This is a genomic window from Pseudomonas sp. JZ134 (assembly GCF_051027695.1).
In the GTDB taxonomy this organism is placed as follows: Bacteria; Pseudomonadota; Gammaproteobacteria; order Pseudomonadales; family Pseudomonadaceae; genus Chryseomonas; species Chryseomonas luteola.
Window position 1 is genome coordinate 633515 of sequence record NZ_CP069251.1, and the last position, 57671, is coordinate 691185.

The 57671-nt window shown below is 52.2% G+C and carries 35 protein-coding genes, 3 tRNA genes, 3 rRNA genes and 1 pseudogene (1 of these 42 cut by a window edge); 21 read left to right on the forward strand and 21 right to left on the reverse strand.

The features are described from left to right. The first annotated feature begins 612 nt into the window (after window positions 1–612). Window positions 613–1470 (forward strand): GNAT family N-acetyltransferase, encoded by an 858-nt coding sequence (locus tag JQR86_RS22365; protein ID WP_407363546.1) that lies wholly within the window; start codon window positions 613–615, stop codon window positions 1468–1470. A 54-nt stretch (window positions 1471–1524) separates the two neighbouring features. Here JQR86_RS22365 and JQR86_RS22370 read toward each other — a convergent pair whose 3' ends face one another. Next, window positions 1525–2625, reverse strand: a complete 1101-nt coding sequence (locus tag JQR86_RS22370) for a pectinesterase family protein (protein ID WP_434155481.1) — start codon at window positions 2623–2625, stop codon at window positions 1525–1527. Between the two features lie 21 nt (window positions 2626–2646). Then, the gene (locus tag JQR86_RS22375) at window positions 2647–4275 is read right to left on the reverse strand and encodes an SGNH/GDSL hydrolase family protein (RefSeq protein WP_434155109.1); all 1629 of its coding nucleotides are present in this window, start codon (window positions 4273–4275) and stop codon (window positions 2647–2649) included. A 658-nt stretch (window positions 4276–4933) separates the two neighbouring features. Here JQR86_RS22375 and JQR86_RS22380 point away from each other — a divergent pair. Continuing rightward, window positions 4934–6760 carry a glycosyl hydrolase family 28 protein gene (locus JQR86_RS22380; protein ID WP_434155111.1) on the forward strand — a complete coding sequence of 609 codons (1827 nt, stop codon included), beginning with the start codon at window positions 4934–4936 and terminating at the stop codon, window positions 6758–6760. Window positions 6761–7047: 287 nt separating this feature from the next. On the opposite strand, the gene JQR86_RS22385 is transcribed toward JQR86_RS22380, so the two are convergent. From JQR86_RS22385 to JQR86_RS22410, 6 genes are all read right to left on the reverse strand, one after another. Beyond that, window positions 7048–7596: an adenine phosphoribosyltransferase gene (locus tag JQR86_RS22385; RefSeq protein ID WP_010798695.1), complete on the reverse strand. Its 549-nt coding sequence runs from the start codon at window positions 7594–7596 to the stop codon at window positions 7048–7050. Window positions 7597–7762: 166 nt separating this feature from the next. After that, window positions 7763–7878, reverse strand: a 5S ribosomal RNA gene (gene rrf, locus JQR86_RS22390). 118 nt (window positions 7879–7996) lie between these two features. Further along, window positions 7997–10887: ribosomal RNA gene (locus JQR86_RS22395) — 23S ribosomal RNA — on the reverse strand. Window positions 10888–11132: 245 nt separating this feature from the next. Next, window positions 11133–11208 (reverse strand) — tRNA-Ala (locus JQR86_RS22400). A gap of 6 nt (window positions 11209–11214) precedes the next feature. Beyond that, window positions 11215–11291, reverse strand: a tRNA-Ile gene (locus JQR86_RS22405). A gap of 98 nt (window positions 11292–11389) precedes the next feature. Beyond that, window positions 11390–12926: ribosomal RNA gene (locus JQR86_RS22410) — 16S ribosomal RNA — on the reverse strand. Together the 16S, 23S and 5S rRNA genes with 2 tRNA genes alongside form the textbook arrangement of a ribosomal RNA operon. Window positions 12927–13994: 1068 nt before the next feature. Between JQR86_RS22410 and JQR86_RS22415 the strand changes: the two genes are divergently transcribed. The 4 genes from JQR86_RS22415 to JQR86_RS22430 all read left to right on the forward strand — a co-directional run bounded on the left by JQR86_RS22415 (window position 13995) and on the right by JQR86_RS22430 (window position 20879). Next, a complete protein-coding gene (locus JQR86_RS22415) occupies window positions 13995–15263 on the forward strand; it encodes an acyltransferase family protein (RefSeq protein ID WP_286787367.1) in 1269 nt (422 codons plus the stop codon). A gap of 1425 nt (window positions 15264–16688) precedes the next feature. Next, entirely contained in the window at window positions 16689–17357 is a 669-nt protein-coding gene (locus JQR86_RS22420; RefSeq protein WP_010798697.1) for an ABC transporter ATP-binding protein, read from the forward strand. Window positions 17358–17359: 2 nt separating this feature from the next. Next, complete coding sequence (locus JQR86_RS22425) at window positions 17360–19828, forward strand: ABC transporter permease (protein WP_434155115.1); 2469 nt, start codon at window positions 17360–17362, stop codon at window positions 19826–19828. Next, the gene (locus tag JQR86_RS22430; protein WP_434155117.1) at window positions 19818–20879 is read left to right on the forward strand and encodes a lipocalin-like domain-containing protein; all 1062 of its coding nucleotides are present in this window, start codon (window positions 19818–19820) and stop codon (window positions 20877–20879) included. Before JQR86_RS22425 ends, JQR86_RS22430 begins: the two co-directional genes overlap by 11 nt. A 38-nt stretch (window positions 20880–20917) precedes the next feature. On the opposite strand, the gene JQR86_RS22435 is transcribed toward JQR86_RS22430, so the two are convergent. Beyond that, entirely contained in the window at window positions 20918–23743 is a 2826-nt protein-coding gene (locus JQR86_RS22435; protein WP_434155119.1) for a LysM peptidoglycan-binding domain-containing protein, read from the reverse strand. Window positions 23744–24270: 527 nt separating this feature from the next. On the opposite strand from JQR86_RS22435, the pseudogene JQR86_RS22440 reads away from it, so the two are divergent. Beyond that, window positions 24271–25617: pseudogene (locus tag JQR86_RS22440) on the forward strand (glycoside hydrolase family 5 protein); the annotation flags it as partial. 339 nt (window positions 25618–25956) lie between these two features. Here the strand turns inward: JQR86_RS22440 and JQR86_RS22445 are convergent. After that, window positions 25957–27252, reverse strand: coding sequence for a hypothetical protein (locus JQR86_RS22445; RefSeq protein ID WP_407363554.1), 1296 nt, complete (start codon window positions 27250–27252; stop codon window positions 25957–25959). Window positions 27253–27838: 586 nt separating this feature from the next. Between JQR86_RS22445 and JQR86_RS22450 the strand changes: the two genes are divergently transcribed. The 4 genes from JQR86_RS22450 to JQR86_RS22465 all read left to right on the forward strand — a co-directional run bounded on the left by JQR86_RS22450 (window position 27839) and on the right by JQR86_RS22465 (window position 31326). After that, the gene (locus tag JQR86_RS22450) at window positions 27839–28105 is read left to right on the forward strand and encodes a hypothetical protein (protein WP_434155121.1); all 267 of its coding nucleotides are present in this window, start codon (window positions 27839–27841) and stop codon (window positions 28103–28105) included. Between the two features lie 521 nt (window positions 28106–28626). Then, the gene (locus tag JQR86_RS22455) at window positions 28627–28977 is read left to right on the forward strand and encodes a hypothetical protein (RefSeq protein WP_434155122.1); all 351 of its coding nucleotides are present in this window, start codon (window positions 28627–28629) and stop codon (window positions 28975–28977) included. A gap of 324 nt (window positions 28978–29301) precedes the next feature. Further along, window positions 29302–30927, forward strand: coding sequence for a methyl-accepting chemotaxis protein (locus JQR86_RS22460; RefSeq protein WP_150346329.1), 1626 nt, complete (start codon window positions 29302–29304; stop codon window positions 30925–30927). A 153-nt stretch (window positions 30928–31080) separates the two neighbouring features. Further along, entirely contained in the window at window positions 31081–31326 is a 246-nt protein-coding gene (locus tag JQR86_RS22465) for a hypothetical protein (protein ID WP_312272112.1), read from the forward strand. Between the two features lie 42 nt (window positions 31327–31368). On the opposite strand, the gene JQR86_RS22470 is transcribed toward JQR86_RS22465, so the two are convergent. Next, window positions 31369–33480 (reverse strand): ATP-binding protein, encoded by a 2112-nt coding sequence (locus JQR86_RS22470; protein ID WP_434155123.1) that lies wholly within the window; start codon window positions 33478–33480, stop codon window positions 31369–31371. Between the two features lie 268 nt (window positions 33481–33748). Between JQR86_RS22470 and JQR86_RS22475 the strand changes: the two genes are divergently transcribed. Next, window positions 33749–35167, forward strand: a complete 1419-nt coding sequence (locus JQR86_RS22475; protein ID WP_150346327.1) for a short-chain fatty acid transporter — start codon at window positions 33749–33751, stop codon at window positions 35165–35167. A gap of 211 nt (window positions 35168–35378) precedes the next feature. Here the strand turns inward: JQR86_RS22475 and JQR86_RS22480 are convergent, their stop codons facing one another. Next, entirely contained in the window at window positions 35379–35651 is a 273-nt protein-coding gene (locus tag JQR86_RS22480) for a hypothetical protein (protein WP_434155126.1), read from the reverse strand. A gap of 531 nt (window positions 35652–36182) precedes the next feature. Between JQR86_RS22480 and bcsR the strand changes: the two genes are divergently transcribed. Then, complete coding sequence (gene bcsR, locus JQR86_RS22485; RefSeq protein WP_074828942.1) at window positions 36183–36410, forward strand: BcsR/BcsP family cellulose biosynthesis protein; 228 nt, start codon at window positions 36183–36185, stop codon at window positions 36408–36410. Between the two features lie 147 nt (window positions 36411–36557). Here the strand turns inward: bcsR and JQR86_RS22490 are convergent, their stop codons facing one another. Further along, on the reverse strand, window positions 36558–37340 hold the full coding sequence (locus JQR86_RS22490) for a sulfite exporter TauE/SafE family protein (protein ID WP_010798713.1): 783 nt from the start codon (window positions 37338–37340) through the stop codon (window positions 36558–36560). 210 nt (window positions 37341–37550) lie between these two features. Between JQR86_RS22490 and JQR86_RS22495 the strand changes: the two genes are divergently transcribed. Continuing rightward, a complete protein-coding gene (locus JQR86_RS22495; RefSeq protein WP_010798714.1) occupies window positions 37551–37817 on the forward strand; it encodes a ParD-like family protein in 267 nt (88 codons plus the stop codon). After that, entirely contained in the window at window positions 37814–38605 is a 792-nt protein-coding gene (gene map, locus JQR86_RS22500) for a type I methionyl aminopeptidase (protein ID WP_150346325.1), read from the forward strand. Before JQR86_RS22495 ends, map begins: the two co-directional genes overlap by 4 nt. 51 nt (window positions 38606–38656) lie before the next feature. Here the strand turns inward: map and JQR86_RS22505 are convergent, their stop codons facing one another. From JQR86_RS22505 to JQR86_RS22530, 6 genes are all read right to left on the reverse strand, one after another. Further along, window positions 38657–38956: a hypothetical protein gene (locus JQR86_RS22505; RefSeq protein ID WP_150346324.1), complete on the reverse strand. Its 300-nt coding sequence runs from the start codon at window positions 38954–38956 to the stop codon at window positions 38657–38659. 104 nt (window positions 38957–39060) lie between these two features. Next, on the reverse strand, window positions 39061–40080 hold the full coding sequence (locus tag JQR86_RS22510) for a methyl-accepting chemotaxis protein (RefSeq protein ID WP_434155453.1): 1020 nt from the start codon (window positions 40078–40080) through the stop codon (window positions 39061–39063). Between the two features lie 78 nt (window positions 40081–40158). After that, window positions 40159–40734, reverse strand: a complete 576-nt coding sequence (locus tag JQR86_RS22515) for an MCP four helix bundle domain-containing protein (RefSeq protein ID WP_434155454.1) — start codon at window positions 40732–40734, stop codon at window positions 40159–40161. Between the two features lie 196 nt (window positions 40735–40930). Next, window positions 40931–42088 carry a hypothetical protein gene (locus JQR86_RS22520; protein WP_434155128.1) on the reverse strand — a complete coding sequence of 386 codons (1158 nt, stop codon included), beginning with the start codon at window positions 42086–42088 and terminating at the stop codon, window positions 40931–40933. A 999-nt stretch (window positions 42089–43087) separates the two neighbouring features. Next, window positions 43088–43164 (reverse strand) — tRNA-Arg (locus tag JQR86_RS22525). A 208-nt stretch (window positions 43165–43372) separates the two neighbouring features. Then, window positions 43373–44158: an IclR family transcriptional regulator gene (locus tag JQR86_RS22530; RefSeq protein ID WP_074828959.1), complete on the reverse strand. Its 786-nt coding sequence runs from the start codon at window positions 44156–44158 to the stop codon at window positions 43373–43375. A 229-nt stretch (window positions 44159–44387) separates the two neighbouring features. On the opposite strand from JQR86_RS22530, the gene maiA reads away from it, so the two are divergent. The 4 genes from maiA (at window position 44388) to fahA (ending at window position 48899) form a co-directional block, all read left to right on the forward strand. Continuing rightward, on the forward strand, window positions 44388–45020 hold the full coding sequence (gene maiA, locus JQR86_RS22535; RefSeq protein WP_434155129.1) for a maleylacetoacetate isomerase: 633 nt from the start codon (window positions 44388–44390) through the stop codon (window positions 45018–45020). A 129-nt stretch (window positions 45021–45149) separates the two neighbouring features. Further along, complete coding sequence (gene hppD / locus JQR86_RS22540) at window positions 45150–46226, forward strand: 4-hydroxyphenylpyruvate dioxygenase (protein WP_407363562.1); 1077 nt, start codon at window positions 45150–45152, stop codon at window positions 46224–46226. A gap of 61 nt (window positions 46227–46287) precedes the next feature. Next, the gene (gene hmgA, locus JQR86_RS22545) at window positions 46288–47598 is read left to right on the forward strand and encodes a homogentisate 1,2-dioxygenase (protein WP_434155131.1); all 1311 of its coding nucleotides are present in this window, start codon (window positions 46288–46290) and stop codon (window positions 47596–47598) included. Then, window positions 47595–48899 (forward strand): fumarylacetoacetase, encoded by a 1305-nt coding sequence (gene fahA, locus JQR86_RS22550; RefSeq protein ID WP_407363564.1) that lies wholly within the window; start codon window positions 47595–47597, stop codon window positions 48897–48899. The genes hmgA and fahA overlap by 4 nt, the downstream gene beginning before the upstream one ends. Window positions 48900–48932: 33 nt before the next feature. Here the strand turns inward: fahA and JQR86_RS22555 are convergent, their stop codons facing one another. Further along, window positions 48933–51638: a bifunctional diguanylate cyclase/phosphodiesterase gene (locus tag JQR86_RS22555; protein WP_407363565.1), complete on the reverse strand. Its 2706-nt coding sequence runs from the start codon at window positions 51636–51638 to the stop codon at window positions 48933–48935. A gap of 565 nt (window positions 51639–52203) precedes the next feature. Here JQR86_RS22555 and JQR86_RS22560 point away from each other — a divergent pair. After that, the gene (locus JQR86_RS22560) at window positions 52204–54771 is read left to right on the forward strand and encodes an HWE histidine kinase domain-containing protein (RefSeq protein WP_407363566.1); all 2568 of its coding nucleotides are present in this window, start codon (window positions 52204–52206) and stop codon (window positions 54769–54771) included. A gap of 52 nt (window positions 54772–54823) precedes the next feature. Here the strand turns inward: JQR86_RS22560 and JQR86_RS22565 are convergent, their stop codons facing one another. Further along, complete coding sequence (locus tag JQR86_RS22565) at window positions 54824–56500, reverse strand: Na+/H+ antiporter (RefSeq protein ID WP_167517186.1); 1677 nt, start codon at window positions 56498–56500, stop codon at window positions 54824–54826. A gap of 1092 nt (window positions 56501–57592) precedes the next feature. Between JQR86_RS22565 and yghX the strand changes: the two genes are divergently transcribed. Beyond that, window positions 57593–57671: the beginning of a YghX family hydrolase gene (yghX, locus tag JQR86_RS22570; protein ID WP_407363567.1), read on the forward strand. 809 nt of this gene lie beyond the right edge of the window; 79 of the gene's 888 nt are visible here — the first part of the coding sequence; it begins with the start codon at window positions 57593–57595; its stop codon lies off the right edge, out of view.

Genomic DNA, 57671 nt, shown 5'->3' on the forward strand with positions numbered 1-57671 from the left:
TACTATCTTCGTGAATGGTCGCGTGACTTCCCGCCGTTCCGAGGGTCAGCTACGTGCGCTCGCCGTTACGAGCAGAGAACGGCTGCAGGCTTGGCCTTAAATCAAGATCTTTACTGATCCAGCTAAATTATCAGCTTCAACTACACGCTCATTGCTGGCCCAAATTTACAGGGTGCAGCAATTTACAGGGTGCAGCAATCTCCATATTACATTGACCTACAAAAGCGTCAATTGCTGGCACAGGTTTATCTGGAACCTCGCCAAAGTGATAAAAATATAAATTAAGTCGCATAGAACGGAATACTTAATTAGGCTGCGAACCTTTAAAAGCATTACCTATTAATTAATGATTTGTCTGATTAGTTCATAATCACTCTGGCGAGACCACTGCTTTTCTGAAACGCGAACATTGATACGGCCATTCAATTTCGGGTCAATTTTGACGGGATCTTTCAATACCCTTTTGAACGAACCACATCGGTTATCCAGATATATCTGGAGATGAGCCTCTATCTCACCCTATTTAGCATTTCGTCATTGGATAGGCATCGGCTGTAGACTGGTACAGTGACCAATGTCTATTACTGACCGAGCCGGAGAACTTTATAGCCCATGTCGATTGCTGAGGTTCCGATTCGATTTCGCCCAATGGTAACGGAAGACCTGATACATGCCCATGAATTGTCACGTGCCGTAGGCTGGCCCCATCGCCTGCAGGACTGGCAATGGATACACCACGTCAGCCAGGGAATAGTGGCAGAAGACGCACATGGCATATTGGGTACGGCGCTCTGCTGCCTTCAAGGCGATTACGTCAGCCTAGGTCTGGTCATCGTTGATGTGCGGCGACAAGGCCAAGGACTGGGCCGTAAATTGGTCGACCAGGTATTGAACCATACAAGCCCACGCACTCCTCTCCTGGTTGCAACACCACAAGGAGCGCCCCTTTATTCCAGCCAGGGCTTTATTACCTACGAACATATTCATCAACACCAAACCGCGAGCGCACCAGCCCTCCCTCATCATGAGCTACCAGTCGGGCATACGCTGCACGAGATAACATCACAACATTTTCCTCAACTCATTGAATTAGCTTCCAGCGCAACCGGAATGAACCGTGGCCTAGTGCTTGCGGCTTTATTAAAGATCAGTCAGTACGTAATAGGTATTGAGCGGGATAGGCAGCAGGTCGGCTTTGCATTTTTACGCCCGTTTGGGCGCGGTCTGGCTATTGGGCCGGTGGTGGCAGAGTCCGCCGAGCAGGCGAAACTGTTGATTGTTGCCCTACTGTCTCGAGTAGCCGGACAGTTCGTTCGGCTGGACGTCACACACAGTAGTGGGTTAAGCAACTGGTTGACCGATATCGGGATTCCTCAAACGGATAAAGTTGCACAAATGGTCAAGGGTAGTTCCCCCATACCACTGGGCAATGCACTACAAATGGCACTGGCCAATCAAGCCTTGTGCTAACTCTGTTAGCGTCCTGCCTGATCGCATCAGGGGTGATCAGGCAGATTGGCGCTATCAGTCCTTGAACTTTTCAGGTTTCCAATCCGGGAAGATAAGGTCCAAGGTAAACGTCCTCAACTGCTCAGTTGTAAGCTGTCGTCGCTGTGGGTCCCATAATGCAGCCCCTGGACCATAGTTGCGCCCCTCGAAGAAGCGAGAGTCCTGCGGATAGAACCAGATGGTGTTGCCATCCTTGTCCTTGCCCGACATCTTGTCCCAGCCGTAGATGTGATCATCCATATAAGACTTAATAAAGACTGACTGACCGATTGCGTTCGGGTCAGCGTAACGGCCATCCTCAAAGGTCGTAGTAGGATGCCAGGGACGTCCCAACGCGAAACTGCGAGCAGGCACCCCCATCTCTTTCACAATACGACTTTGCAGGAAGATCAGCCCGTAGGGAGACTTGATATCGGTACTGGGCGCGGTGAGATAGCCATAAGGCGGTGCTATATCGGTACGGCGTTGAGCAACGATGTCGCAGTGATCGAACACACTAATCCCTGATCCGAAAATGAAATCAACATGCCCTGTGATCTTGCTTTGAGTGAAATAGCTGCGGCTACCGGTTTTGCTATAAAACGTATCCTGATACCCCTCCAGTCTCACATTGTGAAAACGCGCGCGATCACTGTTACTGTCCAGCAGCAGCGCCACCGCCTGGGTATCCTTTACCTTGGTAGGATCAGTAGCCAGCTTGGCCGCATTGGCCGGAAAGTCGAAGCTGTTTCGAATGGTCAGATTGCGCGCTGTAAAATCAGGCGCGTTCACACTCACGGTGCTGCTGCCTGACGTACCATATTTCTGTCCCTTCTCATCGAGCATGCCCGCGTACACACCAGCACTGATGATGGTCTTGTCCCGCTGCTCGCCTATCAAGGTGATATTAGGGCGAGTGATGCTCAAGCGCTCCTCATAGGTTCCTTTTTTCAGGAAAATGACATAGGGCGACTGGTCTGATGGGGCCGCCTTGATGGCCGCATTAATGGATGTGAATGTGTTGGGTTGCGCCGTTGGTGACACCACCGCCTGGTACTGCACTGCCAATGCCGTCTGGCTGATACATACAAGGCTGACAGTGCCCAAGAGCATGGTGCTGCGTAATAGGGAAGGCATGGACATTGTTGTTATTCCTTCTTATTTGAGTTTTGCAGCCAGCTCAACCAGTGCCGGTTGCTGCGCGATGCCTTCGGCTACTATACCGGCAACCGCCTCGGCGCCCTTCTGCTGGAAGTGGGTACGATCAGGATTATCCAACGTTCCGGAAGTCTGGGTTTTGTAATAGGGATAGCGTGAGTCGTTGGGATCAACCGCAAGCCAATAGGACTTCCAGTCGTCTCGGTGCTGATTGACGAAGCCGATAGTCTTCCGCTCGAGGTCAATGAATGGAATTCGATTGTCCGCAGCCGTTTTGCGAATGGTGGCCGCGTAATCACCTACATAGGCATAGCCGTTTTCGCTGTTCTGCTTGGTCCAGTGGGAACTGCCAACCGGTGTAGTATCACCATTTTCGAAAGCGGGTTTACGCTCTGCAGTCATCACCCGTGTGGTAGGCGTCATAATGATGGGTCTGGCTCCTTGCCGACGCGCCGATGCAATGTAGCGCTCCAAGGAGTTCTGGAATGACAGCTGCGGTTGGCCTTCAGGATATTGCTTGTTGCCATTACTGTCATTGGGATAGGTACACAGGTTTTTCACATCTGCCGCACCACGCACCGGTTTGGCGCTATTACAGTTTTGGTCGTTGTGCCCATGGGCGATGAATACATAGTCACCTGCCTTCATGAAGCGCGCCATCTGTTGATACCAACCCTCGTTATAGAAATCGCGACTCGATCGCCCTGCCCGCGCTCCGTTGAGTACGGCAACACCGCTATCATTCCGAAAGCGTTCCTGGAAGACCTGCCCCCATCCCATCCTGGGTAGTCGGCTTTCCTCGTAGGAAGCCGCAGTGGAGTCACTCACAATCAGGATGCGAACCTTAGCATTCTTTATAGCCTCCAACTCACGCTTGGCACGTAAATAATCAAAAGGCTCATAACCACTGGTGTCATGTGTCGTGCTGACATCGCTAAAACCTACAATAGGGCGAAAACGGATATCAGTCAGGATGGTCCCACTCGCCTCACCACTGTCGTTGTGATAACCCCGGTTGTGGTTGATCACCTGCAACACAGCCGCTGCCCCTTTCCCGTCGTCACGCAAGGGTGTGGTAATAGGGTTGTACCGATCTACATGGCTAACGCCTGCTTGAATCAGTGCTTGCGAAAGGCCTGCCCTCATCGCATTAAGCGGCGCAGTTAGAAACTCCTCGCGCATTTGCCCCGCATTACCACTTTCCACCCACTGTTGAGGACCGATGTACCCAAGCTTCTGGGCGATTTCGGAAACAATCCGATCTGTAAGTGGTGTGATATTGACCGTTGTATTTCCATTACGTGGGAGCGCTGTCACTACCGAGGCCATACAACGCGTCCGAGGTTTATCGTTGTAGCGGCAATTTTGCGTAATGTGTCCGTCGCGCGGTGTAAGATCGGTAGCGGATACCAGTAACGGCGGCGTCAGCGTTGAGGCTTCCAGGCGCCAATGCCCCTTGCGGTCCGTCAGAGCAGTCTTTTGCTTTCCCCACTTATCAATCACTGTGACTTTGGCATTGGTCAAAGGCGCATCGGCCATGACCACTCCATTCAAGAACGTTGCTCCCTGAGCGAATCCTGCACCAGCTAGCAGCAAACACCCCATCAGAGCCGAGCCTTTCATACGCATGCGAATACTCCTCAGTAACTCGACAGCATCCAGAGCTGTACAAGCGAACCGTTGTAAATTCAGTACCGTTAAATGCTCCGAGAGCACGCGCCTATGAGCTGAAGGCGTTAACCTGCTTGACGGAAGAAAAAACAGCCATGTGCCGGGTGACCAAGTAGTAATGCATTGCTGAAACTAGAGAGCGGGTAAGAAGAATCATGCTAGTCCTTTGTTGTTGTTGTTAAGACTTGTTTACTAGCTGGTCTGTTTATCCACCAGCCAAGTATCAACACTGCCAGCTATGCAGGGGTCTAAATCATTAACCAGATTAACTATAAAAGAAGGCCTGAAGATTTATTTTCATCAAACATCCTTCATCTGTACGTCGTCATACAACAAGATCAGTATTTTTTGGCAACGCCGTTTTGTCAAGGGAGTCCACCCACTTCTTTTGAGAATAACCATCGAAGTCGAGGGTTATAGTGGCGCTTTAGCCTCAAATAGCCTTATAGCAGCTAAAGGTTATAAAATTGACTGTCTGTACTTAGCTGCTCAGGAAGCCGCTCGTTCACAAACCGAAGGAATAGCTTCTTAGCTGTTGTCATACCACACAAATAAATTATGATGGGCTCAAGGTGGCGCTCTAAACCCTCTCGTTTATAACAATAAGGATAAATCTATGAGCATCGAACACCCTGCAGCCTTGTCACGCTCAATGAAAAACCAGATTCTGACCATAACAGCGTTAACCTTGGGGTTAACCGTGACCGCGTTACCCTGCTTCGCACTTGATGCGCCGGTTAACGTACAGGTTCCTACACTAGCCTACGATGAGAGCCAGATTGTTCTGGTGTGGGAAAAGCCTGCAAATCCGCAGGATATCCGTGACTATAATGTCTACCTGAACGGTAAATTTCTTGGCAGCGCCACCGCCAATAACAATCGCGTCTCACCTGCCAAGCCTTACATTAATCGTTTTTATGAAGAAGACACAGACGGCTTCCACCACCGTATTACCATCCACAGCTTCACGGCAACGGGTCTGAAGGCAGACACTGAATACCGTTTCACGGTGCGTGCTGTAGATGCTTATGGCAATGAATCCGCTGACAGCAAAGCAGTAGTCCAGCGTACCAGCCGTCTACCCAAAGTGTTCAATGTCGTTCGATACGGCGCTAAAGGAGATGGCAAGACTGTTAACACACATGCCATCCAAGCCGCTATTGATGCTTGCACACCTGGATGCAAGGTGCTCATTCCTGCCGGGACGTTCAAGACTGGTGCACTTTACCTGAAGAGCAACATGACGCTCGAAATTGGACGTGGCGCAACGCTTCTCGGCTCAGAGCGCGGGGAAGACTATCCAGCGAAGGGATATATTCAGTACCCCTACTCCACCACCATCCGTCCCGCCTCCCTTATCAACGCGCTACCCCGCGACCCCTACACAGAAGAGCATTTCGAAAACATCCGTATCGTAGGTAAAGGGATTATCAACGGCAATGGCTGGAGGCGTCTGGAAGACGACACTGATGAGCTGGGACGAGCTTTGCCGGTTTACGTCGCAAGCAATAATACACGCTATATGCAAGACGGCATTCTTGCCAAGGACCAAGTCCAGAGAGCAGTGGCGTCGGGTATAAACGTCAAGGATGCGTACGGCCAAATGCGGTCATCCCTAATCACGCTGCGCAACGTCCGTAACGTATTCTATGGTGACTTTACTGTACTCAATCCAGCCTACCACGGCATCATGAACTTAGAGACGGAAAATGTGGTGATGGCCAACACCACACACAAGACATACGATGCCAATAACGGTGATGGTATTGAATTTGCCAACAGCCGAGGCGCCATGGTTTTCAATAACTTTTTCGAGACGGGTGATGACTGCGTCAACTTCGCAGCAGGGACTGGGGCTGATGCCATTAAACAGAAGCCACAGGAAAATGTCTGGGTCTTCAATAACTACTTTCGTCACGGCCACGGCATGATCGTTGCTGGCAGCCACACCGGGGCATGGATACAGAATATCCTGGCCGAGGATAATGTCTCAGACGGAACCGATGTCGGGCTGCGCATGAAAAGTACCAACTTCATGGGCGGCGGTGTCAGAAATGTCATCTTTCGCGACTCCGCCATTCGTAATAGCGCCAAGCAAGGCTTTATATTCACCTTAGACTATAACGATCCTAACGCCATCCTGGACTACAAGCGCTCGGATATCTCCGGCAAATTTCAGGATATTAAGGTCAGCAACGTTACCGTGGAGAATCCTGTCTCTGCAGCCTTGGAGATCAAGGGCGACAGCGCGCATGATGCTTTCCATGAACGCTTCGAATTTGCCAAGGTGAGTTTCAAAGGAACAGCACCTGCCACTATCAATGGTCTTCGAAACTCGAGCTTTAGAGATATTACCTTTGAAGGAACCGCAAAAAACCCTTGGTCGATTACGAACAGTGCAGACCTAAGCTTTACGCACGTGGTACCACAACCGCTTCAATAATGAACACTCCGGCACTCTCGTGAGCGCTGGAGCCACAATTTGCCGTTGGATAATGGTAATCATATTTGGCAGCAGACATCATTTGGTTGATTAGATTGTTGCCAAACTGCTCAAAGAAGACGAAGTAAGAGAGAATACTACCCTAACGTATTCGATACCTTAACGCACCAGTGTTTTTTCTTACTTGATTCAAGCAATAAAGACAGGACTGGGAAGCCTGCGTTTAGTGTATTGCCTGCTCCCTGCAAAATACATTTCATAAAAAAGCCCGCTAAAGCGGGCTCTTTTTAGCGCTCAGAAAGAGCAAATTCAGTAAGGCTAAACGTCGGAATGCCTGCTTCCTGTAAACGCTTAGAGCCTTGCAATTCTGGCAAATCTACAATAGCAGCTGCTTCAAACACATTAGCCCCCATGCGACGAATCAGGTTTGCCGCAGCAACAAGAGTCCCACCTGTTGCAATAAGGTCATCTACCAGCAGTACAGTGTCTCCTTGCGACAAGCTGTCTTTATGAACCTCAATAACGGAATCACCGTATTCAGTTGTATAGGTCTCGGTAAGCAACTCGGCAGGAAGCTTTCCTTTTTTACGGAAAAGAATTAATGGCTTATTCAGTGCGTAAGCCAATATGGGACCAATCAAGAAGCCCCTGGCATCCAACGCTCCCACATGCGTGAACTCAGCCTCAACATAGCGCTGAATCAAACTGTCCACAGTCATTCTTAAGGCACGTGGCGATTGAAACAACGGGGTAATATCCCGAAAAATCACACCCGGCTTAGGAAAATCAGGTACAGCACGGATATAAGATTTCAGGTTAGAGGCATCGCAGCTCATAACAACACTCAGGTACAAAATTGGCGAAAAGACAGTATAACTGGACTAGGCTGGTTTGCCGAATAGAGATGCGTCGCTAGATAAACTGTTCCAACTCCACAAACCTATTTTATCCGCACAAAGCAAAACCCCCGGGCGGTTAGGCCTGGGGGTTTTGGGTATAGGTGCTTGACGATGACCTACTCTCACATGGGGAGACCCCACACTACCATCGGCGATGCATCGTTTCACTTCTGAGTTCGGAAAGGGATCAGGTGGTTCCAACGCTCTATGGTCGTCAAGCAATTCGGGTGGGGAACCGGTGTCTAGTCGTTTCCCCGAATGGGTATGTGATCGGTATTTGCGGTTCAACCAAGCTTTCGGCTGGTCTTTACCAAACAACAGATTGTTTGGGTGTTATATGGTCAAGCCTCACGGGCAATTAGTATCGGTTAGCTCAACGCCTCACAGCGCTTACACACCCGACCTATCAACGTTGTAGTCTTCAACGGCCCTTCAGGAAGCTCAAGGCTCCAGTGAGATCTCATCTTGAGGCAAGTTTCCCGCTTAGATGCTTTCAGCGGTTATCTTTTCCGAACATAGCTACCCGGCAATGCCACTGGCGTGACAACCGGAACACCAGAGGTTCGTCCACTCCGGTCCTCTCGTACTAGGAGCAGCCCCTCTCAAATCTCAAACGTCCACGGCAGATAGGGACCGAACTGTCTCACGACGTTCTAAACCCAGCTCGCGTACCACTTTAAATGGCGAACAGCCATACCCTTGGGACCGGCTTCAGCCCCAGGATGTGATGAGCCGACATCGAGGTGCCAAACACCGCCGTCGATATGAACTCTTGGGCGGTATCAGCCTGTTATCCCCGGAGTACCTTTTATCCGTTGAGCGATGGCCCTTCCATACAGAACCACCGGATCACTAAGACCTACTTTCGTACCTGCTCGACGTGTCTGTCTCGCAGTCAAGCGCGCTTTTGCCTTTATACTCTGCGACCGATTTCCGACCGGTCTGAGCGCACCTTCGTACTCCTCCGTTACTCTTTAGGAGGAGACCGCCCCAGTCAAACTGCCCACCATACACTGTCCTCGATCCGGATAACGGACCAGAGTTAGAACCTCAAGCATGCCAGGGTGGTATTTCAAGGATGGCTCCATGGGAACTGGCGTCCCCACTTCAAAGCCTCCCACCTATCCTACACAAGCAGGCTCAAAGTCCAGTGCAAAGCTACAGTAAAGGTTCACGGGGTCTTTCCGTCTAGCCGCGGATACACTGCATCTTCACAGCGATTTCAATTTCACTGAGTCTCGGGTGGAGACAGCGCCGCCATCGTTACGCCATTCGTGCAGGTCGGAACTTACCCGACAAGGAATTTCGCTACCTTAGGACCGTTATAGTTACGGCCGCCGTTTACCGGGGCTTCGATCAAGAGCTTCGCTTGCGCTAACCCCATCAATTAACCTTCCGGCACCGGGCAGGCGTCACACCCTATACGTCCACTTTCGTGTTTGCAGAGTGCTGTGTTTTTAATAAACAGTCGCAGCGGCCTGGTATCTTCGACCGGCATGAGCTTACGGAGCAAGTCCTTCACCCTCACCGGCGCACCTTCTCCCGAAGTTACGGTGCCATTTTGCCTAGTTCCTTCACCCGAGTTCTCTCAAGCGCCTTGGTATTCTCTACCCGACCACCTGTGTCGGTTTGGGGTACGATTTCTAATTACCTGAAGCTTAGAGGCTTTTCCTGGAAGCATGGCATCAACCACTTCCTCTTCATAAGAAGAGTCGTCATCAGCTCTCGGCCTTAACTGTCCGGATTTACCTAAACAGTCAGCCTACCGCCTTAAACTTGGACAACCAACGCCAAGCTGGCCTAGCCTTCTCCGTCCCCCCATCGCAGTAATTAGAAGTACAGGAATATTAACCTGTTTCCCATCGACTACGCCTTTCAGCCTCGCCTTAGGGGTCGACTCACCCTGCGTCGATTAACGTTGCGCAGGAACCCTTGGTCTTTCGGCGTGCGAGTTTTTCACTCGCATTGTCGTTACTCATGTCAGCATTCGCACTTCTGATACCTCCAGCAAGCTTCTCAACTCACCTTCACAGGCTTACAGAACGCTCCTCTACCGCTCATCTTGCGATGAACCCGTAGCTTCGGTGTGTAGTTTGAGCCCCGTTACATCTTCCGCGCAGGCCGACTCGACTAGTGAGCTATTACGCTTTCTTTAAAGGGTGGCTGCTTCTAAGCCAACCTCCTAGCTGTCTAAGCCTTCCCACATCGTTTACCACTTAACTACAACTTTGGGACCTTAGCTGACGGTCTGGGTTGTTTCCCTTTTCACGACGGACGTTAGCACCCGCCGTGTGTCTCCCATGCTTGCACTTCTGGGTATTCGGAGTTTGCATCGGTTTGGTAAGTCGGGATGACCCCCTAGCCGAAACAGTGCTCTACCCCCCAGAGTGATACATGAGGCGCTACCTAAATAGCTTTCGAGGAGAACCAGCTATCTCCGAGCTTGATTAGCCTTTCACTCCGATCCACAAGTCATCCCCTGCCTTTTCAACGGAAGTGGGTTCGGTCCTCCAGTCAGTGTTACCTAACCTTCAACCTGCTCATGGATAGATCGCCCGGTTTCGGGTCTATACCCAGCGACTAAAACGCCCTATTAAGACTCGCTTTCGCTACGCCTTCCCTATACGGTTAAGCTTGCCACTGAATATAAGTCGCTGACCCATTATACAAAAGGTACGCAGTCACCCAACAAAGTGGGCTCCCACTGCTTGTACGCATACGGTTTCAGGTTCTATTTCACTCCCCTCTCCGGGGTTCTTTTCGCCTTTCCCTCACGGTACTGGTTCACTATCGGTCAGTCAGTAGTATTTAGCCTTGGAGGATGGTCCCCCCATATTCAGACAACGTTTCACGTGCGCCGTCCTACTCGATTTCACTCAAAAGATCCTTTCACCTACGGGGCTATCACCCACTATGGCCGCACTTTCCAGAGCGTTCGGTTAAAATCAATTGAGCTTAAGGGCTAGTCCCCGTTCGCTCGCCACTACTTAGGGAATCTCGGTTGATTTCTTTTCCTCAGGGTACTTAGATGTTTCAGTTCCCCTGGTTCGCCTCTCACACCTATGGATTCAGTGTGAGATACCTGACTTATGTCAGGTGGGTTCCCCCATTCAGAGATCTCCGGATCACAGTCTATTTGCCGACTCCCCGAAGCTTATCGCAGGCTATCACGTCTTTCATCGCCTCTGACTGCCAAGGCATCCACCGTATGCGCTTATTCACTTGACCATATAACCCCAAAGAATCTGAAGTTATGTTTGGTTTGGAACACGACATTCGCCGAAAACTTGCGCTTGAACTCGCAAATTTACCTTGACCACATAGTCTGCAGTGAAACAGCCTATGTGTTCGTACTTCTATCACATACCCAAATTTTTAAAGAACAGTCTGAAAACAAAGTTCAGAAGTCAATGCTCCGACCCAACCCTTAGGGGGGGTAAGCACTCAGTTCTGAGCTTTAACGCGGTGTTAGATGGTGGAGCCAAGGAGGATCGAACTCCTGACCTCCTGCGTGCAAAGCAGGCGCTCTCCCAGCTGAGCTATGGCCCCATCGATTGGTGGGTCTGGGCAGATTCGAACTGCCGACCTCACCCTTATCAGGGGTGCGCTCTAACCAACTGAGCTACAGACCCAATCGTCTAACGCTTGAGTCTTGACTCATCTCGCGTCTTTATTTCAGTGAATCAAGCAATTCGTGTGGGAGCTTATGCCAAAGCTGGGATCTATCGATTAAGGAGGTGATCCAGCCGCAGGTTCCCCTACGGCTACCTTGTTACGACTTCACCCCAGTCATGAATCACACCGTGGTAACCGTCCTCCCGAAGGTTAGACTAGCTACTTCTGGTGCAACCCACTCCCATGGTGTGACGGGCGGTGTGTACAAGGCCCGGGAACGTATTCACCGTGACGTTCTGATTCACGATTACTAGCGATTCCGACTTCACGCAGTCGAGTTGCAGACTGCGATCCGGACTACGATCGGTTTTATGGGATTAGCTCCACCTCGCGGTTTGGCAACCCTTTGTACCGACCATTGTAGCACGTGTGTAGCCCAGGCCGTAAGGGCCATGATGACTTGACGTCATCCCCACCTTCCTCCGGTTTGTCACCGGCAGTCTCCTTAGAGTGCCCACCATAATGTGCTGGTAACTAAGGACAAGGGTTGCGCTCGTTACGGGACTTAACCCAACATCTCACGACACGAGCTGACGACAGCCATGCAGCACCTGTGTCAGAGTTCCCGAAGGCACCAATCCATCTCTGGAAAGTTCTCTGCATGTCAAGGCCTGGTAAGGTTCTTCGCGTTGCTTCGAATTAAACCACATGCTCCACCGCTTGTGCGGGCCCCCGTCAATTCATTTGAGTTTTAACCTTGCGGCCGTACTCCCCAGGCGGTCAACTTATTGCGTTAGCTGCGCCACTAAAGTCTCAAGGACCCCAACGGCTAGTTGACATCGTTTACGGCGTGGACTACCAGGGTATCTAATCCTGTTTGCTCCCCACGCTTTCGCACCTCAGTGTCAGTATCAGTCCAGGTGGTCGCCTTCGCCACTGGTGTTCCTTCCTATATCTACGCATTTCACCGCTACACAGGAAATTCCACCACCCTCTACCGTACTCTAGCCAGGCAGTTTTGGATGCAGTTCCCAGGTTGAGCCCGGGGATTTCACATTCAACTTACCAAGCCACCTACGCGCGCTTTACGCCCAGTAATTCCGATTAACGCTTGCACCCTCTGTATTACCGCGGCTGCTGGCACAGAGTTAGCCGGTGCTTATTCTGCTGGTAACGTCAAAGCTGCAACGTATTAGGTTACAACCCTTCCTCCCAGCTTAAAGTGCTTTACGACCCGAGGGCCTTCTTCACACACGCGGCATGGCTGGATCAGGCTTTCGCCCATTGTCCAATATTCCCCACTGCTGCCTCCCGTAGGAGTCTGGACCGTGTCTCAGTTCCAGTGTGACTGATCATCCTCTCAGACCAGTTACGGATCGTCGCCTTGGTGAGCCGTTACCCCACCAACTAGCTAATCCGACCTAGGCTCATCTGATAGCGTGAGGTCCGAAGATCCCCCACTTTCTCCCGTAGGACGTATGCGGTATTAGCGTTCCTTTCGAAACGTTGTCCCCCACTACCAGGCAGATTCCTAGGCATTACTCACCCGTCCGCCGCTGAATCAGAGAGCAAGCTCTCCTCATCCGCTCGACTTGCATGTGTTAGGCCTGCCGCCAGCGTTCAATCTGAGCCATGATCAAACTCTTCAGTTCAAACATATCCGGGTTTTGAGAAAACCCTAAACTTGGCTCAGCAATCGCAAATAAACTCTCGAATTCACGAGTGTTACTTGTCTTGCTGATAATCTTGTCGATCCATCAGTCTTACAGCACAAGCACCCACACGAATTGCTTGATTCAACTTGTTAAAGAGCGGTTGGTTAAGACCTTGTCTCAACCGAGGCGCGCATTCTACGCTAACCTCTTGTCCTGTCAAGCATTTTGTTCAACCGGTCTAACCCGCTGAACCGCTTGCCGGACCTGCCGGATCAGGAAACCTGTTCTGGCAGCGGGAGGCGTATTCTACACAAGCCCAGGGGCTTGTCAACTACCGCTTCCCTCTTTCCGCTTCTGCCAGACCGGAGGCCTGACCCTGACCAAACAGCTAATCCATTGATCTACAAGGATTTTTGCTGTTCCGTTGCAGCGGAAGTGGGGCGCACTATAGGCCCCTCCGCTCACAGGTCAAGCTTTATTTGAACATCTTGGATAAGCGTTACGCAGAGAACTCTTTAAGAAAGAAGTCTAGATAGTGTGCCTCGATAGGTGCATGAGGTGCGAGGCATTTCACAAGAGTAAGACGGAATGCTCTACCACAAACGATTGAAGCTGACTCAGTTCTAATTTTGAAGCCGCTAAAAGGAACGGCTTTTAAACCTATCAGTCATTACCCTAGCTGCTATCTACCAGAAATACTTAGCGCATAGAGAGCAGCTGGTTGATGAATTTACAAATACAGGGTTTCTAAATGGCTTTTTTCTTAAACAAAAGCAAAGTGGTAAGCATTAACGCAAGACGCTGCGCCAAAAGCCCTACCCAAATACATAGTGTTGAGGGGGATCGTAAGAACTCAGGAAACCAACCGCTATCCAGTCATAATCAGCACATAGGATTCTTTGGAATTTAGAAGCCGCTCGGGCTTGACCGCAATAGTCGCAACAGCCTATGGCTTACCACTGGGTTGCTTCTTTTCCTTTGATGACCGTCAGCCTTATGAAGGCCTCGTCATTGTCCATTCATTGGTCTTCCTAGCCGATGCCTTTTCGCATGGTCTTATGGTTTTTGTCGATTATCGTACTGCCCCTCTCTTACCAGGAGCAGATCCAAGCGCTCTTTCGACTAAAAAATCTACTAACCGTTAAAAGGCTGGAAGAGCAACACTATTACGATATCAACTCCGCTATGACTGTAACGCTGGAATTATTGCTTATTTATGTGTTGTCCATGTTCTTTTTGGACAGACTATTCAGGCGTCTAAATATCCTGTCAGAGCAGGCGCTAACCCGATCCTCCCCTATTGACGCACTACGAGGCGTACTCTCTACCACTGTGGTCTGCTGCCACTTTATGGTGACCTACCAATGGAAGACCACTGGTGAATGGGCAGGCTCAGACAGCAGTGCGCTCCTGAACAATATGGGGGCGGTTCCCGTCACGCTCTTTTTCATGATTACAGGCTTTCTATTCTTTGGAAAAATTTATCAGCGCAAGCCTGACTGGCCACATATATTCCAGTCTCGATTCTGGAGAATCATGCCATTGTACGCATTCGTCGTGGCAGTAGTCGTATTTATCAGCTTGTATCGAACCGGATTTGATCTGGTATCGCTTACTCAACTGGCCAAGGAAAGCCTGAGATGGGTTGTTTTTCTTGGTGCCTCTTTTAATGGCTTTCAAGAGAGTCGCATCATTACGGCCGGCGTCCAGTGGACGTTGAAATATGAATGGTTCTTTTATCTAGCCCTTCCTGTTCTCGCAGCGCTGATCAACCGCGAAAACTATGGCCGCTACCTTGCCCTATCTCTCATCGTGGTAGTAGCTGCATTACCTGCAGCACAATTGGAAGTGTTAAAGCTCCATTTCTTGCTATTCTTTATTGCCGGATTTATCCCCGTGCTGATCAAGCGACACCGGCCAGCATGGATTGATTATCTAAAGAAACCTGTCTATGGCGCTCTGGCAATAGCTCTCATTGCATATAGCATGACAATGCCGGATTACTTTTCTGTACCTCAGATTTTGCTTCTTAGCATAGCGTTCGCCATTATTGCACTGGGTAACGATCTATTTGGATTATTAAGTAGTTACGGTTTGAAGGCTTTAGGTGAAATTAGCTACAGCGTTTATTTGATTCACGGGCTGGTGCTATATAGCCTCTTTTCTTGGTTACAGGTCTATCCTTTTATAGACAGCAATGTTTCCCACTACATTATGCTTCTGCCTTTGGTGCTGGTATTGGTATGCGGGCTTTCCCTGTTAACTTTCCTGGGAATAGAAAAGCCTTTCATGTTGAAGCCGAGAAAAGGCGTAAACACCATACCGCCTCTCTAAAAAGATCTGGGTGTCATAGTTTCAACTATGACACCCATGTTTTCAATAATTTAAAATCCCTAATAAACCAGAACGATCTCCAGATACTGTTTTGGCTTTAATTCTGAACATATCATTTGATCGAATGTTCTCATGCACCTAGAAGAAAATGAAACCCGATAAAGTGGGCTTTAAAAATTTTCCGTTAATCAAGCAAAAAGAAATTCTCTGGATGAAGCCAAAGCGATGTTTGCACCTAAACCTCCTTTAAATCATACGGATAAAAAGGCTCTACTGGAAAATGCAAGAATGCTATGAGTTTTACTTTCAATCACTATAAGTCCCCACCAGATGGCAAAGTATATCAGTCCCAACATGTCCAAAAATTTACATAGCCTTTACCTGGAACGGGTATCGTCTTTACAACAGAAAGGCTTTAATGCGAGGGCAAGCGAACGATCCGTTGTTTGGTTTGTAACACGTCATCAGCCACCCCAGAAGCAGTGATTTCCCCCGTTGCTGCTTTTTTACTGGGGTGGTCTTTTTCAGGACGCACCAATCAAACGCGCGCTATCAAAGTAGCGTGAAGTGGCTAACGTTTGGTTAAGATCAGGCGTGCAAAGCTAGCTGCCAAACAGCGGCCTTACCGCAGTATGGCGGAAACCGTTTGCCTTTAACGATAGGCGAGGCCGTGCGAGGAGCACCTATAACTGTCCAGATGCCACTTTCTGGACACGTCTGACCTGTTGTGCACTGGGTACCGATAGGGGTGATAGTAGGCATATCTACTACTTCTGCAGTATTACTTCTCATGACAATACAAACGTAGCTGACTATGGTCTGTTGAGGTTAACGCAGCGCTGTTGTTTTGCAACTGGCTTATATCGGCTGGTCTGCCAAAGATGACTAACGGCATGACTATGTATAAATGAGAACGATCTCCATGGCTCCGCTACGCTTAATAGGATGAAAGTCAACCAAAAAACCGTTACAGACTATTTAAGACAGATTAATATTACACTGATATCACAGCCTTGATCATCCAGTCATATAAATAAGGCACCTCATGCCTCACATCAGTACTGGCTATAGTATGCATAAAACAGGATGGCCTTAGGATTGGAGCTGCTATAGCAGAAAATAGTACTTAAGAAAGATACGATTACTTTTAGCAAAAGGCTCTGTTGAGCACGACTGCTTACCTGTGACCGAGTAATATTGCGTTATGATCTTCGATAGACCTTTATCTGAAATTCCTAAAGCCAACGACACCTCTTCGCTAGTCTAGTAAGCGGTTTTATTTTTACTGTATAAATTTCTTACATCGATCCTATCTCAAGAACTAAGTCATGAGATTTGGGTTCGATATGACCTCTTCGCAGATCATCCCAGCGATCGCTGTCTCTGGTTTGCTTGTGCGTTTACCAGACGTATCAAGGCTCACTTATGCTTCATGTGCGACAACTTCATAAAAGCTACCCCACCCCTCAGGGCATTCTGCCGGTACTTCGAGGTATAGATTTAGATCTGCAGCGTGGTGGCAGTCTGGCTCTTATGGGCGAGTCGGGAAGTGGTAAAAGCACACTCCTTCATCTTATCGCTGGACTCGACAAGGCAGATAGTGGCCGCATCGATATCGATGGAAAGGCATTACACTCACTTAACGAACAAGCGCTGGCTGACTGGCGTCGCTGTGAGATTGGCCTGATTTTTCAGCAGTTCAACCTCATCGGCAGTCTGACGGTAGAGGATAATCTAGCTTTTCAGGCGCGGCTTGCGGGACGGCACAATCCATTGTGGCAGGCCCAGCTTGCCGAGCAACTGGGTCTGAGCGAGTTATTGCAACGGTACCCAGAGCAGCTTTCGGGAGGACAACAACAGCGTGTAGCATTGGGTCGAGCCCTGGCATCACGTCCGGCGTTAGTACTGGCTGATGAACCGACCGGTAACCTGGACGAAGTAACTAGCGCCCAAGTACTCAAGCTGTTGCTGGATCTGGTAGACCGTAGTGGCTGTACGCTGCTGATGGTTACTCATAGCCCACAGGTAGCGGCACAGTTGCAGCAACGCGTCGTGTTGCGGGCAGGCCAAATTGCTACCCCTATGGGAAGCTAACGATGGGTGTTGTGTATTGGTCTGTGCGCAGCCTAATCAGTCACTGGCGAAAACACCCCGTGCAGTTTTTCAGTCTATTTACCGGGCTCTGGCTAGCCACGGCATTATTGACTGGCGTTCAGGCGCTTAACAGCCAGGCAAGGCAAAGCTATGCGCAGGCCAGTCAGCTCATTGGCGGTTTACCTCAAGCGACACTTTCTGCACGTAATGGCGGACTTATTTCTCAGGAAAGCTTTCTTGCGTTACGCCGACAGGGATGGCCCGTGTCACCAATGTTACAAGGCAGCGCCATTATTCAAGGTCAAACACGCCGTCTGCAAATCATGGGTATCGAACCAGTGAGCCTGCCGGTGGGCTCGTCCATAGCGGGCGAACCGACCGAAACACAGGACTTGATGGCGTTCATTAGTCCACCTGGGCAAACCTGGGTTGCTAACCAAACACTACATGAGTTGAACCTGCAGGAGGGTGAGCAGCCTTACCTGGTTAATGGGCAACGCCTCCCGCCAATAACAGGTAAGTCAGGCATGGCTCCCGGCATGTTGCTAGTCGACATCGGAGTAGCCCAGCGGCTACTTGAGGCACCGGACCAACTCTCACGTCTTGTTTTCCCAGCAAATTTTCAGGCACCCCTTCCTTCTCCGTGGAATGAACGATTGCAATGGCAGCCCCATTCAAATGAAAACGACCCGGGACAGCTCACCGAAAGTTTCCACCTCAACCTAATGGCGCTTGGGCTGTTAGCCTTTGCAGTTGGATTGTTTATTGTACACGCGGCTATCGGGCTGGCCTTGGAGCAACGAAGACCCTTATTGCGTACATTGCGCGCCAGCGGTGTAAGTGTTCAAAAACTCCTGATAGCGCTGACTGGAGAACTGATAGCGCTCGCGTTGCTAGGGGGGCTGGCAGGTATTGTTAGCGGCTACGTACTGGCCAGCCTACTCTTACCAAACGTGGCAGCCAGCTTACGAGGTTTATATGGTGCTGAGGTAGCCGGAGAGCTCTCTCTCAGTCCAATCTGGTGGCTAGGTAGCCTGGGACTTAGCCTTCTGGGTGCGCTGTTGGCGGGCGCAAACAGTTTATGGCGCGCCGCTCGGTTGCCATTGCTAGGACTCGCCAATAGCGAGGCTTGGCATCAGGCCCACCGTGCCTGGCTAAAACGCCAAGGATGGATCGCCGCTGTTGCAGCAGCGGTTGCCTTCATTGCCTGGCTGACAGGCAATAGCCTGGCGGCAGGTTTCGTCATGATGGGCAGCCTACTGCTCGCGGCAGCTCTAGGTCTGCCGGTAGCGCTCAGCGGCCTGCTGAGACTAGCACCTGCCTCCATGCGGTCACCATTACTGGGCTGGTTTATTGCCGACTGCCGACAACAGTTACCTGGCCTGAGTCTGGCCCTCATGGCTTTGTTGTTAGCCCTTGCCGCTAATATTGGTGCCGGCAGTATGACTGAAGGGTTTCGGCATACCTTTAGTGTCTGGCTGGATCAGCGCCTTTCTGCCGAACTTTATATCCGCCCAGCTAGCTCGAATCAGATGCAAGAGATGGCTAACTGGCTAACAGCGCGTCCTGAAGTTGATCGTGTTTTGGCAGGTCTTGAGCTTGAAACGCAATTGGGTGGTTGGCCTTTGACCATTGCAGGCGTAGAGGATGATGAGCTTTACCGCAACCATTGGCCTTTACTAGAGGCACGAGCAGGTAACCCTTGGGACGCACTCTTCAAGGGCGATAGCGTCATGCTTAGTGAACAACTGGCTCGGCATTTAAACGTTGAAATAGGCGACACGGTAAAACTACCGGCAGCCGAAGGGGCATGGCTTGCCAAGATCGTGGGTATCTACGCGGATTATGGAAACCCTCGTGGCCATGTTCTGGTAGATGCTAAGGCAATGAAAGCCCATTGGCCCAACCTGCCGGTAAGCCGTTATGCGCTGCGTATGGAGCCCTCCGCCGTTGGCAACCTGAAACAGGCCATCAAGGATACGTTTGCTCTCGATGACTCCCGTCTTGTGGATCAGGTACAGCTCAAACAATGGGCAACACAGGTGTTTGAGCGCACGTTCAGTGCAACCTCGGCCCTTAATACGCTGACGCTGGGCGTAGCAGGTGTTGCGCTCTTTATTGCTTTATTAACGCAAAGCCAGAGCCGCCTTGGGCAACTCGCGCCGTTATGGGCTATGGGGGTTACGCGGCGCCAGCTGATGCTGCTTAACGTAGGTCAGACGTGGCTGCTAACACTGCTAACATTGCTCCTGGCGATTCCTCTGGGCATTCTGCTGGCATGGTGCCTGGTAGCCGTGATTAATGTTCAGGCCTTTGGGTGGCGTTTGCCACTTCAGGTTTTTCCGGATCAGCTGATGCGTCTGGCAGGACTCGCTCTACTGGCTACCTGGCTGGCCTCAGCTTGGCCTCTCTGGACCCTGTGGCGGAGCCGCCCGGTTGACTTGCTGAGGGTACTGTCCGATGAACGCTAGGATTGGCTGTCTGGTTGTAGGCCTTTTTGTCCTAGGCGGATGCGATGACTCTTCATCCAAAGGACAAGGCTTTGCCGGTCTGGGCCAGGAAAGCAAGGGCTTTGCTCAGGTCGTACCGGGCAAGGTGTTCTCTTTTCCAGCCGATCATGGCGCCCATCCTGATTTTCGTATCGAGTGGTGGTATGTCACTGCCAACCTAAAGGACGCTGCCGGCAATGACTATGGCGTGCAATGGACGCTTTTTCGTAGTGCCATGCGTCCCGCAGCCGACCAGCCCGGCTGGGGCAACGGGAATCTGTGGTTAGGTCACGCGGGACTGACTACCCGCACGCAGCAACTCCATGCCCAGACACAGGCGCGAGGGGGCGTTGGACAGGCCGGCGTGACAGCTGAACCCTTTGCTGCCTGGATTGATGATTGGTCAATGCAAGGCGAAGCATCGTCAGATCTTAAAGTGCAAGCCCGTGGCGATACGTTCTCTTATCAGCTCCAGTTGACGTCAGATCAGCCACTTGTGCTCCAAGGGGACCAAGGCTTGAGTCGCAAGTCAGCCAGAGGCCAAGCGTCTTATTACTACAGCCAACCTTTTTTCCGCGCACAGGGTGTATTGAAAATCGAGGGCAAACCCGTGGCCGTAAGCGGCACGGCCTGGCTTGATCGCGAATGGAGTAGTCAGCCGCTCTCGGAAGATCAGCACGGATGGGACTGGTTTTCGCTACACCTGCAGGATGGTCGACAACTCATGGTGTTCCGCTTGCGACAGGCAGATGGCGATAACTACCTGAGCGGTACGTGGATAAAGGCCGACGGCCAGACCGAACCCCTGCAAAGAGACGAAATCGAGTTGAAAGCCTTGGATGAACATTTGATCGCGGGGCGGAAAATTCCAACGCGCTGGTCTTTGTCCCTAGTCAAACGCGGGCTTAACATTGAGGTGTCAGCCATTAATCCCAACGCTTGGATGGATGTGGGAACACCCTATTGGGAAGGGCCCGTACGCGTACAAGGCAGCGAAACCGGAATCGGCTATCTGGAAATGACAGGTTACTGAGCCTGCGCCGCGTTGATAGCAACGCAGGCTCAGCCCGATCAGCTTACTGCCAATCGGTCCAGGTCTAGCATGTCCAAGGTCTGATCAAGTTGGTAAACCGAATTGGGATAAGCAACGCCCATCTCCACGAAGTGAGGGTTCTCTTTGAGGCGCTGACTGAAATAGGTATCGGAAGTATCGTAGATCCAGGAGTTTGATTGGGATTGAGATTCCGGAAAGTCATCATAACTTCCCTTTCGCCTGTCCAGTACGCGGTGGAGGTTGTCCCGTAACAACAGTAGGCTTTCATTTGGCATGTTATTGATCCAGGTGACAAAGGCCTGCTGGTCCTGGTTATCCTGCAGATCAAGTCCCTTGAGTTCGGCGTAGCGTGAGAGCAACGGCAGGACGTTATAACCGTCTCCGCTCTGGTCTGAAAGTGCTTTTGCCGCCGCCTCATCAAGCCCAGCGTGAGTCAAAAATTGGCTGGTTTCCGGCGTTTGAAAGCGATTGGCCATTTCATGGTGTTTGATAACGTCACGAGTGCCCAATGTGATGGTCGAAAGCAGCACTACACCAAGGCCGATTGGGCCAAAAACAGTGCCTGTGCCCAAGGCTGATGTCACTCCTCCTGCTGCGGATAATGTATAGAGTGACGCTCCCACCGTATCGCCAGACTCCGCCGCCTTACCTGCGTTGACCAGATCAAACAGCGAGCTGGCAACACCCAAGACTTTTACCGCAGGACGAGAGCTACCGCCGGCCAGTGTGTCTACCCAACCATCCTTGGGTATCTTGCCCATGCCGATCAAGAGTTCGGTTGTCTTTTGGGCCGTGCCGGCAGCGTCAAGACAGACCTTAAGAATGGCTTCGGGGCTCTGGTGTTTATGTAACGCAACCCCGGAGCTTGCCAGTACGGCAGCGGCACCGGCCGCCCCGATCATCCTCAAGGTTTGGCCAGCGCGCGTCTGATTATCAAAGGTCCTGACACCATTGGTTGATTTGATATCGTCCAACTTGAGATTGAAGCGAGCGAGACGGTCGGTAATCTGCTCGGCTGTTTCGCCGGGCCTCGGCAATGCCTCTTTCAAGGCATCAATAGCCTTATTGAGATCCTTGTCTGGTATACCAAACAGAGCAGCTACTGGGCCTTTTTTGAGCCCTTCCAGTTTGTTGAGGGCATTTTGCAGGCTGGCAGCATCTCCCGCCTTTACATTCTGAAACTCTGGCATCACCTTGTGCCGTAGAACCTGCGTAGCCACTTCCTCAAGAAACTTTCGACCACGATCCGTTGTTTTGCCAAACTGCCCAATCAGCTTCCATTGATCCAGATCGTTTGTCAGTTCCGGATATTGGGCCACCGCAGAACTCATGGCTGTAATTGCGTCGGGATTATCCAGTGTCCTGCGGATTTGGTCCTCAATCGCCTTGCGGTCACCTTTAAAGTCTGCCGGAAGATTTTGCAGCGCCTGTAGCTGGTATAAGAGATCACGCCCGTCCTCAGCAACCTGGTCTTTTAGCGCCTGGGTCTGCTCTTCCCACTCGGGCGGTCGCGAGTCAAGATAATCCTGGATGGCGTTATCCCGCTGCTCAGTAGTCATGACAGCGCCCCCATTCAGGGTGAGCCAATTGAGCTCTTCCATCTGCTTTCCATACGCCTGCAGATCATCCGTAACCTTTTTCTGGAACTGATCCAGGCCTGGCAGGATATCGCCCTCTAAAACATAGCGTGTGTCGCCTTGGCCCACAAAGCTCAGCACCTGCAGCGGATAAGCTGGACTTGCTCCTTCGGCAATGCTCTGCACAGTTCCGGTCCGCTCGTAAAGTCCGAGCTCGACCAAGCGCTTAATGGTCTCCTCAGCACCAGGCTGACCGGCAATACGTCCGGTTACGTTGACCAGATGATAGGCCCCTGACGAGCCTACCATGAGGGGGACTGGATTATCGCTGGGCTCGAGCAATACCTTTTCCAGTCCGGGAATTGCCGCTTCGACGACCTTTGCCGCAAGATGCGGGTCAAGGTTTTGTGTCATGTTATCCAGTCGCTCGAATACAGTTTTCATCGGTACGAGCTGGCCAGACTGGTTATCCTGCTGATTCAAGGCGTCAAGCGCGTATTGCCCTGCCCTTTGGAAGATCTCCTGGCCTGTTGATGACTGCAACAAAACCTCTTTTACATCAGGTGTAACGGTGGAGTAAGCCTTTCCTAGTGTCTCCAATGCGGCAACAGGATCCGGCGATGCGTTAACCTGCTGAACAATCTCCCTAACCTGCGCTTCCACGTCCGGCCCCTTGTGGCTGGAAGGCGTAAGCACCAACCCCATCTGTTCGGCACCCTGCTCTATCGCTATCTGAGCCGGCCCACTGTCCATCCAGTCATGATCAAATAACCATTGCGCAGAGTCGTTACGCTCAGCGGCTGGCAAAGCGGACAAAAACGTTTGCACGTCTTGTTTCAGTTGTTCGGTCTCTACTGCGTAATCGATCGCGCCGTCTGCAGTGTTTGCGTGTTCGATGGCATTACCTCGAGACTGCAGGTTTTCAAGGAACAGTGTTTTGCCATCAGGCTGTACGGCCAGCTGCTCTGGTGCTGGAGGAGGTAAAAAGACCACATCACCGGCGTGAATGTGATCAATATCAGAAATCTGCGGATTATGTTGGGCTGCCTCGTGCAGTGAGACGTAATGCTTTTTGGCGATACCCGTCATGGTGTCACCCGGCTCTACAACTACCTTTTGCTGCTGCAGGTGCGACTCAGGGAGTCTTGGTGCGTCCCCTTCAGGGCGCGGCGTTTCCTGGGATCGCTTGATAAACGCGCTAAATGAATGAAGTGCGGTGCGGAAGTTACTGCGAGAGGTTCCGGCATTATCGATCGGCATCGCCATGGCGTAATGTCCTCGGTAGGCTTCGGTCGTCAGCCTGACCAAGGATGCTTGGCTTAGATGAAAAGCACATGACACGTTAACGCCAAGCTGAAGTAACCATGCTTACGGCTCCATAAGGAACAATAACCTCTACACGTTAATACTCCGTCAGGATAAAAGGCTTATAGCCAGAAAATCATCATTGACCGATTGCTTAATACAGTAAAACAACAAGAATCCGTCAGGTCATGAAATTACTTTGCCATTACTTTATTTTCATGATACTCGGGCCGACGAATGGTAATGCGCGTTTTAACCAATAAAAACCTTATAAAAATCAGTCGCTTAAATTATCAAATAAAGCTTTATCTGGCTTTGTTTCAATTCATGTCAATGTTTTGGCATATCGCTTGTATAGCTCAGTACGCAGAGCACAGAGCGCGCTCCGCTTGGCAGTAGCCTAGCCAATTCTTTTTAATTCTGAGCCTCCGCCTGATCTTGCAGTACAGGAAATGGTCGCGGTTGGTCACAGCAGTCTGGTGATACCAATGTTTTTTTCGAAACTGTTAAAGAAAAGCCTTCCCCTAGCAGCCGCCTTGGCGCTTGGAACCACTTATGTACAAGCCGAACCGGTCGATCTGGTTAGTCTGAACCTGTCCGGTGCGGGATTTGCCCCCCATGTTCTACCTGGAATCAATGGCACCAACTACATATTCCCGGTGGAATCCTACTTCCAGCAGTGGAGCGCCAGGGGTATCAAGACATTCCGCTTCCCCATTATCTGGGAGCGCCTGCAACCCAAGCTGGGCGGTCCTCTTGATCCTACCTATGTAGCCCTGATAGACCGCACCTTTGGTTATGCGCAAAAGCACAACATCAAGATCATTCTGGACCTGCATAACTATGCACGCTATCGCGGCCAGGTGATTGGGACCAGTGGCGTTCCGTATGCGCGCTACCAGGAGATCATGACCAAGATTGCCCAGCAGTGGAGTAATCAACCCGCCCTGTACGCCTACGACATCATGAACGAGCCCAACGGGGCCCTGGCCTACTGGGCGACCGCTGCGCAATACGGTATCAACGGTGTGCGCGCCGTAGACAAGACCCGCCCGATCATTGTGGAAGGTAACGGCTGGTCGAGCGCTACGCGCTGGGCGGAGTGGAATGATCCCTTGCTGAACCTGAAGGATCCGTCCAACAACATCATTTTCTCGGCGCACTCGTATTTCGATGAGAACGCCGGTGGCAGCTATGGTGACGTAGACGTCAACAAGCTGGACGTGATGTATGGCGTGAATCGTGTCAAGCCGTTCGTAGAGTGGCTGAAGAAGCATGGTAAGCGTGGCTACATTGGTGAGTTCGGCGTACCGGATAACAACCCGCGCTGGAACATCCTGATGGACAATATGCTGGCCTACCTGAAGGAGAATTGCGTACCGGCGTCCTACTGGGCAGCAGGTCCGGGCTGGGGTAATTATTTCATGTCGGTTGAGCCGGTAAATGGGCAGGATCGCCCGCAGTGGCCGACTCTTAAGAAGTACATGGACAGCAGCAGCTGTACGGAAATAGGCCCGAAGAAGGCAACAACAACTTCGCCTGCACCTACACCGACCGTTGTTGCGCCGGCACCATCCACTACGACGGGTTCAGTGACCAGCACCATCAACAATTTTACCAACACCGATTGGCTCAATGGTGTGTACCGTAAGAAGGCTGGCTTCTCGGTACCGGGCACGACCGCCAACAAAGCCGCCTTTCAGGTGGGCAAGTCGGTTAAGCTAGCGGATGGTCAGGTCCGCAAGATTACCTATGTGCAGGCTGGCACTAATCTAGGTGTCTATGTTGATGGCGCGGCAGTCAATGGATCGGTCGTAGGTTATCCCAAGACGCTGACTGTTTTGTCTAAATAACAACAGTCTCTTACCTACGGGCTGTGATGGATTGTATCTGGAGCTAGGGACAGCTCCTTATCTTTACTTTTTCTCCCTCCGTAATAGGCCAGGTGCGTTCGTATCAGACGCGTATTTTGCCAGCCCATACCAGATTCCCTATGTAAGACAACAAAACGGCATTCTCTAGCAGCTACATAAGCTGATCGTAATTGCCTCGCTATGCATCATCTCTCCTGTAATCCCTTCTGAGTCAACCTATCTGCTTGATCTGGCTTTACTGGCATCCCTTAAAGGAAAAGGCCGGGTATAAGCCCAGCCTTTTCCTTTATTAAAGATGAATCAGGTCATGCCTCTCATTCCTCTGGCGCCAGACAACGACTCAAGCCGCGTTGGGTATGGATACGGTACCGCTGCGACTTCGTCAGTAGCTCTGGCTGTATGTTGATAGTGTGTTTTGAGTGCCTGTAGGGCGAGAAGAAAAGCCGTAGGTGCTTGATACTCGAACACACCTACCAACGGCCACATGGCAAGGTTGGCCAGAAAGAACGCCAGCGTAAAGTCCAAGTTGGGATTTAGCTTCGTTGCAACCCTGTAGTGGATGAACAAGCCAATCGGAATAATGGCAAATGTCAGGAATCCGAAGCGGAATAAGGTACCAATTACCCCTACGTCAGACAGAAAGAAGTAGTTGCTGAAGAACCGTTTGAATCCATCATTCCACATCAGGCTCAAGCTGCCGCTAGGAACCCAGTTGTATTCATGCAAATGGTTCATGATGGCGGCAATGGTGTTTTCCCGCACATTGTCCGTAGGCCCGCTCTCCACCGATTGCATATAGAAGTCAAGGTTGAGCCCCAAGCTATCGAGGATATGCGGGTTCACCAATATCGGAAAGAGCGCAATGCTACCCAGGATCATGGGCATCACCATGCGGCTTTTCAGACACATCGCGGTAAAGAGAAAGCAGATCACGATGACCTGTCTTGTCTGCATGACAAAGACAATCGTGGCCAGAAAGACAAACGCCAGGATGCCATAGAGCACTTTTGACTTTGGAGCGCCGTTCAGGGGAGATCGTCCATGCCCCATGAAATAGACGCTAAGGCAGTAGGAGAAGATGATGGCCGCTGCGCCGGGCGAGGCACGCCCGGGACGACTAAGGTCAAGCACCTGCTCACGAAGATCGGGCAGCACGCCTGCATAGGAAAGCCAGGAAAGCCCAACGGAGATGAGACCGACCAGCAGTATCAGCTGCTCGAATTGGGTAGCGGTTACACGCTTTGCAAAATAGACAATAACGAAAAAGCTGAAACAGAACAGGACACGGCGCTCTTCAATCAATCCATAGAACAGCGGCTGCCCATAAAAAAGATTTGAAAATAACGCAGGTAGAAAACAGAACACAAAGGCAGAAAAAAGGCAAAAACTCAAGCCGAGGTTGTAGTCCTGCTTGTTGGCCGGAGGTGTACCTGTAAGAAGAAGCGCTGTAAAACCCAAGCATATCGCCAAGTACAATTCACTGACGTACTTTACGCCAATAGGGTTTGTGTGCCCTTGCTCGAACACACCAAATTGAAAAATAAGAAGAATAAACAAACATACGTAATAGACGTTACGCTTGCTAACCGTGATCATTAATTTTATGTCCTTTACATGCGGTTTGTTTTCGAAACCACCAAGCGTGCCAACCCACATCAATCTGTTGAGGGATCATAAAGCTAGTGGCGACACAGACGCTGTCAAGGCAGGCAATGGACTACTTAGATCAATGCTTGAAACAGACAAGCTTAGTATTGCGGGCAATTATTACCGTCATATTGGCTCAAATAACCAGACTACTGTGACGGTACGAGTGATTTCGAAAGAATACTGGCTATTTGCCTTCTATTGATAAATAACTTATAAATCATCAAAACAAATTCATAGTACGTTCAATACAAAAGCAATTGACAAAAAACCTTGTATTTGTGAGTTTGCCAGCATAAATACTTTGAATTAGTTCTCTTCTTTAGTAATAGATCACCCCTCCCGCAGCTTATTAGGACCTTTTAACCAAGGCTCACTAAAGGACCCGCATAGCGATCAGATGCAGGGTGGAGGCGGAGCATAAGAAAGGCTTTGACTGGGCAGGAAGACCTTTAGACGAGTGGGAAGAGTCTTCAAGAATCTCTTGAAGTAGCCTGACTCTAACTAGATAACACCCAACGATGTAGCCGATTCTATGAATGCCTTGATCATGCTTGTTGACTCGGCCCGTGACCGTTATCAAGTCGATACCTTACTAAAACCTGACGGGACACTGGTTATTACCGCACTACCTGTTGAAGGAGGTCATCCACTTGAGTGGATCTTAACGCCTGATCAGGCGCGTAACCGTCTGCTTTTGGAAACGGTCCTGATGGATATCCAGCGTCGGCTTAACCAGCCGGCATCCAATAGCCATGAATTTACCCATGATGATCCATTACAACATGGCTCGCTCGGGTAGTAATTATTTACCCCTCTTTATCACAGTGCTTTTACAGTGCTTCTCATGTTCCTTGCCACACTTGCAGCACAAAGCACTTCTAGTCTGACGTCCGTACCGGATGGGCTAAACGCGTGTTGCACCCTCTCCATCTTGGTGGGTTGCCACGTGGAAGGTTCTCTGATTTTGCCTTTTGTCACCATTACAGGACGTCCAACTCGCATGATGCGCAAATCTCCTTTTCCGCCTATGTCTTGCGCCTTTCTTTCTGCCGGCGGGAGGTGGGATGCATGCCCGCTCATATGTTTGGACCGGCACAACCCTAGGGTTCCGAAAACCTGTCCATCTGCATTGCACATATTGACCACCGTCACTACTAAACCTTTGGGCATGGGGTTGGGCTCACCATAATTTACAGCTTCGTGCGCTAACCGGTGGGCAGATGCATATCGCTCCGGAAACGGGGCAAGGAATACGGATATGTCTATAACTCGCGCAGAAGAAAAGGCTTAAATACCGCAAGTGAGTCCACTCAAGAACGGTTGCTCCGTACCGTTACTGGCAGGGCAGTACGGGTTGTGGATTACGAGCCGACTATCCGTATGCTGGTCGTGGAGATTCTTGAAGAACTCGGCTACCACGCCCTGATAGCTGAAGATGGCGCTTCTGGCTTGGCAAGCCTGCAATCCGATACCGCTATCGGCCTGTTAGTTTCCGATGTTGGGCTAACGGAAGACAAATGGCTGACGCCGCGTATTAGCCGCCCTGACCTCAAGGTGCTATTTATCACAGGTTATGCTGAGAGCGCTGTGGTAGGCGATGGAAACTTGGAAATCGACACGCCTATTATGACCAGCCCCTTCACGGTCGATATATTGACCGAGCGAATCTAGCAGTTGATTGAAGGTAGTTAACTGGCGGTTTTTCAGCTCCTTCTTGGACGGGTCATCTCTATAGTTGGACAGGCTGTGCTCTACCAGCTTGAGCACACTGCAGACTCTGCATTCATAGCTGCGCCTGGTAGTTAGCTTTTTAGGAATATCGCAGTAGAAAACGGGTAGCTGGTAGAGGTTCGCTTTCGAGAACGCCTGAGCCATGGACGCAGTGGGCTTTATCCGTCATTGAATAAATTCAAGCCCCAAGACTGACCGCCGATACATGTCATCAGACAACAAAAATTCGGCGTGCTTTCGCCTCTACTTTTGCGGATGACAAATATGCTACTACGCAGTTGGAACATTGCCCCCCGGGCTGCGCTTGGGTTTGGCCTGATCGCGCTGATGGTTGCTTTTCTAGGTATTTTCTCGCTAGGCAAGATGTCCAACATCCGTGACCGTAGTGTGGCTATAGAAGCAGAATGGGTACCCAGCATCCGCATCGTAGATAGCATCCGGGAAAACATGCTGCGTATTCGCACCATTTCCTTGCGCATGGCGCTTGATCCCGACCCTAAAAGCATCGACACCTATGCCAGCCAGTATGAGGCCCGTAATAAGGTTTTGATGGATAACATCAAAGCGTTTGAGGCCTTTGTCGATACGCCCGAAGAGCAACGCCTGTACGGACAATTCAAACAGGATTTTGCAGTCTACCAGCAGGGTATGACCAACTCGTTTGTCCTGGCCCGCCAAGGCGATACTGTCGCCCTGAATAAACTCACTCTGGTTGACATGAAGCCTGTCATCGATGGCACTGGCAAGACATTGGGCGAGCTGGGAGACTACTATGCACAAGGGATCGAGCGCGAAGGAAAGAGTTCGGCGGAACAATACGCCAGCTCTCGCGCCATTGTTATCCTCGTGATTGCCTTGGCGGCCCTAGCTACCGTGCTTATGGCCTGGCTTCTGACGCAAAGTATCGTCAGGCCCCTGCAGAGTGCTGTGCGCGCCGCACAACAGGTTGCCAAAGGAGACCTGACCACTCACATTGAAGTCAGCGGTAGCGATGAGGTCAATCAGCTTCAGGTAGCACTGCGCCAGATGCAGGACAATCTGCGTAACACCCTGGCTCAGATTTCAGGGTCATCAACCCAACTGGCGGCAGCAGCTGATGAACTCAACGCCGTGACCGAAGAAGCCAGCCGCGGCTTGCAACAGCAAAACGATGAGATTGAGCAGGCCGCTACCGCTGTAAACGAGATGAGCGCAGCGGTTGATGAGGTAGCACGTAACGCAGTATCGACATCTGAGGCCTCCAAGACTTCGACCCAGTCAGCACAGGCCGGTCATGTTCGAGTCAATGAAACCATTACAGCCATCACAGACCTGTCGGAAGAGGTTCAGTCTACCTCCGTACTGGTAAGACAACTTGCCGATCGATCGCAGGAAATTGGCAAGGTGCTGGATGTTATTCGTGCCATTGCAGAACAAACCAATCTACTGGCGCTGAATGCTGCGATCGAAGCTGCCCGTGCAGGCGAATCCGGCCGAGGTTTTGCTGTAGTGGCTGACGAGGTAAGAGCGCTCGCTCATCGTACGCAACAGTCGACGCTTGAGATCGAGCAAATGGTCTCTGGCATGCGCAACGGCGCAAGTCAGGCTTTGAACTCCATGCAGATCAGCAGCACTCGCGCTCATTCCACACGGGAGCTGGCAGAAAGTGCAGGCCAGGCGCTAAGCGAGATTACGTCGTCGATCAGCGAAATGTATGAGCGTAACCTGGTAATTGCCAGCGCAGCCGAAGAGCAGGCTCAGGTAGCCAGGGAAGTTGACCGTAACCTTGTCAATATCCGTGATCTATCCGTGCAGTCTGCCACAGGCGCGCATCAAACCAGCGCGTCCAGCCATGAGCTTTCACGTCTGGCAGCTGAGCTTAACTCTCTGGTCAATCGCTTCAAGGTCTGATCGTTTATTCAATGATCGCTTTACGACAGAAAAAATGTGAAAGCCCTCTTTAGTAGAGGGCTTTTTTGTTGAAAGCTGGCCAGATCTTCAGATGGATTGCTTTTTACGAGTGAAACAGTGGCCTATGCTTAAGTTAAGCATGAGGCGCACCCGATGAATCTGATAGCTAATAAACTTGCCCGTCTCGATCCGCCGCTTAAGTTTCTTTTTGAACCTCGCGGCTCAGACATGCTTTTGACCTTGATCGACCCAGCCGTTCCTGCACGCGTGCAGCGCCGCCTCGATCCCAAGCTCATGATGAATAAGGATGCGCTAAACCTGACATTGGTCTATGCCGTCAATGAATTACGGGCTAAAGGCTCCCATGTGCCTTTGGAAAAGGATTACATTTTTATCTGATACCTCTTCGACCCACCAAATGGAACCTGGTGCTTCTATCGCCTATCCTCTCAGAGCAGTACGCACCATGGCAGAGAGATCCTCGGGACGATAGGGTTTGGTAAGCAAATGGATATTAGGAGCCAACGTGTTGTTCTGCGAAAGGATGTCCCGAGTATGGCCTGAGGTAAACAATACCGGTATTGCAGGTTCCTGCATCTGAGCCCATGCCGCCAGATCCGTACTTTTGAGCCGACCGGGCATCACGACATCCGTGAAAATCAAATCAACCCTCGTTCCGGCTTCCAGCAGCTGCATGGCCACGTCCGCATCAGGCGCTTGCGCCACGTCATAACCGGCCTGCTGCAGTAACTCTACAACAGAGAATCGAACACCTTCATTATCCTCTACTACCAGGATGGTTTCCCGCCCCTCAAGTGTATAGTCATGTTTGCCCTGGTCATCTTCTTCGGCCTGTTTGTGACTGCGTGCGAAATACATCCGTACCGTCGTACCGCATCCAGGGGCGCTCTGAATATCAATATGGCCCCCACTCTGCTTGACGAAGCCAAACACCATGCTAAGACCAAGTCCCGTACCCTGCCCTTCAGCCTTGGTCGTGAAGAATGGCTCGAAGACGTGCTCCAGCACTTCTGGCTTCATACCTTCGCCCGAATCGGCAACGGACAGGCAGAGGTAGTCCCCAGGACTGATGTCCTTGCCTGCACAGTAATCTTCATCCAGCACGACATTGTCGCCATGAACGCTGATCAGCCCTTCCCCATCCATCGCATCACGGGCATTGATGGCCAGATTGAGAATAGCGTTTTCCAACTGGTTACGATCAACGTGTATGCACCAGGCATTGTCAGGCAGGGACATATCGATTTCGATGGTCTCGCCCAGTGCACGCTGAAGGAGCTCCTCCAGCCCTTCGAAAATATGGGCTGGGTTGTAAACGCCGGGTGATAAGGCTTGGCGACGGGCAAAGGCCAATAGTTGGGAAGACAGCTTGGCTCCTCGCTCCACCGCATTGATGGCAGCCTCTACGCGGCTCTGTACACGAGGGTTGTCCTTTTCCTGACGAGCCAGCAGATGCAGGTTGCTCGAAATGACCTGCAGGACATTATTGAAGTCATGTGCAACGCCTCCGGTCAGTCCGCCAATCGCCTCCAGCTTTTGTGATTGCCGGAGCTGCTCTTCTGCCAACGAGCGGGCCTGCACTTCAGCAGCGACCCGCTGCTCCAGATTGCGCGTCAGTTGATAAAGAGCCTCTTCCGCCATTTTGCGTTCATGAATATCGATCAGAACACCGGGAAAGCGAAACGGCTCTCCACGCTCGTCAAACTCGCACAGACCACTCGCTAAAACCCAGCGGAAAAGGCCGTTCGGGCGGCGGATACGACATTCGGCATTAAACGCGCCGCCTTGATCAAAGGTCTGCCTGATATGCATCCGGATCTTTTCCAGGTCGTCCGGATGAATGAAGCCGCTGGCGATCTGAATGGGAATGCCTGCCGCCGCTTCGTCTACGGGGTATGAAAAGGTTCGTGCGAAGCGCTCATCTCCAGTCAGGGATTGTGCTTTGATATCCCAGACGAACAGTCCCAGGAGCGCGCCGGAGTTCAATGCCAGTTGCAGTCGTTCATTCGTTGCCCGAAAAGAACGCTCGGCCTCCTGACGTCGCCGCTCCGACAAAACATGTTGAGTGGTTTCGATAACGATGGCCATGACGCCAGCCGGCATGCCGTCATCCTCAGGCACCGGACTATAGTAGAGGTCCATCGAGACGTCTTCCGGACGCCCATTACGAAACAATACAAGCTCTTTGTTCCGGTAAGAGAGCGTACCGCCAGCCAGACAGGTATCAACCACGTTCCGATTGAATTCGGCAACTTCCGGCCAACCGATCTCGACTGGCGAGCCGAGAAGAAAAGGATGACGTCCCGCCGCAAACACGGCATAGGCATCGTTATAAATCATATAGCCAGGCCGTCCCCACAACATGACGAGGGGAACAGGAGAAGCCAGTAGAAACTGGACGGCAGCACTCAGACTTTTGGACCACTGTTCAATGGGACCGAGATCCGTACGAGACCAGTCGAAAGACCGGATACGCTCGGCCATCTCACCGCTCCAGCCCAGGCAACCATAATCGTCCCTTAGAAATTGCATGGATTGTCTCTTAGGAAAAGGGCCTGTTTAGTATGTTGGTGTCCAGATACGACCACAGCAACAAACAACAATTCTAAACAAACGAAGCGGCGGCTATGTCGGTCTATCCGGCAACGATAGCAACCTTTTCAAGTAGATATCCGTTCACGGTGAAAACCGCCAAGTAAAACACACCGGTAAGCGCTACCCTCTATAGGTCCTGGGCGCGGTCAGGCAAATGGCAATGCGCTACACGGGTAATCAACAACAAAAGCTATAAGGAGATTACATGTCCGTTCATATTGAAGAGCGATTTTCTGCTCGTCTGGCGTTACGTTGTGCGCATTGGGCTGAGCGCTGGTTCCCTGACTCCTGGGTCTTTGCCGCTGTCGCCGTGGTTGTGGTGGCGCTTGCCGCCACCCTGCTCGGTACACCGGCCTCAGGAACAGCCAAGGCATTTGGCGACGGATTCTGGAGCCTGATTCCCTTCACCATGCAAATGGCGTTTGTAGTGATCGGCGGCTACGTTGTGGCCAGCTCAGCGCCTGCGGCCCGCCTGATCGACTGGCTGGCTCGCATCCCACGCAATGGGCGATCGGCTGTCTGTTGGGTAGCGCTCATTTCGATGCTGGCTTCTCTGCTCAATTGGGGGCTCAGCCTGGTCTTTGGAGGGCTCCTGGTAAGGGCCCTTGCCCGACGTGTCGATTTGAAAATGGATTACCGGGCCGCAGGTGCAGCGGCCTATCTCGGGCTGGGCGCCGTATGGGCCTTGGGTCTGTCGTCCTCAGCGGCCCAGTTGCAGGCAAATCCGGGGAGCCTGCCCCCGTCTGTTCTGGCGATTACCGGTGTTATCCCCTTTACGGAAACCATTTTCCTCTGGCAGTCAGGCGTCATGCTGCTTGCGCTGATCGTGCTGTCGCTGATCATTGCATATGCTACTGCGCCTGGAGAATTGACTGCTCGTACTGCGCGTGAGTGTGGAGTCGATCCCGTGCTGGAAACGCCGGCTCGGCTAGTGCGAACACGCCCAGGCGAATGGCTGGAGCATAGCCCGCTTCTGACCATTATCATTGTGCTGCTAGCGCTGGGGTGGCTTTGGCAGGAGTTTGCTTCCAAGCCTGCCATTGAGGCCATTTCAGGGCTCAACACCTACAATCTGTTATTTCTGACGCTTGGTGCGCTTCTGCATTGGCGTCCTCGTCATTTTCTCGATGCAGTGGCGCGTGCTGTGCCGACCACTACCGGTGTCCTGATCCAGTTTCCCCTCTATGGCTCCATTGCTGCGATCATGACAAAGGCGACAGGAAGTGATGGTCAGACGCTTGCCCACCATATTTCCGCCTTCTTCGTTCAACTGGCCTCACACGATACATTTGCGGTCCTGATGGGCGTCTATTCAGCTATCCTGGGTTTCTTTATTCCTTCAGGCGGGGGTAAATGGATCATCGAGGCGCCTTACGTCATGCAGGTTGCCAATGACTTGCACTACCACCTGGGCTGGGCAGTCCAGATCTACAACGCAGCTGAAGCGCTACCCAATTTGATAAACCCCTTTTATATGCTGCCTTTACTAGGCGTTCTGGGGCTCAAGGCGCGCGACCTTATCGGTTTTACCTTCATGCAGATGCTGGCGCATATTCCGTTGGTGCTGATTCTTTTATGGGCATTGGGGGCCACCCTGACGTATCTGCCACCAGTCATGCCTTGATGAATCCACCACAGATGATGAACGGTCGTTTGAACAGACGAGACAGCTGTACAGATTAAGTCCACCAATGTCATATTGATATCAAGTTTGCTAGCCACTTCTCATTTTGTGGCTAGCCCCCCTTACGCTCAAGAGCGCTATCTTCAAGTAGGTCCAGCTCTGGCTCCAGCATGTCTTTTAGAGGTAAATAAGGTTGTTGTACTGCCTCGGCCTATTCTTCACGGCAGTGGGTGTAACGTGTCTGCTTTACAAGCCCAATGACACGATGCTCCAGTTCGAAGGATACGGTCTCATCATCGTTTCTGTGTTTATTCTTCGAGAAGCCTTCCTGAGCAAAAAGCCTCCCAGGAATTGAGCTTGTCATAACGCCTCTGCCCGTCTGGCGCTTGCATGACACATTCGTAAACGCTTGCCCCAAAGTCCATGCGACTTTTGAACCTTTGAGCTTTGCTGCCGCCATTGATATCATCACGACATCAATCATAGGGGGGGCTCAGGCGCGGTCGTTGCGCAGCATGAACCTACCCATAACCGATACGGAATGAGTCTGGTCACGCGTGAGGTTACTGTTACTCACCATGCCGGAACAGGAATGGCTTTCTCTTCGCCTTTCAGAAAGCAAAAAGCAGGATGCTGGATATGGACTTCTTTACTAACCTCACCACCCTTTGTACAACCCAGGTGTTAACGCCGGGCCGCCCTATTGCCTGCCTGGCCATAATAGGCCTTGTGGCTACAGGGGTTGCGATTCACACCGAGCTTAGACGGCATAAGGATGAATAATCTGATCGCTTCCGTCCTGAACGCTTCATCCAGCTACTTACGTCCCAACGACGACCACTAGCATGAGTGAATGGGATCCTGTGGACCTGCTGCTGATGGCCATTAGCGGACTATGCCTTCTGTCAGCGTTTGGCTTGATGGTGCTCTGGCACTGATGGTCTGGCACGCCGGTTGCTGCAGGCAACAGTGTAATGACCGTTGCGTCAAATAATCTGTCAGCCTGGAAACCACGATGAACGCTCTTCAAGTACTCGACGCTTCCATCCATACATTGGATACCCGTGAGGACGTCACTAATCTGGCCAAATGCTTTGATTTGCAAGGGTTGCAGTATCTTGAAATCCAGGCTGTCCAAAACTTTCAGTCAGCGATGGCACATTGGCCATTGTTGATGGAAACCCTTCAGCCGTCGCTGGTCGGTTACGAGACGATCATCAATCCGCTTCCAGCCTATCTCTGATAAGGCTGAAGCGGATCCGCATGGCATAGAAAAGAGCAGTACCGCGGATATATCGGCAGAAATAGCTCTCTTCTGGCTATTTATTTTTATTCGGAAGGCGTTAGCAAGTGAGTGGCCTGAAGCCCTCAGACCACTCACAAGGAGAGGTCAGAGCAGTTTGTACCCGATCACCATCAGCATAACGGCAAGGCACGGACGCAATATTCCATCAGGAATTCGACCGGAAAGGTGACTGCCCATAAAGATGCCTGGCAGTGAGCCCATCAGCAGATAGCCTAGAATAGGCCAATCCATGTTGCCCATGCTGGCATGGCCCAGTCCTGCAATCAGCGTCAAAGGTACGGCATGTGCGATTTCTGTACCCACCAGGCGTCGAGTAGCCAGGAAGGGATACAGCATGAACAGCGCCACGGTACCTAAAGCGCCTGCGCCAATGGACGTCAGCGTCACCATGGCGCCAAGCACAACACCAGTGATAAATGTCAGCGTATTGAGCTTTTTCGGGCTCAAGTGAAAGCTGTCATTGGCATGCCGGCCTACAAAGGCAAACAGCTGTTTCTTGAAAAGAATGGCAAAGGCTGTCATGAACAGAACAATACCCAAACCATGCTTGATGATCGCATTTAGTGCCTGCGGATCGGAGTGCAAGCGACTCAACAACCACAGTGTTAATGCAGCGGCCGGCAGACTTCCCAGCGCCAGCCAGCCTGTCACAGACCAGTCGATATTCTTGTTGCGCTGATGCACCCAGACACCGCCTGCCTTTGTCACCGCGGCATACAGCAGATCAGTTCCTACGGCAGCGGCCGGATTGATGCCAAACCACAATAGGATAGGAGTCATCAGGGAACCACCGCCTACGCCTGTCATCCCAACAATAAAGCCGACCACCAAGCCTGCGACAACAAAACCTCCAGCGCCGAAATCCATCATCACTTCCTAAAGACACATGTTCTGCAAAAACTGGCACGCAGCATAACGACTTATAAAGAGCTCGCTTATATAAATATGATCTTGCTTATAACCATTTAATTTAAAAAAGGCACAGCCATCCTCCATTAATCCCATGGAACGTCCATTTTCCTACGCAGTCATACACGTTAGTATATGGATCATATATATTTCATATAGGGTGAATGGATGGGTATTGTCAAAGTCTCGGAAGGTATGCATGAAAACCTGCGTATCGCCAGTAATGCACTTTGCCGCTCCATCAATGCTCAGGCGGAGCACTGGCTACGAGTAGGCATGCTGGCGGAACTCTATCCTGAGCTGAACCATCGGGATATCTGCAAGCTGCTGATCAGTCTGGAGCAACAAGGCGGTTTTGACCTGAACTGCCTGAGCGCGATGGAAGATGCCCCACACGTCCAAGCAACAATCAAACAGGCGGGAGCCGGACGATGAGAAAAGCGGTTTCGATAAAGACACCTGAAGAAATTGCCATGGCGCGCAAGGCAGGCAAGCTGGCAGCCGATGTGCTAGCGATGATTGCCGAGCACGTGAAACCTGGCGTAACGACCGAAGAACTAGACCGCTTGTGTCATGACTATATCGTAAACGTACAAAAAGCCGTTCCGGCCAATATTGGTTATCACGGATTTCCGAAAACGGTCTGCACTTCAGTCAATCATGTGATCTGCCACGGTATTCCTTCTTCTGAGACACTGAAGGATGGCGATATCGTCAATATCGATGTAGCGGTCATCAAGGATGGCTGGTACGGCGATACCAGTCGCATGTACTTTGTAGGGGAGCCCTCTACTCAGGCACGCCGCCTAGTGGAAACGACTTACGAAGCCATGTGTGCAGGTATTCGTGAGGTCAAGCCCGGCGCAACGTTGGGAGACATCGGTCATGCGATCCAGACCGTCGCGCACCGTGACGGCTTTAGTGTCGTTCGTGAATACTGCGGGCACGGGATCGGTAAGGTTTATCACGACGAGCCTCAGGTGCTGCACTTTGGCAACCGTGGCGAAGGGATGAAGCTGCGCACAGGAATGATGTTTACCATCGAGCCTATGCTCAATGCCGGCAAGCACCAGACCAAGACTCTAGGTGATGGCTGGACGGTCATTACCAAGGATCGTTCGCTCTCGGCGCAATGGGAGCATATGGTCGTCGTGACAGAGAGCGGGTTTGAAGTGCTAACGCCATGGCCAGATAGCCCCAGCGGTTATACCCCCATCGTCTAATCGACGATGACACAGTCGGCAGGGCTGCGATGGGCGCCCTGCCAGGATGATTTATTGTGCCTGGGTACGGGTCGCTTCGTCTGGATGTGTCGAGCCTACCGCTGACTCATTAGACAACGCCGCATCTGCCTTCTGCTGATCTTCAACCGCTTCCTGCTTTTGCTCCTGCGCAGCGTTGGTATGTGTCTGTCGCTCGGTAGGATTCTCAGCTGCTGCCGCTTTTTCCTGATGTTCCTGGGCATTCTGCGTATGCTGGGCAGCGTCCTGCGCCTTCTGCTCGGAAGGTTTGTCACAGCCCGCCAAGGGAAGTAGAAGGGCAGTCATTACGGCAACGGATAGATACTTCAACATGGATAACTCAACTTATCAGCTAAAACGTCATCCGCTTGGAATACCGATTACTCGTTGAGTTTCTTCCTAACCGTAACAATTTATTGATTAGCTAACTAATTTCCTTACAGGCGAAACCGCTGGACCGTCCGGTTAAGCTCCGAGGCCAATGCAAGCAACTCTATACTGGAGCGACTGGTTTGCATTGCACCTGTCGCCGTCTGGGTAGACAACGTTCGAATACTGGCCAAGGCGCTATCGACAATATGCGCAATCTGAACCTGCTCATTAGCGCCTGCTGCAATGGTTCTATTCTGCTCACGAATAGCCTCGCTGGCAGTCGTAATCTCAAGCAGTGCCCGGTCAGTCGCTTCCGCCTGCTGCAAGGTATGACAGGCGTGCTCTGCAGAGGATTGAAGACTGGCAACGTTCTGTTGAGTACCTTGATTCACGTCATGGACCAACGCTTCGATTTCGTTGGTGGAGGCCCGCGTACGTAGTGCCAGGGCACGCACTTCATCGGCTACCACAGCAAAGCCTCTGCCCTGCTCACCGGCGCGTGCAGCCTCAATGGCCGCGTTCAAGGCAAGCAGGTTGGTCTGTTCCGAAACAGATCGAATGACATCCAGTATTCGGGTAACGCTCTGCGTCTTTTCAGCCAGCCCGGCCGCCTGCTCGGAAGCCCCTAATACACTGCCTGCCAATTGCTTGATGGAGACAATGGTGTCGGTAAGCTCGCGTTTGCCCAATATGGCGGCCTCGCTGGAGGCAAGCGAATTCTGTGAGGTATTGGCAGCGCTAAGCGCAACCTCTTCTACAGCTTGGCTCATTTGCGCCATAGCCTCAACGGCCTGGCTTACCTCATGGTTTTGCTGTTGCAGATGACAAGCGCTGCTTTCCATGACAGCACTCATCTCATGCGCGGCAGTAGTAAGCTGTGAAGACGCCGATTCGATATGTGACAGCGTCTCGTGCAGACTACCCTGCATGCGCGCCAGTGCCTGCAACAGCCGAGCCGCCTCGTCTTTACCTTGCGACTGAATAGACTGACTCAGATCTCCCTCAGCGATGACTTCGGTGATCGCCACAGCCTGTCGCAAGGGCACCAGTATGCTGACACTCAGCCGCCAGGCCAAGATCATCATGAGTGCCAGCACTGTCCCAATGGTGACAAGGGCAATCAAGCGCGTCTGTTGATAATGCGCCTGTGCCGAGGTGATGGATTAGGCAGCACTCTGCTTATTCAACTCTCTCAACAACTGCACCTGCATATCCATCAGATCGCCCTGCATGCTCAAGGTCGTATCAGAAAGCATATGCGCATCCTGGGCCCTGCCCTGTTCAATCAGCCCCATCTCATCTCGCAGACCCGAAAGAAAAACCTGGTAGGCGTCCTGAAGCGCCCTGATCGAGTCGCGCTGGGTAGCATCCGAAGCCTGCTGCGAATAGAGTTGGAAGTTCTGCTCAAGTTGTCCCGTTAGCTGCTCGACAGCAATTTTCCCATTGATCAATACCGATGAATCTTCCGTACTGGTCAGAAATCGCTGGGATTCTGTGCGTAGTTTGCCCAGATCAATTGCAATGGCATCTGCCAGTGCAATGTTGGCAAGCGCTCCGCTTTCGATCATCTCGCCCTGCTGGCGAATCTCGTGCATCTGTATAAGACAGAAGCTGCCCAACCCTACGAACAGCGCGGCCGTAACCCCAAAGCAGACAATCAGGCGATTCCTGATGCCCATACGGCGCAGAAGTGGAAGGGATGCAGAAGACTTGAAAAAGCGCAGGACACTTAATGGCATGTTCACGGAACGACGACAACCATGGCAATAAAGACTGCCCCGCTTATATCAGCCGATCATGATAGCTTAATGACAGCTCATCCCCCTGCTTGACTGTCGTCGGCCTGCATATAATAAAGAAAGCCTACAGGCCAGCACTGCCAGGCCTTTCAACCCAGCAATGCTGGCAGAGAGCAAATGCTTGAACCCTTCCTGATCAGTGTTGGGTCAACGTAGCTGTATTGCTCAACCCGGTCTGCATCAAGGTTGCCTGATTACCCTGCCCGGTGCGCTCCAACGTAACAGACAGGCCTGACCCTTGCTGGGTTAGCTGGAAGTTGTCATTGATGGTCTGGCGTTGTGTGAGGCTCATGTAGTTGTCATCGCCTATCTGCGATACATCCAGGGAGCTATTCTCAACGCCGGCCTGCACCAGATCCATGGTGTTTCCATTGCCATCTTGTGTAGCAGTGATTTGGTTGTCTCCACTGCGAGCAGACTGGTCTACATTCAGAATATTATTATCGCCGAGTTGATTAGTTGTAAGCCTGGCCGCAGCAGATCCAAACGACATGCTGGCTAGCCCGCTCTGGTCTACGTTGACCGCGTTGTTGTTACCCGTTTGGTTAAGATCTGCATACGCATTAAGTGTTTGGATAACATTGGCCGTATTGCCATCTCCCTCTTGAGTCAAGGTTGTTAATACAGCCCCCACTCCAAGATCTTTCGGACTAGTACCATACTGCTCGAGTACTGCACTGTTGCCATTTCCCAGCTGTTGGATATTGGCTATGGACTCCGTATCACGCTGCGTTGCGGTAACAGCGTTATTGTCACCTGTCTGGGTTGCCGAGAATCCTCTAGCGAGACCGCCGGTATCTTGGTCAACCGTAATAGTGTTGGCGTTACCTATGGAAGTAGTATAGATCGCAGCCCAATAATCACCGGAGCGAACAATCGTGTGCACGTTGCCTGTACCTTCTTGGGTACTTTCTACATAACCGCCATATACCGCTGAGCCATCAAAAGTAAACTGATTGGAACTGCCTGACTGGTTGAGGGTAACGTACGTATCGCCTCGTTGATAAATCTGAGCCGTCTGATTATCGCCGCTCTGCAAAACAGTTGCATGAGCCTCATCGGTGGTTTCGTCCTGAAAGACCGTGGCGGAATGGCCGGTCCCATCCTGTTCGATACGCTGATAGCTGTTGTTACCCAACTGAGTTTGCTGCGCCTGGTGGGACGTACCGGTTTGAACCAGCTCTGCCGTATTGCCATCACCAGCTTGGTTAATTTCCGATACATGCATTTGAGCAACAGCAGAGGCAGAGATAAAGGCCATGGAAATGGCCGCAAGCATGTTGAAACGACGCATATCGAATTCCTTATAAGCATGCCCAGTTAGATCAACCCCTCTTTATAGAGAGGTCGGCGACCAAACGAAACAACAAGCTTTCCGTTTGCTCTTTAGCTTTCCAGTGAATACTGGTAGTACAAGCGTAGCTGTCGGTAAGTCTATTACCATACAGCCCGACGAAAGGATTTACTTAGCACTTTAGCAATCTTTCTTATTTGCCTTACTGTTGCACAAAGGCGGCTTGAATATAGCTAGTTGCCATAATATTAATTCTTTATCTATATTCCTTCAAAAAGGAATTAATACCGTCTTCATATTTTATCCAGACGTACGTTATTCAACTCATCACCAGCTGTTGGAATAATGAGCTCAGGTCTACCCGCTGACGGGCTCCTTGCTGCAGCATAGAAACCTGATTAAGCCTGGCTTTAAGCACAGGAGTTGGCCATATGGCTCCTGCTGCACCAAGGGATGCAAGAGCATCACTCAAATGAACCCATATTATCCAACATACTTATTTCTAATGTCAGCGCTAAACTGGCCAATCGGCTAAAAATAACGATAATTCAGAGCAGCAGAAGCGTTAACTTTATTAACTAACAACAACAGCTATCAGTTATGCTTAGGCATTAACATGTCATTTCATCAACAGACTGAAACAATCAAATACGGTCATCCCGGGTGATAATCCAGTCATCTTTAGCCGCTCCGAGCTCAATATTTAACAGGTGCTTAATACCCGTCAGATAACAATTGACTTAGGAGTAACAATGATTTCAATGCACAAGGCATGTATAAATCGCATTGACCTTTATTAAATGAGCGGACGTTTTTATTAAGCCAGGCTTTTCCAAGATTGATGAAGTAGAGAACTGTAATTATATGAGCAACCTATGAATTTTACCTTGAGCGCAAGTCGATTCACGAGCAAGCAGGCAGGAGGGAATTCAACTCAAGCGAAAGCCTTTCTTGTAGGCATGAAAAAGGGCTTGTATTTCTACAAGCCCTTTTAGGAGATGGCGCGCTCGAGAGGATTCGAACCTCTGACCGCTCGGTTCGTAGCCGAGTACTCTATCCAGCTGAGCTACGAGCGCGCTATGGGTGCCAGTATAGGGATATTTCTGAAGTTGTAAAGCTATTTTTTCAATAAAATCAGCTAGATAGAAAATAGCACCTACAAAAGAGGCATATGCATAAGCCCATTGCCCCTTTCTTCTCCAGCAAACCAAACCTGATAAGCGGCTGTGACGCGCCAGGCTCCACGCTGCTGGCCAACGTTCTTCTAACGTTTACCTGCTGTATTTAGGCGAAGGATCCGCCCATTCGTTGGCTGATCGCCTCGGCGGTTTCAAGCAACCGTTGTGCAGCCAAACTACCGGGCTCGGCAGAAAAGCTTTGTGCCGCCCCTACGATGGTCAATACACCTACAAGCCGATTCCCCGCGGCAAACACCGGTGCCGAAAGCGCATTGACTCCCTCCATGAGCAGGCCATGAATCGAGTGCAGTCGATGAGCACGGATAGACGCCATAGTGTCAGCCAGCACTTTTTGAGTGGGTGCGCCCGCCTGACGTAGCGCCTGCTTTCTTAACGGAGCCGTTTCGCTATCCGGCAGGAACGCATTAAAGACCAGCCCCGTAGAAGAACTCAGCAATGGAAGTACGGAGCCCACCTGCGTTACCAGCGTTACTGCACGGACGGCCTGCTCCACATGCACCACTGCCGGACCGTGGTTGCCCCACACCGCTAGAAAGCATGTTTCATTGACTGCATCACGCAGTGTGGCCAGCCTTGGAACACTCACTTTCACAACATCCAGACGCCCCAGGGCTGCCATGCCAACATACAACGCCGCCGGGCCGAGACCATAATGATTGGTGGCCTCGTCCTGCTCGGCAAACCCACTGGCAATCAGTGCCTGCAAGTAGCGGTGTACCTTGCTGGCGGGCATTTCAAGATGCTCTGCAAGCTTGGATAACGACGTCGCTGGCGCCAGATCAGCCAGCCCCTTGAGAATATCGGTACCGACCTCAGCCGACTGAACCTTTTGGCGTCGGGACGATTCAGGGGCCTTTGATTCGTTTGCCATGTCTACAACCGCTACTGTGGGGAGGCGGTGTTATAGCGTGACCGCCATCAGGATTCAATTTACAAGCAAGCAACGCTTACAGAATCCTTGATGTACAAGGCAACCCTTTAATCATGAATGTCTGCCTGGCTTGACAAGCCACAAGGTCTTAGCGCACATTCCATTAAACGTAACTGATTTACGCATTATAAAAGACTCATAGGAGTCGCTAATAAAAGCGGTGTAAGTCATGGATCTCTTTACCTATTACCGTTCCACTTCGTCCTATCGCGTGCGCATTGCCCTGGCGCTCAAGGGGCTGCCTTACGAGGCGATACCGGTAAACCTCATCAAGGATGGCGGTGAACATCGGCGTTCGGACTACCTTGCACTCAATCCACAAGGTCGTGTCCCGCTGCTGCGCACGGATGAAGACACACTGATTCCTCAATCGCCCGCTATCCTGGAATACCTGGAAGAGCGCTACCCCGAAACGCCTCTGCTGCCAGAAGATATACTCGCACGCGCCCGACATCGGAGCGTAGCGGCCATTATTGGCTGCGATATTCATCCCCTGCATAACGTGTCGGTACTGAACCGCCTGCGCCAGTTGAACATTGCCGAGGCAGACGTATCCGCCTGGATTACGCACTGGATCAGTGAGGGACTTAGCGCTGTAGAGACGTTGATAGGCGATGAAGGCTTCTGCTTTGGTGAAGTAGGCCTTGCCGATGTATATCTGCTGCCACAGCTTTATGCTGCGCACCGTTTCAACGTGTCGCTGGAATCGTTGCCTCGAATTGCTCGGATTGAACGCCTGGCGTTAGAACATCCGGCGTTCCAGCAGGCTCACCCCGACGCTCAGGCGGATCGACCGCTATGAAACCCTTTGGCTTCAAGCTTCTGATGGGCGAGCACCTGGCTCGCAGCACCCGTGGCCTCTCCTGCGCGCCGCCATGGTCTGGGTACTGATTTTCCTTACCTAATCCATTTGTTCATGCAGGAGCCTGTCATGGCCGATCTATTTGAAAACCCCATGGGCCTCATGGGTTTCGAGTTCATTGAATTCGCCTCCCCGACCCCTAACGTCATCGAGCCTGTACTGGAAAGTATTGGTTTTACCCACGTAGCCAACCACCGTTCCAAGGACGTTGCGCTGTATCGTCAGGGTGATATCAATGCCATTGTCAACCGTGAACCCAAGAGCCATGCGGCCTATTTTGCTGCTGAACATGGCCCTTCCGTGTGCGGTATGGCCTTTCGTGTGCGTGATGCTCACCAGGCTTACTACAAGGCACTGGAAATCGGCGCTCAAGCCGTAGACATTCCTACCGGTCCGATGGAGCTTCGCTTGCCAGCCATCAAGGGCATCGGTGGCGCACCGCTGTACCTGATCGATCGTTTCGAGGAGGGCAGTTCAATCTATGACATCGACTTCGTTTTTCTCGACGGTGTTGATCGCAAGCCGGTCGGGGCTGGTTTAAAGATCATCGACCACCTGACCCATAACGTGTATCGGGGCCGTATGGCCTATTGGGCAGACTTCTACGAGAAGCTGTTCAACTTCCGCGAGATTCGTTACTTCGACATCAAGGGTGAATACACCGGTCTGACCTCCAAGGCCATGACTGCGCCAGACGGCATGGTGAGGATTCCGCTGAACGAAGAGTCTTCCAAGGGGGCGGGCCAGATCGAGGAGTTTCTCATGCAGTTCAACGGCGAAGGTATCCAGCATGTTGCCTTTCTGACCGATGATCTCATCAAGACCTGGGATGCGCTCAAGGCCTGCGGCACCCGCTTCATGACAGCACCACCAGAGACCTACTACGAGATGCTTGAAGGCCGCGTGCCCAACCATGGCGAGCCAACTGAAGAGCTTCGCTCGCGGGGCATCCTACTGGATGGTACCTCCGAAGGGGGTGAGCGTCGCCTGCTGCTGCAGATCTTCTCCGAGACCCTGCTGGGTCCGGTGTTCTTCGAATTTATCCAGCGCAAGGGTGATAGCGGCTTTGGCGAAGGCAATTTCAAGGCATTGTTCGAGTCGATCGAGCGCGATCAGATCCGCCGTGGCGTGCTAACTACCGAGTAAGGTCATGGGCGGCCGGTACGCCGGCCGCCCTGTCGGACATGCCCAGAATGAGAATCAAGCCATGAACGTACATGCACAGGGCCTGGATACCCTTCCCTATCAGTCCGGCTTTGGAAACGAATTTGCCAGCGAAGCGCTTCCAGGAGCACTGCCGGTTGGGCAGAACTCACCTCAAAAGGTCCCATACGGTCTTTATACCGAACTGTTATCAGGAACTGCCTTCACCGTTCCGCGCACGGAAGCCCGGCGTACCTGGCTCTACCGGATTCGCCCGTCGGCTAACCATTCAAAATACAAGCGCCTTGACCGGCAGCTGGCACATGGCGGCCTCGGTGAAGTAACACCCAATCGCCTACGCTGGAATCCAATCGCCCAGCCGCAGATCCAGACCGATTTCATCGACGGGCTGGAATGCCTGACGGCTACTCACGATGCGGCGCAGACTACGGGCGTAAGCGTCTACCGCTATGCAGCCAACAGCTCAATGTCTCGAGTCTTCTTCAATGCCGATGGCGAGTGGTTGGTGGTTCCCCAGGCCGGGCGACTGCGCCTGGCAACTGAGCTAGGCATTCTACAGATCGGACCACTGGAGATTGCGGTTATACCCCGAGGCATGCGCTTTCGCGTCGAACTGCTCGATGACGCGGCCAGCGGGTATGTCTGTGAAAACCATGGGCAGGCGCTTCGTCTGCCGGACCTGGGACCCATTGGCAGTAATGGTCTGGCCAATCCACGCGATTTTATGGCTCCAGTGGCCTCTTACGAAGAGCGTGATGAGGCAACCGAACTGGTACAGAAATACCTGGGCGAACTATGGTCGACCACGCTGGATCACTCACCTCTGGACGTTGTGGCCTGGCACGGCAACAACGTACCCTACAAGTATGATCTACGCCGCTTCAATACTATCGGTACCGTCAGTTTTGATCACCCCGATCCGTCCATTTTTACAGTCCTGACCTCACCGAGCAGCACTCACGGAATGGCAAATATCGATTTCGTGATTTTCCCGCCACGCTGGATGGTGGCCGAAAACACCTTCCGGCCACCTTGGTTCCATCGCAACCTGATGAATGAATTCATGGGACTTATCCAGGGTGCCTATGATGCAAAGGCCGACGGCTTCTCACCGGGCGGAGCCTCCTTGCACAGCTGCATGAGTGCTCATGGGCCGGATCATGTATCGACGACCCAGGCGATTAACGCCGAGCTGAAACCACACAAAATCGATAACACCATGGCCTTCATGTTTGAGACCGGGCCGGTATTAAGACCCACCCGCCATGCTCTGGAAACCGCAACCTTACAGGCTGACTATGACGCGTGCTGGTCAGGGTTGGGCAAGACGTTTTACCGGGAGGACCCTCTATGAGAACCGAGAATCCACGTCTGAGTTGGGTAGCCTCCGCCAACAGCCATATCGATTTTCCCTTGCAGAATCTGCCCCACGGCGTGTTCAGCCCTCCTGGCGAGACGCCCAGGGGCGGTGTCGCGATTGGGGACTATATTCTGGACATGCGTGTTGCCTGCGAGGCGGGTCTGTTCAGCAGCGCGGCGCAGTGTGCCGCCGAATACGCAGCAGGCACCACGCTAAACGCCTTTTTCGCGTTGGATGCAACCGAGCGCCGTGCTTTACGCGAAGAGCTACTGGCATTACTGGACGAATCGAGCCTGCACCGCACGCGCATGCACGCGCTGGGCTATACGTTATTGCGCCCAATGAAAAGCTGCCAGTTGCATATGCCAGCCAAGGTCGGTGACTACACCGATTTTTATGTAGGAATCCATCACGCCACGAACGTGGGCAAACTGTTTCGTCCGGATAATCCACTGCTTCCCAATTACAAATATGTTCCCATCGGCTATCACGGGCGGGCATCCACCATTGACGTATCCGGAGCGCCGGTCATAAGGCCGAAAGGACAAACACTTCCACCAGGGCAGAGCGAGCCGGTGTTCGGTCCCTGCAAGCGCCTGGACTACGAGTTGGAACTCGGCGTCTGGATAGGCCGAGGCAATGCTCGGGGCGAGGCCATCTCAATTGGCAATGCCAAGAACCATATTGCCGGGCTATGCCTGCTCAATGACTGGTCGGCTCGTGATATCCAAGCGTGGGAATACCAACCGCTGGGCCCGTTCCTGTCCAAAAGTTTTGCTACGACGGTTTCCCCTTGGGTGGTTACCGCCGAAGCCCTGGATCCGTTCCGCTGCGCGCAACCGCCCCGGCCAGCTGGTGATCCTCAGCCGCTCTCCTATCTGCTTGATCCAACCGACCAGGAAACGGGCGCGCTGAACATTGAGCTGGAAGTATTACTGCGTACAGCAGCCATGCGTGAGCAGAACCTACCGGCTCAACGCGTGGCCTTGAGCAATAGCCTGAACATGTACTGGACCCTGTCGCAACTTGTTACTCACCATACCGTGAATGGATGTAGCTTGCAGCCGGGGGATCTTTTCGGTTCCGGTACGCTTTCAGGGGAGCAACCGGACAGCTATGGAAGCCTGCTGGAAACAACCGTAGGAGGCAAGCAGCCGCTAACGCTACCCAACGGTGAAACCCGCACGTTCCTGGAGGATGGTGACGAGGTTATCCTGCGGGCCCGTTGCCACCGTGAAGGTTATGCCTCGATCGGATTTGGCGAATGCTCCGGTATCATTCAACCGGCACGCTGAGACCAAAGGGCACTATACGGTGCCCTTCTCTCCCTAAAGCAGAGAATCCATCAGGGCCTTCAGCGCCTCGATTCGCATCGGACGAGCAAGGTAGTAACCCTGCGCCTGGTTACACTTCAACCGGGCCAGTACGTCCATCTGCCGTTGGGTTTCCACCCCCTCAGCCGTGACAGTCAATGACAATGCACGACCCAATCCGATAATGGCCTCGATGACCGCCTCCCCATTGGAGGAGGTATCCAACCCGGCGATAAAGCTGCGGTCGATCTTGATTCCATCGAAAGGATAGGTATGCAGATAGCTCAGCGATGAATAGCCGGTTCCAAAGTCGTCCATGGCCAAACGAACGCCCAGGGCCTTGAGTCGATGCATGACTTCGCGCGCCGAATTGGCGTTATCCAAGACGACGCCTTCGGTGATTTCCAGCTCAAGCTGATGAGGCGGCAGCCCTGTTTCCTTCAGAACAGCCATGACCCGGGCAACTACATCACTGCGCTTGAACTCCAGGGGTGAAAGATTCACCGAGACAAATGTATCCGGCACCCACTCCAATGCCTCAAGGCAGGCTTTGCGCATCACCCAGTCACTCAAGGAGACAATCAGGCCAGTCTCCTCCGCAACGGTAATGAAGTGGTAAGGCCCCAGGTAGCCCCGAATGGGATGTTCCCAGCGCACCAGAGCCTCTGCCCCTAACATCCGTTTTTGCGCTGTGTCGAAGCGGGGCTGGAACTCCAGGCGCAACTCGTCCCGTTGCAAGGCCAGCTTCAGATCACTTTCTATTTGGCGCCGGGCCAAAATACGGGTATTCATCTCCTCGGAATAGAATTGCCAGGTGTTCCGGCCGGCAGCCTTGGCTTCATACAAGGCGATATCGCCAAGCCTGAGCAGTTCATCGGTCCGCTGGCCATCCTGTGGCGCACACACGATACCGATACTGCTGCCAATGATGACTTCCTGATCACCAATCTGCACGGGCTCGATAATAGCGGCCAGAATTCTTTCACAGAGCTGCTCGATAGCGGAGCGTCCGGTCACTCCTCGCAGGAGGATAACGAACTCATCTCCTCCCATGCGTGCAACGAATGTCTCACGTCCCAGACTGCTCTTTAATCGATGCGCGATTTCCATAAGGACCCGATCACCGGCCGCGTGACCCAGCGTGTCGTTTACCGGCTTGAAATTATCAAGGTCCATGCAGAGCAGTAAGAGGGGATTGGCCAGCGTAGGCTTGGCGCCAAGCTGACTTTTCAATCGTTTGTACAAGGCACGCCGGTTTGGTAGCCCCGTCAGGCTGTCCTCCAGCGCTTCGCGTTCCCGGCGCTCCTGCTCGGCTCGGCGTTCAGAGATGTCATGCAGAAAAGCGCTGTAAAGCTTATGGTCTAGAGCATCAACAGCTGTCACCTTGAGCTCTACAGGGATACGTGCGCCGTTACGGTGGTGCACCATGATTTCAAGTGCAGCCCCCTCGCCCAGGTCCATTTCCCCAGAAAGATAACGGCTAAGACCGGCCTGGTAGTGATCACCGATGGATGAGGTCATGATGAGCCGGTCTACCGGCTGCCCGACGGCATCCTCACGGCTCCAGCCGAACAGTGCCTCCGCCTTGCGGTTCCAGTCTACGATACGGCCGGCTTCGTTCATGCTGACATAGGCATCACTGCTATTCTCAAGCACTGCACTCAGCTCGGCTTCACGCTTGCGAAGGGCCTGCTCGGACTGCTCCTTCTGTTCGAGTGTTTCGGTCAGTCGCTCATTGGCCTGCTGAAGATCCTGGGTTCGGACATTGATACGCTGCTCCAGATCATGGTGCAGTGCCGCCAGTGACAACTCAGCCTCTTTGCGGGCTTGAATATCCTGTCCAACACGGACGTAATAATCCAGCTCACCCTGATCATTGACATGCCGGGTACACGTCAACCGTACCCAACGGTGCTCTCCGTTCTTGTGCCGGTAACGCTTCTCGATTTCGTACCGGTCGATCTCTCCGTTACGCAACTGATTCAGCAGCTCAAGGTCTTGAGCCATGTCATCAGCATGACTGAGCTCGGCAAAATTCATGCTCAGCACTTCATCACGTTGAAATCCCAGCATGGCGCAAAACGTCTCGTTGATATCAAGCCACTGCCCTGTCGGCGTCAATAGCGAGATCCCCACGCCTGCCCGCTCGAAGATCGTGCGAAACCTGGCCTCGCTGGCCTTGAGCTGGGCAGTGGACTGCTGTAGTTGCTGCCAGGTCTGAACAGCCGATTCACGCCGCTGAATTTCTCGACTGATGACTCCGGCCAGGGCCTCAAGGGTCTCCAGCTGCTGGTCCGTCAAGACTCGCGGATAGGTATCAATCGCGCAGAGCGTACCCAGTGGATGACCGTCGATACTGTTGACCGGAACGCCTGCATAGAACCGAATATAAGGCTCTCCGATGACCAGGGGATTGTGGGAAAAGCGAGGATCTTCCAGCGCATTGTTTACAACGAGCGGGCCGCGCCGCTGGATGGCATAGGAGCAAAAGGCCCTCTCGCGAGGCATTTCGTTAATGGAAACGCCCAGCTTGGATTTGAACCATAGCCGCTCCGCATCTACCAGCGAAACAAGCGTAATGGGCAGATCAAGCGCATCAGAGAGCAGCTGCGTCACCTGATCGAATACAGCTTCGGCCTCGGTATCGAGTATTCCAAGCGCTTTGAGAACGGCGATTCGCTCAGCCTCGGCCATCAAGTCGCTGGTGTATAAATCACTCATGAGCCAATTACTCTCATCAGACGGCAAGCTCGTAGTCAGCAGCAACAGCGGCGCATTGAGCCGGATGTATTGCTAGCGAAGTCACCACTTGGCGGTACAAATAGAAGATAGGATTGCGTCAGGTTATCGACCGCCACCGTGATAGCTTTATGCCATTCGTCCGCAAACGTCCGGCTTCTATCCATACAGGGGGTTATGACCGTGAACTCATGCCTTAAGTCCAACACAGGCGACAGATTGCAACCACTCTATTTTAATTATCGCAATAATAGTAAAGTGCGATAAAGTTCACGTATTGATAGGTGCAATAAGCGCTGGACAGACGTAGGCTAGAATAAGAATGCACCGATTGGCTCCATACGGTGCTCTATAAAGATACGGCTCGACCAGCGGTCTGATCGTACTGCGTTCAGACTGGCTCACTGTTATGCTCATCAAAGCGGCTCTAAGGAACTTGCTCACTCACGCAGCGCCTTATCCCGTTCTCCTAACCACTGATCTTTCTTTACGTGTTTTTCACGTGCAACGTGTCAAATTAAACGTTTGTTCTAGGAGGCTCTCGTCTGTGAGTGAGTCGTACCAGCCCGTATCCGAGGGCGTGGATTTAAGCGTCTGTGAGCGTGAACCTATCCATGTTCCTGGTTCTATTCAGCCACATGGATTTCTTTTGGGATGCAGCCTGCCGGATTGGAAAATCATTCAGGCTTCAGCCAACACGGCTGACTACCTCAAAGGATACTCACCCGATTATCTGCTTGGGCTTGATCTTGAGCAGGTACTGCCTTTGGAAGCCGTTCACTCGCTACGTAACCTCCTGCAGACGACGATGCTGTCCGGCACGGCAGAGCGCCTTAACCGCATGTCGCTGGACAACAGCGACGTATTTTACGATATGGCCGTTCATGTCTCAGGCGGGATAGCCATCATCGAGGGCACGCCAAGTCTGGGTAACACCGCGGCGGCTGACCCTGTCACGCTCGTCAAAGGCCTGATCGGGCGGCTCAAGCGCGCTCCGACCCTTGACCGCTTCCTGAAACAGGCGGCTCAGCAGATCAGGGCATTCACCGGCTACGACCGGGTCATGATCTACAAATTTTTACACGATAACTCCGGCCAGGTCATTGCCGAGGCGGTAAGGCCCGGCATGGATGCTTTTCTCGGGCTGCATTATCCCGCCTCGGATATTCCGGCTCAGGCCCGAGCGCTCTACAAGCGTCAATGGCTACGTGTAATTACCGATACAGCTTATTTACCTGTTCCATTGGTACCAGGCTTCGGGCCGGATGGCCTGCCCCTGGACCTCAGCCTTGCTACCTTGCGTAGCGTCTCGCCCGTACACATCGAGTATCTGCACAACATGAACGTGCGAGCCACGATGACCGTTTCCATTATGCGGGGGGAAGAACTATGGGGCCTGATTGCCTGCCACCATAGCGAGCCCTATCGCTTGAGCGGTCCCATGAGCGCTGCCGCGGAACTGTTTGGGCAGGTGTTGTCGCTTCAGCTGGAAGCAAGGGAGCATCAGGATGAGCTGCGCCTGGTCAGCAGCGCGCATGAGGCGCATGACCGGCTGATCGCCAGCATGTCACCCCGTGAGACCTTATTCGATAATCTGGCCGCCTATGCCGGAAACTTGAATGACATCATCCCCTGTGACGGCATCGGGGTATGGTCGGACAGCCGTTTCACCGGCTTTGGTATCACGCCTCCACCTGAGATGGTAGAGCCGCTGATTCAGTTTCTGAGTATGGGCAGTTCCAATGCGGTACTCGCCACCCACGAACTAAGCAAACTTTTTCCTCCCGCACGGGCTTATGCGCAGGCCGTCAGCGGGGTACTGGCGATACCCTTCTCTCGCTCCCCCCGAGACTATTTGCTGTTTTTCCGTCGTGAATTCGTGCAGACCATCACCTGGGGAGGCAATCCAGACAAACCGGTCACGCCGGGCGAGCGCATCAGCCCACGCAAGAGTTTTGAGGCTTGGAAACAAACAGTTGGGGGGCAGTCACTACCCTGGCGCTCCGATGAAAAACAGATTGCCGAGACCTTGCGCATCTCGCTTCTGGAAGTAATTCTTCGGCGTGCCGAATTGATTGCGCAGGAGCGGCAGGTTGCCCAGGAAAGCCAATCGCTGCTTATTGCCGAGCTCAACCATCGGGTCAAGAATATTCTTAGCCTGATTCGGGCAGTGGTCCGTCAGAGTGGTCAGCAGACCACATCCGTCAAAGACTTTACTGCAGATCTTGAGCATCGCATCAACGCCCTCGCTCAGGCGCATGACCAGATGAATCAGGTCGGTTGGGCCTCGGCGCCATTGCTTCACTTGCTGGAAGCCGAAGCCCAAGCCTGGGCTTACGGTGCGCAGGACCGTGTGATGTTTTCCGGTCCCTCGGTCATCCTGGATGCACGGGCCTATCAGACGCTGGCACTGGTTTTCCATGAAATGATGACCAATGCGGTCAAGTATGGCGCCTTGAGCCGCCCGACCGGACATCTGCTGGTGTCCTGGTTCCTGGTAAGTGATCAGGACCTTCGGATCGAGTGGTGTGAAAGCGGAGGGCCGATAGTAAGCGCGCCTTCCCGCCGAGGATTTGGATCGGTCGTTATCGAGCGGACCATTCCCTTCGAGCTGCAAGGTGAGGCCCGGATCGAATACCGAATCGAAGGTGTCCAGGGCAGTTTTTTGATCCCGGCACGCCATGTGAGTGTGGGGAATGTTACTGAGCTGAAAACGACGCCTACGCTGGTCACGGCGCAATCGTTGGCAGAGAAAAAACTGTTGCTGGTAGAGGACAGCATGATGATCGCGCTGGATGCACAGGCAATGCTCCAGGAAGCTGGCGCTGATGTGGAGATTGCCGGAACGGTCAACGAAGCACGCCGCGCCTTGGGCTTTACTCATTTCGACGTAGTCGTACTGGATGTGAATCTGTCGGGGGAGACCAGTCTGGCTATTGCAGAGGAGCTGGCTGATGCCAAACATCCTTTCATTTTCGCAACAGGCTATGGCGAAAACACGGTGATTCCTGATCGCTTCAAGGATATCCCGCTCATTTCCAAGCCTTACAGCGCCGGGTCGCTTACCCATGCGATCAATCGGTTTGATATCACCCAAGAGCTTGATCGCTTGTAATGACCAGCGCTGCGTAAGCAGGCCCCAACGTTACGGAGCCTGCTTACATCATTTAGTGATGCTGCCTGGTTGCGCTTGCAGTCAAAGCGGTTTCGATCAGATCCACCTCCCTTACCAGCTTTTGTAGCGTACTGTCATTGATATGGTGACGGCTACGCAGCTTGTAGTATTCAGTGCGCTCCGCCTTGAGCGCCTGCAGACGCGTTTCCCGCTCAAGATCGCGTCGCGCTTCGAGAAGCGGGGTCGGCAGCTCGTGGTTATTGATCTCCATGCGCTTGTGGTAGTAGTCCATCAGATGGAGGGTGATCTCGTTGAACGCGACGATAATCTCTTCATCCCCTTGGTGGTCCGCCAGTACCTTCGCTTTTTCTTGGTGATAGTTTTCAATGTGCCGGATTGCCGCCTCGGCCCCACGAATACGCGCATGGCGCTCCTCTTCATATTCGCGGCTGTCTTCAGGCAGATCCAGCCCGCGCAACACCAGAGGAAGACCTACGCTTCCGGTAATCAAGGTGAACAGAATGACGCCGGTCGCCAAGAAGATCAGCAGCTCACGGGCCGGAAACGGCGTACCGTCATTCAGCATCTCTGGCAGCGACAAGGCAGCCGCCAAGGTAATGGTGCCTCGAATACCTGCCAATGTCCCGGCCAACATGACGCGAACGGAGACAGACCGCGCTGGCTTGCGACGCAACAGCCGAGGCACATGTACGGCACCAAATATCCAGAGAAACCGCATCCCTAGAAGCGCAATCGAAATCAGCGCGACGAAAGCCAGCAACTCAATAAACGGCAGCGTAGTGCCTGCACTGGTCGTTGCGTTAAGCGCGCCGCCAATGATTTCGGGCAATTGGAAACCGAGCAGCAGAAAGACCAATGCGTTAAGCACAAACTCCAGCATTTCCCAGACGCTGCGCGTCTGGATACGGGACGTGGTCTGATCCTGGCGTTTGAGGTCAAGCCGGTTGATGACCATACCCGCTGCCACAGCGGAGAGAATACCGGACAGATGAAAATGCTCCGCCAGCAGAAACGCCGCAAAGGGTAGCAGCAGGAGCAGCAGCACGATCTGAATCGTCGAAGCTTCGCCAAGGTGCCGCTCGATCAGACGGGTCCGCACCACATTAAAGGCCAGCGCCAGCAAGGCGCCCACCAGTAGCCCACCCAGGGAAATCAGCAGAAACCCTACTGTTGCCTGTGCCAGAGAGAACGCACCGGTCAGGGCTGCGGCTACCGCGAACTTGAATGCCACAAGACCGGACGCATCATTCATGAGCGACTCGCCCTCAAGAATGTGCATCAGCCGCGGTGGTACAGGAAGACGACCGGAAATAGCCGATACCGCGACGGCATCCGTAGGTGAAAGAATCGCTGTCAGTGCAAAGCAGACAGGCAAAGGCAAACCGGGGAATAACCAGTGAACCACATATCCCACACCAATCACGGTTACCAGTACAAGGCCCAGCGCTAAGGCCAAAATAGGCCCACGAAGCAGCATAAATTCGCGCTGCGGGAACCGTCGCGCATCGGCAAATAGAAGCGGGGCAATGAATAGGAGCATGAACAGCTCAGGCTGAAGCTCCACATGCAGCCCGCTGGCAGGCCAGGCCAGTAGCGCGCCAAAAGCAATCTGTACAAGCGGTGTGGGCAGTGATGGTAGAAAGCGAGCCGCCACCCCAGTAGCCGAGGCGACAAGTAAAAGCATTAAAACAAGATAAACCGTATCCATGAATCTTTAGAAAAATCCCTGTCAATGAAGAACCATAAAGCGCTTTAGCGCTATGGAATAAGCGTTGCCTACACCCTCAGGCGTGTCTTCCGATGTCCCTCGGACGATGGTGTTGATTTAGCTTCTGAGGCCTTTTCAGCGTAGGTGAGGTGAGCGTTGGCACCGGTAACATAATCGCGACCAGGCGCTATACAGCGGCGCACCCCGTCATCACCTTCTTTTCCTGAGTCGACCTGAAAGCATGAGGAATTCGGATACAGCCTTGAATCGCCAATATGTGTAAAAATGTTTCTGAAAGGACTGGGAAATCGACAGAAGCAGTCAGGGCTTCATACCGTTTGATAGAAAAGCTTTCCGTGCCAGTCTCCTTATTAAAGCCGATTGGTTTTCTTACGACTGGATCAGCTTGATAACGTTAGCCACTACCAAGAAGGGTGACTCTAAACAGCCACTTATATTGGCAAGCTATTCTTGTTGTCAGCCATAGGCTCTTACCACCTTACAGCGATAGCGATGTCTAGTCGTAAAAGGCCAGTGCTACGAACATTTTCCTGGCGACCCTGACTGTTATGAGTCCCTGTTGTGTCTTGAAACGTGGTGCATTCCTCTTTTCCAGTCATCCATTGGCAGTTGACCGAACTATCACGCTCGTTCGCCGTCCATTCTGCGTCGAGGCAAAACGCCACGCTCTAAACGAGCGAGCCGGTCATGCATCGGATCAAGCGCTGCAGTCTGCCTTTCTATGAGCTGACCGTTGATGAGCATCTGTGTAGCTTTCTACGCATGTCCAGTTCAACTTGTCGTGGCTGCCATACTGAGCGCCATAAATGACTTTCTGAGAGAAGTCATCCAGTAATCGATTGCCGATTACCTCAGCTCAGGTCGCTCTTGCAGCAAGACGACAATCATTTCCCCAGCCGAGCAAACGGCGTGACAACAGGTGCCTTTTTTCACATCCATCTGGGCTAAGCACATGGTTGAGTTACTGCCCGAGCGATTTTCCGATAAGTACTCTAAAGTAGTCCTGTAACTATAGTCCGCTGTCCATTAGCCCTGATCTATCCCCGCCTGCACTCAACAAGGAGAACATGCATGGCTCGTCTTACCGCAAAAGATTTCGCGCCCGAACTGCTTGAGCTGTATGACTATTACGTGCATGGGCGAATCAATC

Coding starts and splice junctions, on each gene's coding strand:
- JQR86_RS22435 (WP_434155119.1), bottom strand. CDS start 23,743: ATGGCGATGCCGATCGATAATGCCGGAACCTCTCGCAGTAACTTCCGC.
- JQR86_RS22385 (WP_010798695.1), bottom strand. CDS start 7,596: ATGAGCTGCGATGCCTCTAACCTGAAATCTTATATCCGTGCTGTACCT.
- JQR86_RS22450 (WP_434155121.1), top strand. CDS start 27,839: ATGAATGCCTTGATCATGCTTGTTGACTCGGCCCGTGACCGTTATCAA.
- bcsR (WP_074828942.1), top strand. CDS start 36,183: ATGAACGCTCTTCAAGTACTCGACGCTTCCATCCATACATTGGATACC.
- JQR86_RS22490 (WP_010798713.1), bottom strand. CDS start 37,340: ATGGATTTCGGCGCTGGAGGTTTTGTTGTCGCAGGCTTGGTGGTCGGC.
- JQR86_RS22365 (WP_407363546.1), top strand. CDS start 613: ATGTCGATTGCTGAGGTTCCGATTCGATTTCGCCCAATGGTAACGGAA.
- JQR86_RS22530 (WP_074828959.1), bottom strand. CDS start 44,158: ATGGCAAACGAATCAAAGGCCCCTGAATCGTCCCGACGCCAAAAGGTT.
- JQR86_RS22555 (WP_407363565.1), bottom strand. CDS start 51,638: ATGAGTGATTTATACACCAGCGACTTGATGGCCGAGGCTGAGCGAATC.
- JQR86_RS22445 (WP_407363554.1), bottom strand. CDS start 27,252: ATGATCACGGTTAGCAAGCGTAACGTCTATTACGTATGTTTGTTTATT.
- JQR86_RS22510 (WP_434155453.1), bottom strand. CDS start 40,080: ATGATGATCTTGGCCTGGCGGCTGAGTGTCAGCATACTGGTGCCCTTG.
- hmgA (WP_434155131.1), top strand. CDS start 46,288: ATGAACGTACATGCACAGGGCCTGGATACCCTTCCCTATCAGTCCGGC.
- JQR86_RS22380 (WP_434155111.1), top strand. CDS start 4,934: ATGAGCATCGAACACCCTGCAGCCTTGTCACGCTCAATGAAAAACCAG.
- JQR86_RS22480 (WP_434155126.1), bottom strand. CDS start 35,651: ATGATTGATGTCGTGATGATATCAATGGCGGCAGCAAAGCTCAAAGGT.
- JQR86_RS22565 (WP_167517186.1), bottom strand. CDS start 56,500: ATGGATACGGTTTATCTTGTTTTAATGCTTTTACTTGTCGCCTCGGCT.
- fahA (WP_407363564.1), top strand. CDS start 47,595: ATGAGAACCGAGAATCCACGTCTGAGTTGGGTAGCCTCCGCCAACAGC.
- JQR86_RS22520 (WP_434155128.1), bottom strand. CDS start 42,088: ATGCGTCGTTTCAACATGCTTGCGGCCATTTCCATGGCCTTTATCTCT.
- JQR86_RS22475 (WP_150346327.1), top strand. CDS start 33,749: ATGTCCGTTCATATTGAAGAGCGATTTTCTGCTCGTCTGGCGTTACGT.
- JQR86_RS22375 (WP_434155109.1), bottom strand. CDS start 4,275: ATGCGTATGAAAGGCTCGGCTCTGATGGGGTGTTTGCTGCTAGCTGGT.
- JQR86_RS22460 (WP_150346329.1), top strand. CDS start 29,302: ATGCTACTACGCAGTTGGAACATTGCCCCCCGGGCTGCGCTTGGGTTT.
- JQR86_RS22495 (WP_010798714.1), top strand. CDS start 37,551: ATGGGTATTGTCAAAGTCTCGGAAGGTATGCATGAAAACCTGCGTATC.
- JQR86_RS22370 (WP_434155481.1), bottom strand. CDS start 2,625: ATGCCTTCCCTATTACGCAGCACCATGCTCTTGGGCACTGTCAGCCTT.
- JQR86_RS22430 (WP_434155117.1), top strand. CDS start 19,818: ATGAACGCTAGGATTGGCTGTCTGGTTGTAGGCCTTTTTGTCCTAGGC.
- map (WP_150346325.1), top strand. CDS start 37,814: ATGAGAAAAGCGGTTTCGATAAAGACACCTGAAGAAATTGCCATGGCG.
- JQR86_RS22465 (WP_312272112.1), top strand. CDS start 31,081: ATGAATCTGATAGCTAATAAACTTGCCCGTCTCGATCCGCCGCTTAAG.
- JQR86_RS22420 (WP_010798697.1), top strand. CDS start 16,689: ATGCTTCATGTGCGACAACTTCATAAAAGCTACCCCACCCCTCAGGGC.
- JQR86_RS22505 (WP_150346324.1), bottom strand. CDS start 38,956: ATGTTGAAGTATCTATCCGTTGCCGTAATGACTGCCCTTCTACTTCCC.
- maiA (WP_434155129.1), top strand. CDS start 44,388: ATGGATCTCTTTACCTATTACCGTTCCACTTCGTCCTATCGCGTGCGC.
- JQR86_RS22470 (WP_434155123.1), bottom strand. CDS start 33,480: ATGCAATTTCTAAGGGACGATTATGGTTGCCTGGGCTGGAGCGGTGAG.
- JQR86_RS22425 (WP_434155115.1), top strand. CDS start 17,360: ATGGGTGTTGTGTATTGGTCTGTGCGCAGCCTAATCAGTCACTGGCGA.
- hppD (WP_407363562.1), top strand. CDS start 45,150: ATGGCCGATCTATTTGAAAACCCCATGGGCCTCATGGGTTTCGAGTTC.
- JQR86_RS22515 (WP_434155454.1), bottom strand. CDS start 40,734: ATGCCATTAAGTGTCCTGCGCTTTTTCAAGTCTTCTGCATCCCTTCCA.